Here is a 57,671-nt window from a genome sequence, read left to right on the forward strand (position 1 = left end):
ACATTGAACTGTGTACGCCAAACCCTTGTGGGAGCCGGCTTGCCGGCGATGAGGCCGGAGCAGGCAGTGCATCAGCTCCCGGCAAAGCCCTGCTGGCGCCAGGCTTCATACACCGTAACCGCGACAGTGTTGGACAGGTTCAGGCTCCGGCACCCGGGCCGCATCGGCAGGCGCAGGCGCTGTTCAGCCGGCAGGCTGTCCAGCACCTCGGCGGGCAGGCCGCGGCTCTCCGGCCCGAACAGGAAGGCATCGCCGGGCTGGTAGGCGACTTCATGAAATGGGTGCGAGCCCTTGGTGGTAAAGGCGAACAGCCGCGGGTTGCCCAGACTCTCCAGGCATCCGGCCAGGCTTTCGTGGCGCTTGAGCGTGGCATACTCGTGGTAGTCCAGCCCCGCGCGGCGCAGCCGTTTGTCGTCCAGCTCGAAGCTGATCGGTTCGATCAGGTGCAGGTCGCAACCGCTGTTGGCGCAGAGGCGAATGATATTGCCGGTATTCGGCGGAATTTCAGGTTGAAAAAGGATGACGTGAAACATGCACGGCTCCAAGCATGAAGATGGCGAACATTCTACCCCCGAACCCGAGTCGCGTTCGAAGGGCTTGCCGCGTGTGATGCTTTCGCTGGCGATCGTCGGCGTGATGGTCGGCCTGATGATCGGCCGCCTCACCGCCCCCGAAGAGCGCATGCTCGAGCAGGTGGAGGTGGTGCAGGATGGGTTGGACCTGTGGTTCGACGACGAGCCGAAGCTGCATGGCGAGAATGTCGAGGGGACCGTCGCCGTACTGTTCCAGGCCGAGGGCAAAGCCCAACGCGGGCAGTTGAGCCTGCAGGGCAAGCCGGTGAGCTGGCGCGTGCAGAAGAGCAAGGAAGGGTTGCTGCTGACCGTGGTGGCTGCGCGCCCTCTGCAGGGCGAATGGGCCGGTGCAGAGGACGCTGGGCGTTGGCGGGTGCAGGTGAGGCTGCACGAATAAAAGAGGGGATTTCCCGGCCTGCCTGTACCAGGGTCCCCCAAAAGCGGGAGCGACTGCGTGTAAAAGAGGGGATGTCCCGGCCTGCCTGTACCGAGGTCCCCGAAAGCTGGAGCAACTGCATATAAAAGAGGGGTTCACCCGGCCTGCCTGTACCAGGGCCCCCGAAACTGGGTATGTACTAGCTATTGCAGGGGGCGTGCCATTTTTTCCAGGCCTGTGAATACTGGCCTTTGAGGGGGATTTGGCCGGTTTTAGAGGGGATTTGTGCCTTGGGGCGGTGCAGAGGGCACAGCTTCGGTGCATGCGCCTGAAACGGCTGGGGCCGCATAGCGGCCCCAGAGGTCTATCTGAATGACGAGGCGTCAGTGGTCATCGCCCTCATCGTCATCTCCACCATCCACGTTCATCCCCAGTTCCTTGATCTTGCGCGTCAGGGTATTGCGCCCCCAGCCAAGCAGCACAGCCGCATCACGGCGACGCCCGGCCGTGTGCTTGAGCGCCGTCTCGATCATGATCCGTTCAAAGCTGGGTACCGCGCTGTCGAGCAGGTTCGACTGCCCGCGGGCCAAGGCCTGGTCGGCCCACTGGCGCAGGGCTTGCTCCCAGTTGGTCACTGGTGCAGCGTCCTGCGGCAGGTTGAGCAGTTCCGGTGGCAGGTCGCCGATCAGCACTTCGCGGCTGGAGGCCATCACGGTAATCCAGCGGCAGGTGTTCTCCAGCTGGCGAACGTTGCCGGGCCAAGGCAAGTTGCGGATGAATTCTTCGGTTTCCGGCTTGAGCAGTTTCGGCTCGACGGCCAGCTCCTGCGCGGCGCGGCCGAGGAAGTGGCGGGCGAGGGCAGGGATGTCCTCGCGACGGTCGGCCAGGCGCGGAATATGGATGCGAATCACGTTGAGGCGGTGGAACAAGTCCTCACGGAACTTGCCGGCTTGTACCAGCAGTTCGAGGTTCTGGTGCGTGGCGGCGATGATTCGCACATCGACCTTCACCGGCACATGGCCGCCCACGCGATAGAACTCGCCATCGGCCAGTACCCGCAGCAGGCGAGTCTGGGTGTCGGCCGGCATGTCGCCGATTTCGTCGAGGAACAGCGTGCCGCCATCGGCCTGCTCGAAGCGGCCGCGGCGCAGGTTGGCTGCGCCAGTGAAAGCCCCTTTCTCGTGGCCGAACAGCTCCGACTCCATCAGGTCTTTCGGGATGGCCGCCATGTTCAAGGCAATGAACGGCGATGCCGCACGCGGGCTGTGGCGGTGCAGGGCGTGGGCGACCAGTTCCTTGCCGGTACCCGATTCGCCATTGATCAGCACGGTAATGTTGGAGTGGCTCAAGCGACCGATGGCGCGGAACACCTCCTGCATCGCCGGTGCTTCACCGATGATTTCCGGCGTGCGGGCCAGCGCCTGGGGCACGTCGAGGCCTTGTTGTTCCTGGGAATGCTGGTTGGCGCGCTTGACCAGCGACACCGCTTCATCGACGTCGAACGGTTTCGGCAGGTACTCGAACGCACCGCCCTGGTACGACGCCACCGCGCTGTCCAGGTCGGAATGGGCTGTCATGATGATGACCGGCAGGCGCGGGTGCTGCTCGCGAATCTGCGCCAGCAGGTCGAGGCCACTGGCACCGGGCATACGGATGTCGGAAATGATCACGTCCGGCTGCTGCCGAGCCAGGCGGCCCATCACGCCATCGGCGCTGTCGAAGCTCTGGGTGGTCATGCCTTCCTGTTGCAGGGCTTTTTCCAGGACCCAGCGGATGGAGCGATCATCATCGACGATCCAAACGGTTTCACTTCGGCTCATTAGGCGGTGGCTCCTTGTTCCAGGGGCAGGAAGATCGAGAAGGCAGTGTGCCCGGCGTGGCTTTCACACTCGATCAGGCCCTGGTGCTGGCTGATGATGTTCTGGGTAATGGCCAGGCCCAGCCCGGTACCGTCCGGGCGGCCACTGACCATGGGATAGAAGAGGGTGTCCTGCAGTTCACTGGGAATGCCTGGGCCGTTGTCGATGATCTCGACCCGGGCCACCAGGCGGTGGCGCACGTGGCCGATGGTGAACTGGCGCATCGCCCGGCTGCGCAGTGTGATACGGCCCAGACGCAGCTCGTTCTGCGAGCTGATCGCCTGCATGGCGTTGCGCACGATATTCAGCACTGCCTGGATCATCTGCTCGCGGTCGATCAGCACGTCCGGCAGGCTCGGGTCGTAATCGCGCACCAACGTGATGCAGCCTTGGCTTTCGGCGTCGACCAGGCTGCAGACCCGCTCCAGCACTTCGTGAATGTTGGTCATGGCCAGCGACGGCAGCTTGTTCGAGCCGAGCATACGGTCGACCAGGTTACGCAGGCGGTCGGCCTCTTCGATGATCACATTGGTGTAGTCGCGCAGCCCGTCTTCGGGCAGTTCGCGGGCCAGCAATTGTGCAGCGCCACGGATGCCGCCGAGCGGGTTCTTGATCTCGTGGGCCAGGCCGCGCACCAGCATCTTGGTGGTTTCCTGCTTGCTCAGCTGGGCCTCTTCCTTGGTGATGCGCAGCAGGCGGTCGCGCGGGTGCACCTCGAGCAGCAGCAAGGTATTGCCTTGGTGCAGGATCGGCGTCACGGCGTAGTCGACGGTGATGGTCTGCCCAGTCAACGACGTGAGCTGCGCTTCGCGCTTGGTGAACGGGTGTGCGTGTTCGACGGCCTGGCGCAGCGAATTGAGCGCTTCGGTCGATTCAGTGAACAGCTCACTGATGAATTGCCCATGGCTACGCTGCCCGCTCACCGCCAGCAGCATTTCCGCAGCCGGGTTCATGTACTCCAGGCGCAGCTCGGCGTTGAGCAGGAGCGTGGCGGTGGTCAGGTTGTCCAGAAGCAGACGGTGCTGTGCATCGCTGATGGTCATAAGGTGTCGTTGACCTCTTTTGGCGCTGGCTGGTCCTTGGTCGGGCCAAGGACGAGCGCGCTATGGATCCGCTGATGCCTGGAAAATGCAAGAAACAAACCAAGGCTCCGAAAAGAAGCGGGATTCCTTGATAAAGACCTGTTATTGCGCTTATTCGGATCAGAATCTGCTGATTTACCGTTTCACGTGACCTGTTTTGGGATGGTTAGCGGCGGGATTGAGGGCGTTATGCACCAATATAGAGCATCTGCGTTGCTAGTGTTCGACACACAATTGCGTGGTGGCGCGCACAAGCGCCTGGTGGCGTACAGGGTCGTTGGTGCGTCCCGCCAAGGCGTGAGCGAGTGCTTGCCTGCAGTCGGGATATTTGTGCCTGTCAAAGCGGGCCAGTTTGAACAGTAGCGTCGCCTGAAGTTTGTCCAGGCGGGGGCGAATCTGGCTGGCGAGGTCGAGCGGTGCAGCGGGCGGTCGTTGCCCAAGCACTGTCCAGCGGTCGCGCAGGGTGTACTGGATGAGCTTGTTGGCCTCGATCTGGTCAGCGAAGAACGCAGCGGCGCGCTCGGGGCTCAGGTCGTAGTCGGGTGCCATCTCCTGGACACCCGACAGCACCTGTCGCTCCCGTTCGGGGGCTTCCACGGGCAGGTGGTTGTCCCATTTGTGCACCGCGACCGAGGTGGCCAGGTCCAGGCGCTGCTCGATACTGGTCAGCAGGGGCTGAAAGTCTGGTTCGGAAGGTGATGATGCCTGGCAGCCAAGAAGGCCGAATGTGATGACGAGTGCGATGGTGGTGCGTTGCATGGTGATCTCCTTATGCATGGAGACCTGATTGTGGGTTGGGTGACGCATTCTGCTTGTAGGACACGTCCGATTCGGACGATCGCAAAAACAAAAACGGCCTTCAGAAGAAGGCCGTTTCCGGTGATTTCATCGACGCCAGGCGCCGATTGGATCAGCAGCTGTAGTACAGCTCGTATTCCAGCGGGTGCACGAAGGTGCGGACCTTGATCTCTTCTTCCGACTTCAGCTCGATGAAGGCATCGATGAAGTCATCGGAGAACACGCCGCCCTTGGTCAGGAACGCACGGCCTTTATCCAGCTCTTCCAGAGCTTCTTTCAGGCTGCCGCACACTTGCGGGATGTCTTTGGCCTCTTCCGGCGGCAGATCGTACAGGTTCTTGTCGGCAGCATCGCCTGGGTGGATCTTGTTCTGGATACCGTCGAGGCCAGCCATCAGCAGGGCCGCGAAAGCCAGGTACGGGTTGGCCGATGGGTCCGGGAAACGCGCTTCGATACGGCGGGCTTTCGGGCTGCCGACGTAAGGAATACGGATCGAGGCGGAACGGTTGCGTGCCGAGTAGGCCAGCATTACCGGGGCTTCGAAGCCTGGGACCAGACGCTTGTAGGAGTTGGTCGACGGGTTGGTGAAGCCGTTCAGGGCCTTACCGTGCTTGATGATGCCGCCGATGAAGTACAGAGCGGTGTCGGACAGGCCGGCATAGCCTTCACCCGAGAAGGTGTTCTTGCCGTCTTTCCAGATCGACATGTGCACGTGCATGCCCGAGCCGTTATCGCCGTACAGTGGCTTCGGCATGAAGGTGGCGGTACGGCCGTAAGCGTCGGCAACGTTGTGCACGACGTATTTCAGGGCCTGCACTTCGTCAGCTTTCTTCACCAGGGTGTTGAACTTGACGCCGATTTCGTTCTGGCCGGCAGTCGCCACTTCGTGGTGGTGAACTTCAACGGTCTGGCCCATTTCTTCCAGTGCGTTGCACATGGCAGTACGGATTTCGTGGTCGTGGTCGAACGGCGGAACCGGGAAGTAGCCACCTTTAACGCCCGGACGGTGGCCTTTGTTGCCGCCTTCCACGTCAGCGCCAGTCATCCACGAGCCTTGCTCGGAGAAGATCTTGAACATCGAGCCGGAGATGTCCGACTGGAACTTCACTTCGTCGAAGATGAAGAACTCTGGCTCTGGGCCGGCGAATACGGTGTCACCGATGCCGGTGCTCTTCAGGTACTCTTCGGCGCGCTTGGCGATGCCGCGTGGGTCACGGTCGTAGCCCTGCATGCTCGACGGGTCGACGATGTCGCAGGTGATGATCAGGGTCGGCTCTTCGGTGAACGGGTCCAGTACGGCGGTGTCGTCGACCGGCATCAGGATCATGTCGGAGGCTTCGATGCCTTTCCAGCCAGCGATGGAGGAGCCGTCGAACATCTTGCCGACTTCGAAGAAGTCTTCGTCCAGGCCATCACGCGCTGGCATGGTCACGTGATGCTGAATGCCTTTGGTGTCCGTGAAACGCAGATCAATCCACTTGACGTCATGATCTTTGATGAGTTGAACCGACTTCGACATATTGTCCTCCGGATGGTCTAGGGCGCAGTTGGCCGCTGCCCTGCAAAAAGGGTGTTGCCGGGCGCGGATAGTCGGCCAAGCTTACCTGCCTCACAAGGGAGCAAATTGCATGCCAGTGCCCGAAAATGGCGAGCGCGGGATAAAAAGGGGCGTTTGCGGGCATCGAGCGGTGTAGTGCTGGCAAAAAATGCACTCTTAAGATGCGGATTTTGGCGTGTGCGCACCAATGCGGTGCGTTAGCTGGTTTTTGTGCTTCCTTAAAGGGCCTCATCGCCGGCAAGCCGGGTGCCAGAAGGTCACCACATGCCTCAAGACCTGCGCCATGCCCTGTGGGAGCCGGCTTGCCGGCGATGAGGCCGGTGCGGGCAAACATAAAATCCAACCTTCTGTACAAAAGTTGGTCAAATCCTGAGCAATTTCCGATATAATTCGCGCCCCTCATTTTCGGCAGGCCCTGCGCGCGCTGTTAACCAATGAAACTTATCGTCAAAGTCTTCCCAGAAATCACCATCAAGAGCCGGCCGGTGCGCAAGCGCTTCATCCGCCAGCTCAGCAAGAACATCCGCAACGTGCTCAAGGACCTCGATCCTGAGCTCGCGGTCGATGGTGTCTGGGACAATCTCGAAGTGGTTACCCGCGTCGAGGACGAGAAGGTCCAGCGCGAGATGATCGAGCGCCTCGCCTGCACGCCGGGTATTACCCATTTCCTGCAGGTCGAGGAATACCCGCTGGGCGACTTCGACGACATCGTCGCCAAGTGCAAGCACCATTTCGGCCACCTGCTGGCCGGCAAGCACTTCGCCGTACGCTGCAAACGCGGCGGCCATCACGACTTCACCTCGATGGATGTCGACCGCTACGTCGGCAGCCAGCTGCGTCAGCAGTGCGGCGCCGCCGGCATCGAGCTGAAGAACCCGCAAGTGCTGGTGCGCATCGAAATCCGCAACCAGCGCCTGTACGTGATCCATAACCAGCACCAGGGCATTGGCGGCTATCCGCTGGGCGCCCTGGAGCAGACCCTGGTGTTGATGTCCGGTGGCTTCGACTCCACCGTGGCCGCCTACCAGATGATGCGCCGCGGCCTGATGACCCACTTCTGCTTCTTCAACCTCGGCGGCCGTGCCCACGAGCTGGGCGTGATGGAAGTGGCCCACTACCTGTGGAAAAAGTACGGCAGCAGCCAGCGCGTGCTGTTCATCAGCGTGCCGTTCGAAGAAGTGGTCGGCGAGATCCTCAACAAGGTCGACAACAGCTACATGGGCGTGACCCTCAAGCGCATGATGCTGCGCGGTGCGGCGCACATGGCCGACCGTCTGCAAATCGACGCGCTGGTGACCGGCGAAGCGATTTCCCAGGTGTCGAGCCAGACGCTGCCGAACCTGTCGATCATCGATTCGGCCACCGACAAGCTGGTGCTGCGCCCGTTGCTGGCAAGCCACAAGCAGGACATCATTGACCAGGCCACCGAAATCGGCACCGCCGATTTCGCCAAGCACATGCCTGAATACTGCGGTGTGATCTCGGTAAACCCGACCACTCACGCCAAGCGTCACCGCATGGAGCATGAAGAAAAGCAATTCGACATGGCCGTGCTGGAGCGTGCTCTCGAACGTGCCAAGTTCATCTCGATCGACCACGTGATCGACGAGCTGGGCAAGGACATCGAGGTCGAGGAAGTACGCGAAGCGCTGCCAGGCCAGATCGTCATCGACATCCGTCACCCCGATGCCCAGGAAGACCAACCTTTGGTAATCGATGGCGTTGAAGTCCAGGTGATGCCGTTTTACGCGATCAACAGCAAGTTCAAGCAGCTGGATGAAACCCGCCAGTACTTGCTGTATTGCGACAAGGGTGTGATGAGCCGTTTGCACGCACACCACCTGCTCAGTGAGGGACATGCCAATGTGCGTGTTTATCGTCCGACATAAGACGCCAGGGCTGTATGGCGGCAGCATCCGCCATCGCCCTCCCGACCGCCGGGCCCGCTGAGCCTTTTACCTTCATATTGGCCGCCTAGACTGGCGGCAACCGAATCCTCTGATCGAGATACAGTTGTGATCGAAAATCTGCGTAACATCGCCATCATCGCCCACGTTGACCATGGTAAAACCACCCTGGTCGACAAACTCCTGCGCCAGTCCGGCACTCTGGAGCGTAACGAGCTCAACGACGAGCGCGTGATGGACTCCAACGACCAGGAAAAAGAGCGCGGCATTACCATTCTGGCGAAAAACACCGCCATCAACTGGAACGGCTACCACATCAACATCGTCGACACCCCCGGCCACGCCGACTTCGGTGGCGAGGTTGAGCGTGTAATGTCGATGGTCGACTCCGTGCTGCTGCTGGTCGACGCCCAGGACGGCCCGATGCCGCAAACCCGCTTCGTGACCAAGAAGGCTTTCGAAGCTGGCCTGAAGCCGATCGTCGTGATCAACAAGGTCGACCGTCCGGGCGCGCGTCCTGACTGGGTTCTGGACCAGATCTTCGACCTGTTCGACAACCTCGGTGCCACCGACGAACAGCTGGACTTCAAAGTCGTCTACGCCTCGGCCCTGAACGGCATTGCCGGTCTGGACCACACCGCAATGGGCGAAGACATGACTGCCCTGTACCAGGCTGTCATCGACCACGTTCCAGCGCCAGCTGTTGACCGTGACGGCCCGTTCCAGATGCAGATCTCCGCACTGGACTACAACAGCTTCCTGGGTGTTATCGGTGTTGGCCGTATTGCCCGTGGTCGCATCAAGCCGAACACCCCGGTTGTCGCCATCGACGCTGACGGCAAGAAGCGTAACGGCCGTATCCTCAAGCTGATGGGCCACCACGGCCTGCACCGCGTGGATGTCGAAGAAGCCCAGGCGGGCGACATCGTCTGCATCAGCGGTTTCGACGAGCTGTTCATCTCCGACACCCTGTGCGACCCGACTGCCGTTGAGGCAATGAAGCCGCTGACCGTTGACGAGCCTACCGTTTCGATGACCTTCCAGGTCAACGACTCGCCGTTCTGCGGCAAGGAAGGCAAGTTCGTCACCAGCCGTAACATCAAGGACCGTCTGGACAAAGAGCTGCTGTACAACGTAGCCCTGCGCGTTGAAGAAACCGACTCCCCAGACAAGTTCAAGGTCTCGGGCCGTGGTGAGCTGCACCTCTCGGTACTGATCGAAACCATGCGTCGCGAAGGCTTCGAATTGGCCCTGGGTCGTCCGGAAGTGATCATCCGTGAAGTGGACGGCGTGAAGCAGGAACCGTTCGAAAACGTCACCATCGACATCCCTGAAGATTCGCAGGGCAAGGTCATGGAAGAGATGGGTCTGCGTAAAGGCGACCTGACCAACATGGTCCCGGATGGCAAGGGCCGTGTACGCCTGGAGTACAACATTCCGGCTCGTGGTCTGATCGGTTTCCGTAACCAGTTCCTCACCCTGACCAACGGTGCAGGCATCCTGACTTCGATCTTCGATCGCTACGATGCAGTGAAGTCCGGCCACATGTCCGGCCGTCAGAACGGCGTACTGGTTTCGGTCGAAACCGGCAAGGCGCTGACCTACTCGCTGGAAACCCTGCAGGCGCGTGGCAAGCTGTTCGTCGAGCACGGTCAAGAGATCTACAACGGTCAGATCATCGGCCAGAACAGCCGCGACAACGACCTGGGCGTCAACCCTACCAAGGGCAAGAAGCTCGACAACATGCGTGCTTCGGGTAAAGACGAAGTCATCGCCCTGGTTCCGCCTGTTCGCTTTACCCTGGAACAGGCTCTGGAATACATCCAGGAAGACGAGCTGTGCGAAGTAACGCCGAAGTCCATTCGTCTTCGCAAGAAGATCCTGGACGAAAGCGAGCGTACCCGCGCTGCCAAGAAAGCCAAGAACAGCTGAGTTAGTTCTGGCTGAATGAAAACGCCCCCGGTCGAAAGGCCGGGGGCGTTTTTTTTTGCCCTTGTTGCACCGTGTTTCACCGGAAGTAATTGCTAACTAAGCAGTTTTTGGCAATGGCTATAGCCCCCAGTACCCTGCGTACTGAAAGTTTTAATGGGGCTGAGGATGAAGGGCAAGAGGTGGAAAGATCATTTGGCACGCGGCGAGATTCATGTAGCGGGAGTTGCGTGGAGCCTGCTTCACCTGCGTCCCGGCTCGCTTCACGTGGTTATCCCAGAGCATTCCACCCAAGGCTCGCAAGTAGTGACGCTCGCGATACAGTACTCAAGCCACTGCGTCAGTTACGGGCCGAAACAAGGCGCTGAGCTAGATTTTGAGGCGATTGGGGTCGAGCACATGCTGATCGACCACAGAGGAATTCGTCGGGCATTTTGTCCAGGGCGCTACAAGTTGTCTATCCAGCTGCCCAGCATCCTGGCGTCACTTGCGGATCGGCAATGCCTTTTCACGGGGCACAGCAACTGGCTGACCTTGGAGGGGCATCAGTTCGGCTATCCAGAAGGGAGCTGCTACGAGGTCTATTTCAGCCTTCGTCGTGAAGCTGCACTAAACCTGACGGTATATGTTGAAAGTGCCTACGTGCGAGATGCCGGCCATCCTTCTCATCGTCCGGTACGCTTTAAGCGACATGAGAAAATAAAGGGCTGGCTACTGATGTTGAAGAAGCTGAGAAATGAGCCTATTCGACGGCCTGTGAAGCGGTTGCTACCTGTAGAAATACGAAACCCCCGGTTAACGGGGGTCGTATCGCGGATGCCCTTAGGGATTTCTCCCATCAACCGGCACGGCCGGAACCAGGTGGCGGCGTCTAGACACTTCCCGAAGGAAGCTCCGTGTACATCAAGACGGTTAAAAGTCTATTGGGTCTCAGTGGGCTCGTCAACGTCCGGGTGCTTTCGGCTTGTAAGCACAATACCCCGGGCGTGGCCCGATCTTCGGGTGATTGCGGCAGGTATCCGGGCGCTTGTCATAAATGGTGCACAGGCGGCTCTTGCGATCCAGATACATGCAGTCATCGTTGCTCATCCGGGTCAGGGTGAAGATCCCCGACTTCTGGTTGAAGCGTTCGATGATGCCTTCCTTCTGCAGGCGTTTGGCCACGTTTTTTGGCGGCTCGTCCTTTTCGAACTCGTCCACCACGCCAATGCGGATCAGGTCTTTGATCTTCACTTCCACGGGCAGCGTGCAGCAGGTCGAATGGCAGCCTCCGCACATATGGCTGGCATAGCGCTGCCAGGTTTCCAGGCGGTCGACTTCGGCCGCGGCAATCAGGGTCGTTTTCATCGTTATAGGTGGTGGATCACGGTCTTGGGGCGCGCGATGATACCGGAGTTGTTCAATTTGTGAACAACCTTTTGCCGGATTGGCAAAGTGGGCATGAAAACTGCGAACCGAGACTGTCACTCCCTGTCGAAGGGTCTAGTCTCAACACTCCCCCTGCGCTTTCGTCAACTTGCCCGAGGATGCCGTATGTCCCAGGAACCCAAAGCACGTGATGCCGAGGTGGCCGATTTTCGTGCCGCTGTACTGGACAAACTTACCTATGCAGTCGGCAAGGACCCTGAGCATGCCTTCGACCACGACTGGTTCGAAGCCATTGCGCTGGCTGCCCGCGATCACATGGTCGACCACTGGATGGACCACACCCGTCAGGCCTATAGACGCAGCCAGAAGCGGGTGTATTACCTCTCCCTTGAATTCCTCATCGGCCGCCTGCTGTATGACAGCCTGAGCAACCTGGGCTTGCTGGACATCGCCCGCGATGCGCTGGAAGGGCTGGATGTGGACCTGGAACGCATTCGCCTGCTTGAGCCGGACGCCGCTCTAGGCAATGGTGGGCTGGGGCGTCTGGCAGCCTGTTTCATGGAAAGCATGTCGACCCTGGGCATTGCCGCCCATGGTTACGGCATCCGTTACGAGCACGGGCTGTTCCGCCAGGCCATGGTCGATGGCTGGCAGCAGGAGCAGACCGAGAATTGGCTGGATTTCGGCAACCCCTGGGAGTTCGAGCGCGCCGAGGTGATCTACCCGATCAGCTTTGGCGGTAGCGTCGAAACGGTGCACGACGCCCACGGCCAGCAGCGTCAGGTCTGGTCGCCGGGCGAAACGGTGCGGGCGGTTGCCTATGACACGCCGGTGGTCGGCTGGCGCGGGTCCAGCGTCAATACCCTGCGCCTGTGGCGTGCACGGGCGCTGGAAGAACTCCACCTGGAGCGTTTCAACGCCGGTGACCACCTGGGGGCGGTGGCGGAAGTCGCGCGCGCCGAAAGTATCTCGCGGGTGCTGTACCCAGCCGACAGTACCGAGGCTGGCCAGGAGCTGCGCCTGCGCCAGGAATACTTCTTTGTCTCGGCATCGCTGCAGGACCTGCTGCGGCGCCACCTGAACATGCACAAGGACCTGCTCAACCTGCCGGATGCGGCGGCGATCCAGCTCAATGACACGCACCCGTCGATTGCCGTGGCCGAACTGATGCGGCTGCTGGTCGACCAGCACGAAATTCCGTGGGAAAAGGCCTGGGAGCTGACCGTCGGTACGTTGGCCTACACCAACCACACCCTGCTGCCCGAAGCCCTTGAAACCTGGCCTGTGGCGCTGATGGAGCGCATGCTCCCGCGGCACATGCAGATCATCTACTTGATCAACGCCTACCATATCGACGCCCTGCGCGCGAAAGGCCTGCACGACTTCGATGTGCTACGGGCAGTGTCGCTGATCGAGGAGGACAACGGCCGCCGGGTGCGCATGGGCAACCTGGCATTCCTCGGCTCGCACAGCGTCAATGGGGTGTCGGCGCTGCACAGCAAGCTGATGAAAAGCACGGTGTTCGCCGAGCTGCACAAGCTCTATCCGCAGCGGATCAACAACAAGACCAACGGCATTACCTTCCGCCGCTGGCTGTACCAGGCCAACCCGCAACTGACCGCGATGCTGGTCGAGGCCCTGGGGCCGGAGCTTCTGGACGACCCCGAGGCGCGCCTGGCAAACCTGGTGCCGTTCGCCGACAAGGGCGGCTTTCGCAAGGCGTTCGCCGCGCAGCGCCTGCACAGCAAGCGCGCGCTGGCCAGCATCATCCAGGACCGCGTGGGGGTTACGGTCAACCCAGAGGCGCTGTTCGATGTGCAGGTCAAGCGCATCCACGAATACAAGCGCCAGCTGCTCAACCTGTTGCACACCGTGGCGCTGTACCAGGCCATACGCAACGACCCCGGTATCAACTGGGTGCCCCGGGTGAAGATCTTCGCCGGCAAGGCGGCGGCCAGCTACCACCAGGCCAAGCTGATCATCAAGCTGGCCAACGACATCGCCCGCGTGGTCAACAACGACCCCACCGTGCGTGGCCTGCTCAAGGTGGTGTTCCTGCCCAACTACAACGTCAGCCTGGCGGAGAGCATCATCCCGGCAGCGGACCTGTCGGAGCAGATCTCCACTGCCGGTTACGAAGCCTCGGGTACCAGCAACATGAAGTTCGGCCTCAATGGCGCGTTGACCATCGGCACCCTGGACGGTGCCAACGTGGAGATGTGCGAACAGGTGGGTGCCGACAACATGTTCATCTTCGGTTTGACTGCGCAGCAGGTCGAGGCGCGCAAGCGTGCCGGCGACTTTGGTGCCAGTGCCGCGATAGCCGCCTCCAACCGCTTGAACGATGTACTGCAGGCGATCCGCAGTGGTGTGTTCTCGCCGGATGACCCTGGGCGCTATGCCGGGCTGATCGACGGGCTGGTGGCGTACGACCGCTTCCTGGTCTGCGCCGATTTCGATGCCTACTGGGATGCCCAGCGGCGCGTCGAGGAGCTGTGGCATACACCGCAGGAGTGGTGGCGCGTTGCAGTGCTGAACACGGCACGGATGGGCTGGTTCTCTTCGGACCGGACCATTCGCGAGTATGCGACCGATATCTGGAAGGCGCTGGATTGAGTGTTGGGGCCGCGGCGCGGCCCAATCGCCGGCAAGCCGGCTCCCACCAGGTCGTGGTTCAGCAGCGTCTGTGGGAGCCGGCTTGCCGGCGATCGGGCTGCAAAGCAGCCCCAACTGACCACCGGCCAGGCCATCGCTGAACTACCGACCTAAAGTGCCGTCTGACTGCCCAGCGAGTCTCTTTGCTCGCTAGCATTCAACTCTCCCTGTAAACTGCGGGGGTTTTTCTCCCCCAATCCGTTCGGAGCCATACATGTCCCGCGTTACCCTGAGTCGCTATCTGATTGAGCAGACCCGCAGCAACAATACCCCTGCCGATCTGCGCTTCCTGATCGAAGTGGTAGCGCGTGCGTGCAAGGAAATCAGCCACCACGTGTCCAAGGGCGCCCTCGGCGGCGTGCTGGGCAGCATGGGCACCGAAAACGTGCAGGGCGAAGTGCAGAAGAAGCTGGACGTGATTTCCAACGACATCCTGCTCGAAGCCAACGAGTGGGGCGGCCACCTGGCCGGCATGGCGTCCGAAGAAATGGACAACGCCTACCAGATCCCGGGCAAGTACCCGAAAGGCGCCTACCTGCTGGTCTTCGACCCGCTCGACGGCTCGTCGAACATCGACGTCAACGTCTCGGTCGGCACCATCTTCTCGGTACTGCGTTGCCCTAACCAGTACCTGAGCCAGAACGAAAGCCTGAACGAAGAAGCGTTCCTGCAGCCAGGTACCGAGCAGGTCGCTGCCGGTTATGCCATCTACGGCCCGCAGACCATGCTGATCCTGACCCTGGGCAACGGCGTCAAGGGCTTCACCCTGGACCGCGAGCTGGGCAGCTTCGTTCTGACCCACGAAAACATCCAGGTACCGGCCACCACCGCCGAGTTCGCCATCAACATGTCCAACCAGCGCCACTGGGAAGCCCCGGTACAGCGCTACGTGGGCGAGCTGCTGGCCGGTGAGACCGGGCCACTGAAAAAGAACTACAACATGCGCTGGATCGCCTCCATGGTGGCCGATGTACACCGCATCCTGACCCGTGGCGGCCTGTTCATGTACCCGCGCGACGCCCGCGAGCCGAGCAAGCCGGGCAAGCTGCGCCTGATGTACGAAGCCAACCCGATGTCGTTCATCATCGAGCAGGCTGGCGGCGCCTCCACCAACGGTTACGATCGCATCCTCGACATCAAGCCAGAGAGCCTGCACCAGCGCGTGTCGGTGATCCTCGGCTCGAAGGAAGAGGTTGAGCGCGTTACCGCCTACCACAAGGAGTAAGACATGCTCGCACCTTGGCAGCCGTTGCTGGAGTGGTGGTTCGGTTGGGGCACCAGTCCCCAGGCCGTGGCTGACGAGAAGAGCACGCTGTGGTTCGGCAAGCATCACGATGCCGAAGCCCAGGCGGTGTTTGGCGAGCTGGTCGAGTATGCCCTGGCGGGCGGGCTCGACGAGTGGCAGCAAAGCCCGCAAGGCTGGCTCGGCCTGTTGATCCTGCTGGACCAGCTGCCGCGCATGATCTACCGCGACACGCCGCGCGCCTTCGATGGCGACCGGCGTGCCCAGGTGGTCGCGCTGCAGGGTTTGCAGAAGGGCTGGGATTACCAGCTGCTGCCGATCCAGCGAGTGTTCGTGCTGCTGGTGCTGGAGCATGCCGAAGTGCTGGACTGGCAGAACCTGTGCGTCGAACGCTATCAGGTGCTGCTGGATGAGCAGCCAGAGGCCCACCGACGCTTGTTCGAAGGCTTCCTCGACTATGCCGAGCAGCACCAGCGCGTGATTGCAAGGTTCGGGCGCTTCCCGCACCGCAACCTGATGCTGGAGAGGCCGAGCACCAGCGAAGAGATGGATTTTCTACTGGAGCCTGGCTCCAGGTTCTGAGTAATGAATGGGGCCGCTGTGCGGCCCCATTTGTTTTTGGGGACTGAAGCGCCTGCGCAGCGCCAGCCGACCAACGGTGTTGAACGAAAGGCGGGCAGGCAGGGAACCAGGGAGCGATTTTCCCGTCGAAGGTCACTGCAGCCACTCGCCTGCACCCACCTTCCAGGAGTGTCCCTTCATGTCGTTGCGTTCCCTCGCCCTGTTGTCCTTGTGCGTCGTCCTGACTGCGTGCAGCAAGATCAATCAGGAAAACTATTCCAAGCTCAAGGCCGGTATGAACAAGGCCGAGGTCGAGCAACTGCTCGGCACGCCCACCGAGTGCTCTGGCGCACTGGGCATGAGCAGCTGCACCTGGGGGGACGAGAAGAGCTTCATCAGCGTGCAGTACGCAGCTGACAAGGTATTGATGTACTCAGGGCAGGGCCTCAAATGACGCGTCTGCACCTGCTGCTGGGGTTGTGCCTGGTGATGCTGTTGGGTGGCTGCGCCACCTCGGCCAACGACCCGCTGGCGCCGAAGACCGCCGGTAACGTCGACCTCAAGCGGTACCAGGGCAAGTGGTACGAGCTGGCCCGCTTGCCGATGCCGTATCAGAGCGAATGCGCCCAGTCCGAGGCCCATTACAACCTCAAGCCTGACGGCTCGTACGGTGTGCTCAACCGTTGCCGCACGATGGGTGATGAATGGCTGCGCGCCGAAGGCCACGCCAACATTCAGCAGCCGGGGCATACCGACAGGTTGTGGGTGGAGTTCGACAACTGGTTCACCCGCCTGGTGCCAGGCCTGACCAGGGGCGAATACTGGATCCTGTACGTGGATGAGCGTTACCGTACGGCGATCGTCGGCAGCCCGGACCGCAAATACCTGTGGATTCTGTCGCGCACGCCTTCATTGCCGGCATGGGAGCGTGAGAACCTGCAGGCCAAGGCACGGCAGCAGGGTTATGACACCAGCCGGTTGATTTGGCGGATGGCGGACAAGCAGATCGTGCAGATGCATTGAGTCGACTGGGGCCGCTTTGCGGCCCTTTCGCGACAGTTGCTCCCACAACTGGCTGCACACCCGCCCATGCAATCAACCCAGCAGCTGGCGCAACACCTCGACAAACGCCAGCGCGCTCTGCGCTTCCTGTTCATGCCGCCCCTGGCGCACCACCCACTGCCCATTGACCATCACGTCGCGCACCTGGCGGTCGCCCCCGGCGAACAGCCAGCGGTTGAGAATGGCATCGCCATCGGCCATGGCGATATACGGGTCCTGGCCATCAAGTACCAGCCAGTCAGCACGCTTGCCCACCGCCAGTTCACCGATGGGCTGCCCCAGTGCCTGGGCACCGCCACGCAATGCAGCGTCATACAACGTGCGCCCGACCATCGGCTGGTCTTCGCGGTGCAGCCGGTTGCGCCGCTGGTCACGCAGGCGTTGGCCGTATTCCAGCCAACGCAGCTCCTCCACCACGCTGAGTGACACATGGCTGTCGGAGCCGATACCCATGCGCCCACCCTGGGCCAGGAAGTCCACGGCCGGGAAAATACCGTCACCCAGGTTGGCCTCGGTGGTCAGGCACAGGCCTGCCACGGCTTTACTGCGGGCCATGGCCGCCACTTCTGCAGGCTGCGCATGGGTGGCATGCACCAGGCACCAGCGCGCATCCACAGGCACATGTTCATACAGCCATTGCAGCGGACGCAGGCCACTCCAGGCCAGGCAGTCGTCGACCTCCTTCTGTTGTTCGGCGATGTGAATATGGATGGGGCATTGCTGATGGCCGGCAGCCAGCACTTCGGTGATCTGCTCAGGCGTTACCGCGCGCAACGAGTGAAAGCACAGGCCCAGCTGCTGTGCAGGCTGCGCCGCCAGTGCCGGGGCTAGCTGCGCTTGCAGTTGCAGGTAGTGCTCGGTGGAGTTGATGAAGCGCCGCTGCCCTTGGTTGGGTGCCTGGCCGCCGAAACCGGCGTGGCTGTAAAGCACCGGCAGCAAGGTCAGGCCAATGCCGCTGCTGGCCGCCGCAGCACTGATGCGCCGGGAAAGTTCGGCCGGGTCGGCGTAAGCCCCGCCTGCCTGGTCATGGTGCACGTAGTGGAACTCGGCAACCGAGGTGTAGCCGGCCTTGAGCATCTCGATGTATAGCTGGCGGGCGATGACCTGCAGTTGCTCTGGCGTTACCTTGCCGACCAGGCGGTACATCAGTTCGCGCCAGGTCCAGAAGCTGTCGTTGGGGTTGCCCGCCACCTCGGCCAGGCCCGCCATGGCTCGTTGAAAGGCATGGGAGTGCAGGTTGGGCATACCCGGCAGTACTGGGCCACTGAGGCGCTCGGCGCCCTCGGCATTGGCATCGGCTTGAACCGCAGCCAAGTGGCCATCGGCGGCCACCTCGAAGCGAACATCGTGGGCCCAACCGCTGGGCAGGAGGGCACGTTCGGCGTAGTAGGCGGGCATTGCGCTATCCTGTTATTGTTCAACTTGTATATACATATACAGCCGTTTGCCTGCCGGGTAAACTCCGGCAAGCTACCGTTCAACCCAATTGCACAAGGATCAAACGCCGTGCCGACACCTCCTGTCTCCGCGCTGGTAGCCCAGATGGGCGAGGGCCCGGCGCCGCTCTACGCCCGGGTCAAACAGATGATCATCCAGCACATCGAGAATGGCAGCTGGCCGCCGCACCACCGGGTGCCGTCCGAAAGCGAGCTGGTCAGCCAGCTGGGTTTCAGCCGCATGACCATCAACCGCGCGCTGCGCGAACTCACCGCCGAAGGGCTGCTGGTGCGGATGCAGGGCGTCGGCACCTTCGTTGCCGAACCCAAGACCCGTTCGGCGCTGTTCGAGGTCAACAACATCGCCGACGAAATCGCCGCACGTGGCCACCAGCATAGCTGCCAGGTCATCACCCTGGCCGAGGAAGCGGCCGGCTCCGAGCGCGCCCTGGCGCTGGACATGCGCGAAGGCCAGCGGGTGTTTCATTCGCTGATCGTGCATTACGAAAACGGCGTGCCGGTGCAGATCGAAGACCGCTACGTCAACGCGCAGATCGCCCCCGACTACCTCAAGCAGGATTTCACCCGGCAGACGCCTTACGCCTACCTGTCCCAGGTGGCACCGCTGACCGAAGGCGAACACGTGGTCGAAGCCATCCTCGCCGAGGCGCACGAGTGCCAGTTGCTGCAGATCGAAGCGGGCGAACCTTGCCTGCTGATCCGCCGCCGTACCTGGTCCGGTCGCCAGCCCGTTACCGCGGCGCGGCTGATTCACCCCGGTTCCCGTCATCGCCTGGAAGGACGTTTCAGCAAATGAGCCAGTTGCAGTGGTTGCGCGCTAAAGACTACCCGCGCATGCCGTGGAAGAACGGCGGTGGCTTTACTGAAGAAATCACCCGCGATGCGGGCGACGGGCTGGATGGCTTTGGCTGGCGCCTGTCGATCGCCGACATCGAAGCGTCTGGCGGCTTCTCCAGCTTTGCCGGTTACCAGCGGATCATCACCGTACTGCAAGGTGATGGCATGCGCCTGACGGTGGATGGCGCACACAGCCGCCCACTGCTGCCGTTCGATGCTTATGCGTTCAGTGGTGAGAGCCAGGTGAGTTGCACGCTATTGGGCGGGCCGATTCGCGACTTCAACCTGATCTATGCGCCGGGGCGTTACCGGGCACGGTTGCAGTGGTTCAACGGTGGGAGTCGGTTGTTCAGCGCTGCCAGCAGCGTATTGATTTTCAGTGGCCAGGCGCAACTGCAGGTGAGTCTTGATGGCCAGGTGCAGCCGGCGCTGGGGCTGTATGACTGCTTGCAACTGAGCGGTAACGACCGTTTGGTCGAAGTGGATGTGCTGGGGCGCTGCTGTGTTATCGAGCTTACCCCGCTTTTTGAGTGATGCCTGCAGCCCTATCGCGGGCAAGCCCGCTCCTACAGGCACCCCATTGCCCTTGTAGGAGCGGGCTTGCCCGCGATGGGCCGGAAAAGTTACCCGGTAACGCTCCCAAACCGCTCACGCTGTTACCGATCGCCCCAAGATGGCGCAATGCCGTCGAGCTGCTCACTGCGCTCCTCAACCCCCCACCCAGCTTTGCTAACTTTCTCCAAACGTTGATCTACGGGGGCTCCACCCCCCCTTCGTGCGCCCGAAAAACACCTGCAAACCCAACTTGGCAATTCAATTGCATATGCTTGTATGTACAAGTAAAGCCAAGTGCGCGAAAGTGGATAGGCCGTCCCCATTCGCGCTGTACGCACCCGAGGAGCACTTTTCGTGACTGACAACAAACTCAACAAATTCCGTGACGTCGAGATCCGCGCCCCGCGTGGCAACAAGCTGACGGCCAAAAGCTGGCTGACCGAAGCGCCGCTGCGCATGCTGATGAACAACCTCGACCCGCAGGTCGCCGAAAACCCGAAAGAGCTGGTGGTGTACGGCGGCATTGGCCGCGCCGCGCGCAATTGGGCCTGCTACGACAAGATCGTCGAAAGCCTGACCAACCTGAACGACGATGAAACCCTGCTGGTGCAGTCGGGCAAGCCGGTCGGCGTGTTCAAGACCCACACCAACGCCCCGCGCGTGCTGATCGCCAACTCCAACCTGGTGCCGCACTGGGCCAACTGGGAACACTTCAACGAACTCGACGCCAAGGGCCTGGCCATGTACGGCCAGATGACCGCCGGCAGCTGGATCTACATCGGCAGCCAGGGCATCGTCCAGGGCACTTACGAAACCTTCGTCGAGGCTGGTCGCCAGCACTACGGCGGCAGCCTGAAAGGCAAGTGGGTACTGACTGCGGGCCTCGGCGGCATGGGCGGCGCCCAGCCACTGGCCGCAACCCTGGCCGGTGCCTGCTCGCTGAACATCGAATGCCAGCAGAGCCGGATCGACTTTCGCCTCGACACCCGCTACGTCGACGAGCAAGCCAAGGACCTCGACGACGCCCTGGCTCGCATCGCCAAGTACACCGCCGAAGGCAAGGCGATCTCCATCGCCTTGCATGGCAACGCCGCCGAAATCCTGCCCGAGCTGGTCAAGCGCGGCGTGCGCCCGGACATGGTCACCGACCAGACCAGCGCCCACGACCCACTCAACGGCTACCTGCCAGCTGGCTGGACCTGGGAGCAATACCGCGACCGCGCCCAGACCGAGCCCGCCGCCGTGGTCAAGGCCGCCAAGCAGTCCATGGCCGTGCACGTGCAGGCCATGCTGGACTTCCAGAAGCAAGGCGTGCCGACCTTCGACTACGGCAACAACATCCGCCAGATGGCCAAGGAAGAAGGCGTTGCCAATGCCTTCGACTTCCCAGGCTTCGTCCCCGCTTACATCCGCCCGCTGTTCTGCCGCGGCATCGGCCCGTTCCGCTGGGCGGCGCTTTCCGGCGAGGCCGAGGACATCTACAAGACCGACGCCAAGGTCAAGGAACTGATCCCCGATGATGCCCACCTGCACCGCTGGCTGGACATGGCCCGCGAGCGCATCAGCTTCCAGGGCCTGCCAGCACGTATCTGCTGGGTGGGCCTGGGCCTGCGCGCGAAGCTGGGCCTGGCGTTCAACGAAATGGTGCGCAGCGGCGAGCTGTCGGCGCCGATCGTGATCGGCCGTGACCACCTCGACTCGGGCTCGGTGTCCAGCCCGAACCGCGAAACCGAAGCCATGCAGGACGGCTCGGATGCCGTGTCCGACTGGCCGCTGCTCAACGCCCTGTTGAACACCGCCAGCGGCGCGACCTGGGTGTCGCTGCACCATGGCGGCGGTGTGGGCATGGGCTTCTCGCAGCACTCGGGCATGGTCATCGTGTGTGATGGCACCGACGAGGCGGCCGAGCGTATCGCCCGCGTGCTGACCAACGACCCGGCCACCGGGGTGATGCGCCATGCCGATGCGGGCTACCAGATTGCGATTGATTGCGCCAAAGAGCAGGGGTTGAACCTGCCGATGATTACTGGCTGACAGGCCCTGAGCGGCTGCTGTGCAGCCCATCGCCGGCAAGCCGGCTCCCACAGGGTTACACGCTGTTCATGTGGGAGCCGGCTTGCCGGCGATGGGGCGCGAAGCGGTCCCAAAATGGCCATTTCCTTGCAAGGACTGCCGATTTCCACTTTCAAGTTTGGGAGCGTCACGCAATGAAAACCAACAAGACCTTGCTTGCCTCGCTGTTCGCCCTCGGCCTGCTCGGCGCTGCCGGCAGCAGCCAGGCCGCTGGCTGGTGCGAGTCTGGCAAGCCGGTGAAGTTCGCCGGGCTGAACTGGGAAAGCGGCATGCTGCTGACCGACGTGATGCAGTTCGTACTGAAAAACGGCTACGGCTGCGAAACCGACAGCCTGCCCGGCAACTCCATCACCATGGAAAACGCCCTGGGCACCAATGACATCCAGGTCTTCGCCGAAGAGTGGGTCGGGCGCAGCGAGGTCTGGAAGAAGGCCGAGGCGGCCGGCAAGGTGGTTGGCGTCGGCGCCCCGGTGGTGGGCGCAGAGGAGGGTTGGTACGTGCCCCGCTACGTGATCGAGGGCGACGCCAAGCGCAAGCTCGAAGCCAAGGCGCCAGCGCTCAAGAGCGTGGCTGACCTGGGCAAATACGCCAGCGTGTTCAAGGACCAGGAAGAGCCGGGCAAAGGCCGGTTCTACAACTGCCCGGCCGGTTGGACCTGCGAACTGGACAACAGCAGGATGCTCAAGGAATACGGCCTGGAGAGCAGCTACACCAACTTCCGCCCCGGCACCGGCCCGGCCCTGGATGCCGCCGTGCTGTCGAGCTACAAGCGTGGCGAGCCGATTCTCTTCTACTACTGGACGCCCACCCCGCTGATGGGCCAGGTCGACCTGGTGAAGCTGCAGGAAAAACAGGGTGTGGACAAGTCTGTGTCGATCAAGGTCGGGCTATCGAAAACCTTCCACGAACAGGCCCCCGAGCTGGTTGCGGTGCTGGAAAAGGTCAACCTGCCGATCGACCTGCTGAACCAGAACCTGGCGCGCATGACCAAGGATCGGATCGAGTCGCCTGCGCTGGCCAAGGCGTTCCTCAAGGAACATCCTGAAGTCTGGCAGGCCTGGGTCAGCGATGAGGCTGCCAAGAAGATCAACGCGGCGCTCTGAGCGTCCTCAGCTGATGAGTGAACCCCATGTTTCCTGACAACCTGACATTCTCCATCGCCGACTGGGTCAACGGCTGGGTCGACGCCCTGGTGACCAACTATGGCGACGTGTTCCGGCACATCTCCGACACCCTGCTGTGGGCCATCGTCAGCCTCGAAGGCGTGCTGCGCGCCACACCGTGGTGGCTGATGCTGGCCGTGGTGGCGGCCATCGCCTGGCACGCCACTCGGCGCATCCTGCCGACCCTGGTGATCACCGGCCTGCTGTTTCTGGTCGGTGCCGTCGGCCTGTGGGACAAGCTGATGCAGACCCTGGCGCTGATGCTGGTCGCCACGCTGATCTCGGTGCTGGTGGGCATTCCGCTGGGCATCCTGTCGGCGCGCAGCAATCGCCTGCGCGCTGTGCTGATGCCGCTGCTGGACATCATGCAGACCATGCCCAGCTTCGTGTACCTGATCCCGGTGCTGATGCTGTTCGGCCTGGGCAAGGTGCCTGCGATCTTCGCCACGGTGATCTACGCTGCGCCGCCGCTGATCCGCCTGACCGACCTGGGCATTCGCCAGGTGGACGGCGAAGTCATGGAGGCGATCAACGCCTTTGGTGCCAACCGCTGGCAACAACTGTTCGGCGTGCAATTGCCGCTGGCGTTGCCGAGCATCATGGCGGGCATCAACCAGACCACCATGATGGCCCTGTCGATGGTGGTGATCGCGTCGATGATCGGCGCCCGTGGCCTGGGTGAAGACGTACTGGTGGGCATCCAGACCCTCAACGTCGGCCGCGGCCTCGAAGCCGGCCTGGCCATCGTCATTCTTGCGGTGGTGATCGACCGCATTACCCAGGCCTATGGCCGGCCACGCCATGAGGTGAGCAAATGAGCACGCAGCCGATCAGCAAGATCGAGGTGAAGAACGTCTTCAAGATCTTCGGCGACCGCGCCGCCGAGGCGTTGCAGTTGATCCGCAACAACCAGAGCAAGGAGCAGGTGCTGTCGCAGACCGGCTGCGTGGTCGGGGTCAATGACCTGTCGCTGTCCATCGGTAGCGGCGAGATCTTCGTGATCATGGGCCTGTCCGGCTCGGGCAAGTCGACCCTGGTGCGCCACTTCAACCGGCTGATCGACCCCACCAGCGGGCAGATCCTGGTCGATGGCGAAGACATCCTGCAGTACGACATGGAGGCCCTGCGCGAATTTCGCCGGCGCAAGATCAGCATGGTGTTCCAGAGCTTCGGCCTGCTGCCGCACCGCAATGTGCTCGACAACGTCGCCTACGGCCTGAAGGTGCGCGGCGAGAGCAAGCAGTTGTGCGCCGAGCGTGCCCAGCAATGGATCGAGACCGTGGGCCTCAAGGGCTACGAGAAGAAGTATCCGCACCAGTTGTCGGGCGGCATGCGCCAGCGCGTCGGCCTGGCCCGGGCATTGGCGGCGGACACCGACATCATTCTCATGGACGAGGCCTTCAGCGCCCTCGACCCGTTGATCCGCGCAGAGATGCAGGACCAGTTGCTGGAACTGCAGAAAACCCTGCACAAGACCATCGTCTTCATCACCCATGACCTGGACGAAGCCGTGCGCATTGGCAACCGCATCGCCATCCTCAAGGACGGCCGGCTGATCCAGGTGGGCACGCCGCACCAGATCCTCCATAACCCGGCCGACGAATACGTCGACCGCTTCGTCCAGCGCCGCGCGGTCGCGGTATGAGGAACAGCATGTCGCACGTTGAAACCGTGGTCTTTGATGGTGGCGAACTGCGCTGGCAGGGCATCGCCGCCGTGGCCCGCCATGGCGCGCGCCTTGAGTTGGCGCCGCCTATCTGGGCGCGCATCGACAATGCCCAGGCGATCGTCCGCCATATCGTTGAAAGTGGTGAGCGCGCCTACGGTGTGAACACCGGCCTGGGTGCGCTGTGCAATGTGTCGCTGCAGGGCGAGCAGCTCAGCCAGCTGTCGCGCAACACCCTGCTCAGCCACGCCTGCGGCGTCGGCCCGGCGTTGCCGGATGAACAAACCCGGGCGATCATCTGCGCTGCCATTGCCAATTACAGCCACGGCAAGTCGGGCATCCAGCGCAGCGTGGTCGACGCGCTGCTGGCACTGCTCAACCATGGCATTACCCCTCAGGTACCGTCGCAGGGCTCGGTCGGCTACCTGACCCACATGGCGCATGTAGGCGTGTGCCTGCTGGGCATCGGCAAGGTCAGCTACCGCGGGCAGATTGTCGACGCCGCCGAGGCCCTGGCTGCCGAAGGGTTGGCCCCGGTACAGCTGGGGGCAAAGGACGGCCTGTGCCTGGTCAATGGCACGCCGTGCATGACCGGCCTGGCCAGCCTGGCGCTGGACGACGCCAGCCGCCTGCTGCAGTGGGCCGACGTGATCGGCGCCATGAGCTTCGAGGCGCTGCGGGGTCAGATCGCTGCCTTTGACCCCGAGATCATCGCGCTCAAGCCGCATCCGGGCATGCAAGTGGTGGGTAAAAACGTGCGCGCCTTGCTGGCGGACAGCGAAGTCATCGCCACCAGCAAAGGCATCCGCACCCAGGACGCCCTCAGCATCCGTTCGATCCCGCAGGTGCACGGCGCCGCGCGTGACCAGTTTGCCCACGCGGTGAAGCAGATCGAGGCCGAGCTCAACGGCGCCAATGACAACCCGCTTTTGTTGGGTACCCCAGAGGATTTTCGCGTGGTCTCCCAGGCCAACCCGCACGGCCAGTCGGTGGCCATGGCCGCCGACCTGCTGGCGATTGCCATGGCCGAGATCGGCTCGATAGCCGAGCGCCGCCTGGACCGCCTGGTCAACCCGCATGTCAGTGGCCTGCCGGCGTTTCTGGTCAGCAACCCCGGGGTCAACTCGGGGATGATGATCGCCCAGTACGTCGCCGCCTCACTGTGCGCGCAGAACCGCCAGCTGGCGCAACCGGCGGTGCTCGACAACTACGTCACCTCTGGCCTGCAGGAAGACCACCTGAGCCTGGGCACCAATGCCGCGCTCAAGCTGCACCAGGTGCTGGAAAACTGCACCCAGATCCTTGCCATCGAATACCTGCTGGCCGCTCAAGCCTTCGAATTCCTCAAGGAACAGCGTTTCGGTGTTGGCACCGATGCCGCCTGGCGCCTGCTGCGCGAGCAGGTGCCGGCGTACCTTGAAGACCGCTGGCTGGCCCCGGACATCGCCCGCGCCGCCGCGCTGCTGAAAGCTTCGCAAGGGCCGCAGCCTGTGCTGCCGGCCTTGCACTGAACAATTAAAAGGAGCATGTACATGGAAGCCCTGAACCTTGTCCCTGGCCAGCTGACCCTGGCCCAGCTGCGCCGCATCCACCACGCGCCGCTGCGCTTGAGCCTGGATGCCAGTGCGGGGGCCGGCATCGATGCCAGCGTGGCCGTGGTCGAGCGGATCATCGCCGAAGACCGCACCGCTTACGGCATCAACACCGGTTTCGGCTTGCTGGCATCGACTCGCATCGCCAGCCACGACCTGGAAAACCTCCAGCGCTCGCTGGTGCTGTCGCATGCCGCCGGCATCGGCGCACCGCTGGACGACGCGATGGTGCGGCTGATCATGGTGCTGAAGGTCAATAGCCTCAGCCGTGGTTTTTCCGGTATTCGCCGCAAGGTCATCGATGCGCTGATCGCCCTGGTCAATGCCGAGGTCTACCCGCATATTCCGCTCAAGGGCTCGGTGGGTGCCTCCGGTGACCTGGCACCACTGGCGCACATGTCGCTGGTACTGCTGGGCGAAGGCAAGGCGCGCTACCAAGGTGAATGGCTACCGGCCAGCGAGGCCCTGGCGGTTGCCGGCCTGGAGCCGCTGACCCTGGCTGCCAAAGAAGGCCTGGCGCTGCTCAACGGCACCCAGGCGTCTACCGCCTATGCCCTGCGCGGCTTGTTCCAGGCTGAAGACCTGTACGCTGCGGCCATCGCCTGCGGCGGCCTGACCGTCGAGGCGGTGCTGGGCTCGCGTTCGCCATTCGACGCACGCATCCATGACGCGCGCGGTCAGCGCGGCCAGATCGATACCGCCGCATGCTTCCGCGACCTGCTGGGCGAGTCCAGCGAGGTGTCGCAGTCGCACAAGCACTGCGGCAAGGTCCAGGACCCGTATTCGCTGCGTTGCCAGCCGCAGGTCATGGGCGCCTGCCTGACCCAGCTGCGCCATGCAGCCGAAGTGCTGGGCATCGAGGCCAACGCGGTGTCGGACAACCCGCTGGTGTTCGCCGCCGAAGGCGACGTGGTGTCGGGCGGTAACTTCCATGCAGAACCGGTGGCCATGGCCGCCGACAACCTGGCCCTGGCCATCGCCGAGATTGGCGCGCTGAGCGAGCGGCGCATTTCGCTGATGATGGATAAGCACATGTCGCAGTTGCCGCCGTTCCTGGTTGAAAACGGCGGGGTCAACTCTGGCTTCATGATCGCCCAGGTCACGGCGGCGGCCCTGGCCAGCGAGAACAAGGCACTGTCGCACCCGCACAGTGTCGATAGCCTGCCAACCTCGGCCAACCAGGAAGATCACGTGTCGATGGCGCCGGCGGCGGGCAAGCGCTTGTGGGAAATGGCCGAGAACACCCGTGGGGTATTGGCCATCGAATGGCTCGGCGCCTGCCAGGGCCTGGACCTGCGCGAAGGGCTGAAAACCTCGGTGAAGCTGGAGCAGGCGCGCCAGGTGCTGCGGCGCGAAGTGCCGCATTACGACCACGACCGTTTCTTTTCACCGGATATCGAGGCGGCCAGTGCCTTGCTGGCAGAAGGCAAGCTGACCGCGCTGCTGCCAGCCGGCGTGCTGCCAAGCCTGTAACTTCAGGAGTGTTTGGATGAGAACCCTTTGGCAGCACTGCCACGCGGCAACCATGGCCCAAGGCAGCTACTCGGTGATCGAGGACGCCGCCATCGTCAGCAACGCTGGCTTGATCGAATGGATTGGCCGACGTGCCGATGTGCCGGCGCTGGAAATTGCCCACACGGTCGATCTCAACGGCGCCTGGGTCACCCCAGGGCTGATCGACTGCCACACCCACGCGGTGTTCGGCGGTAACCGCAGCGGTGAGTTCGAACAGCGCCTGCAAGGCGTGAGCTATGCCGAGATCGCCGCCCAGGGCGGGGGGATCGCCAGCACTGTGCGCGCCACCCGCGCGGCCAGCGAGGATGAACTGTTCACCAGCGCCCGCCAGCGTGTGCAGGCTTTGATGCGCGACGGTGTGACCACGCTGGAGATCAAGTCCGGCTACGGCCTGGACCTGGCCAACGAACGCAAGATGCTGCGCGTGGCCCGGCGCCTGGCCGAAGAGCTGCCGCTGGCGGTGCGCGCCACCTGCCTGGCCGCCCATGCCCTGCCGCCAGAGTACGCGGGCCGAGCGGACGACTACATTGCGCATATTTGCGACGAGATGCTCCCGGCCTTGGCCGAGGAAGGGCTGGTGGACGCGGTGGATGCGTTCTGCGAGCACCTGGCGTTCTCCCCGGCCCAGGTCGAGCGGGTGTTCATCAGGGCGCGTGAGCTGGGCCTGCCGGTCAAACTGCACGCCGAGCAACTGTCATCGCGGCATGGCTCCAGCCTGGCGGCGCGTTACCAGGCGCTGTCTGCCGATCACCTGGAGTTCATGACCGAGGAAGACGCCGTGGCCATGGCGCAGGCCGGTACGGTGGCCGTGCTGCTGCCAGGCGCCTTCTACTTCCTGCGCGAAACCCAGCTGCCACCGATGGATGCCCTGCGCCGTCATGGCGTGAAGATCGCTTTGGCCAGTGACCTCAACCCCGGCACCTCGCCTGGGCTGTCGCTGCGCCTGATGCTGAACATGGGCTGTACGCTGTTCCGCATGACCCCGGAAGAAGCCCTGGCCGGCGTTACGCTGCATGCTGCCACGGCACTTGGCCTGGGCGACAGCCATGGTTCGCTGGAAGTCGGCAAGGTGGCGGATTTCGTCGCCTGGCGAATCGCCCGTCCCGCCGACCTGGCCTACTGGCTTGGCGGTGACCTGCCCAAGCGCGTGGTGCGCAAGGGCCACGAAATTTCAAACTGAGCGAGGCACGATGGACAAGGTTCTGAGTTTTCACCAAGGCCGCCTGCCGCTGCTGATCAGCATGCCGCACGCCGGCCTGCGCCTGAGCGACCCCGTGCGCGACGGCCTGGTCGATGAAGCGCGCAGCTTGCCGGACACCGACTGGCACATCCCGCAGTTATACGACTTCGCCCGCGACCTGGGCGCCAGCGTGGTAGCCGCAGAGTACTCGCGCTTCGTCATCGACCTGAACCGCCCGGATGACGACAAGCCGTTGTACGCAGGCGCCACCACTGGCCTGTACCCGGCCACGTTGTTCGAAGGCGAGCCGCTGTTCAAGGAGGGGTTGGCGCCGTCTGGCGAAGAACGCAAACGCTACCTGGAACAGATCTGGCGCCCGTATCACGGCACCCTTCGTCGCGAACTGGACCGGTTGCGCGAGCAGTTTGGCTATGCCCTGTTGTGGGATGCCCACTCGATCCGTTCGCACATTGCGCACCTGTTCGATGGCAAGTTGCCCGACTTCAACCTGGGTACCTTCAATGGCGCCAGCTGCGATCCGCTGCTGGCCGAGCGGTTGCAGGGCGTATGTGCCCAAGCCCGAACCTACAGTCATGTACTCAATGGCCGCTTCAAGGGTGGGCACATTACCCGGCATTACGGCGACCCGGCCAACCACATCCATGCCGTGCAGCTGGAGCTGGCACAAAGCACCTACATGAATGAAACCGAGCCATTTGCCTACCGCGAAGACCTGGCGCAAACGACCCAGCAAGTACTGCAGCAGCTTTTGCAGGCGCTGCTGGATTGGGGTAAGGAGCGGTACGGAGGTTGATGTTTGCCCGTGAAAGTGGCGACGCGCTGCGGGCCATGCGCGTCGCCATTTGAAGCGGGTAATCAGTTGTTGATCTGCGCTATGGTGAGTTCACGCAACAGCTCCTGCTCCTCCAGGCCCTTATCGTTTTGTAATTGTTGTTGCAGCCTCAGTTCCTCCTGAAGCGAGTGATCCTTGTTGGCCAGTTCAAGTACAAGCAGGCGGTAGCGGTTATCTATTTCGGCAAAGCGCTCGGCATGTTCGGCCCGCAGGCGCGCAACCCAGTCCGAATTGGCCAGCATGTAGTCGACCAGGGCATCGCCCAGTTCGCTTTTGCGGACCTTTTCCAGCACCAGCGACAATTCATCAGGCGCCAGATTTGCTGCGCTTCGAAAACGCATGCTGTCGGCAAGCGGAAGGTCGAGCTCCCTGGCCAGCTCCCGGCGGTAGGCCAGCCGCACCGAAACCCTGTCGCCCGAGCCGGTTCGCTGGTTGGCCAGTTTCTCCAGTTGTTCGATCCTGAACAGTTGCAACAGGCGTAGTCGCAACGTTTGCAAGGTATCGCCCGCTTCGATCAACAGGCGCTGCCCCATCAGGTACAACTCGATATTGTTGAACTCCTGCAGCGCGCCATCGTGACATGTCTGCGAGCCGGTTTCAGGGTGAGGCAGTGCGGCCGCAGCGATACTCTCCATCAGCGGGCGCTCGGCATCGTTGCCGGCGGCCACAACCAGCATCAGGCGTACACGCTCGCAGAAGCTGGCTTGCGAGGTCGGGTCGACGTAGGGCGCAGCATTGCGCAGGCGGCCCGCCAACCGCAGCAGATCGCTGCCTTCGAGCATTTCCCAGCAGTCGCGCAATGCCTCGTTCTGCGCCTCGTTGCCAAGCATCCAGTCTTCGAGCCTGGGCGTATCGTCGCCCATCAGAGGGAAGTGCGGGTGATCCAGTGATCCTTCGCTCGAAGAATTGACAAGCATCAGGTTGCCCGGGATATCCAGGGCGAAGGAATAGCTGTGCTGGCTGTCCGAGAACGCACGCACACGCAGAATGGTATCAAGCGGCAAAGGGTTGTCGAACAAGGCGATCGACGAGATCGGCATGGGGTTGTCCAGGTTCGAGAGTATGTGCTCGGGCAACTGGGTGATGTTGTTGGAACTCAAGTCCAGCAGCTCCAGCGGCAGCAAGCTGTCGCACCAGCTTGGCCAGGCTTGCAGGTTCATGTCGGTCAGCGAGAGTGATTGCAGGTTGCTGGAGAGCCGTGCAGGTACCTGGCTGATGCTACCCATACGGTTGCCTGACACGTCCAGTGACGTCAGGTGCTCCAACCCCGCCAAGGTCTCCAGCATGCGCTGATCCACTTCCAGGCCCATGTTGCGAAACTCCAGGTAGTTGAGCCGGGGAAGACGTGCCAAGACAGACGCCAGTGAGGAAGTGGCCGCCTGATGCGCATCGATGGTCAACCGGGTGACATTGGGGAAGCGGCTGAGCAATTCGTCGAGTTGCGACGTGGTGCCGCTCGTGCGGGTCAGCATGAGCGCTTGAACGCGTTGTTCAAAGAATGCTGGAAGCCGCCTGGGGAACTGTTCGACCGCCACATCCTCCAGTTGCAGACGCAGGTATCGCTGGCCCTGCTCCTGTTGCTCCCAGAACTGGCTGATCGCTGCCTGGATGCGCTGCCTGTGTGCGAGCGATTCCTGGGTCAAGGGGTTGCTCGAACTGGACGCCTGGGCCCAGCCGTCGATCGCGTCGCGCATTTGCTGGCGCTCATCGCGTATGCGTGCAAGCCGGCCGGTGAGTTCTGCAGGCACATCCACGGTAACGCCGGCCGTCTCGGCCCGCTCGTTCAGCAACAAGCGCTGTACATGAGTTTCGTTGACAGGGTTGCCTTCGAGTGAGATCACCGTCGGGTTGGGCAGTGCGTCTGCTTCATTGAGCAGGAACGACGGCAATGACCTGAGGTTGTTGTTGCGCATGGACAGGTGGGCGATACGCCCCAGTGCATCACTGCCAATCCCGATCGGCCACTGCGCCAGTTGCATGTTATCCAGGCCCAGGAAATCCAGGGTCAGTTCATGGAAGCTTGGGCTGTTGTTCTGGGCCAGGCGGTTGCCACTCAGGTCCAGGTACCTCAACTGGCGAAGTTCTGCGATCAGGTTGAGGTCGTTTTCGGACAGCGCGATGTTCTGGTTGGTTAGCACCAGCCTTTGCAGCGCAGGCAAAAGCTGGGTGATGGACGGTACGCTGAGCATGAAGAACGAAGGTGTTGATCTGGCGTTGTAAGGCCGGCTGATTTCCAGTGATTCGATCTGCGGCATCTGCCTGAGCAGGCGTTGCAGCAGGCGTTCGTGCTGCGCCCAGCCGGCGAGGTTGCCTGACGGTAGATCGAGGAGGTTCAGGCTACGCACACGATTGTAGAAAAAATCGGGCAGGGTCAGAGGTACATCGGCCAAGGGCACCTGAGTGATGCGTAGCTCGGCCGTGTGCTGGCCGCCTTCATCCAGAGCGGTGTCATACCAGTGTTGCATGATCGCGTCACGTAGGCTGTTGTAGTCGCTTGCAGCCTGTTCCGTCTCCGGTGAAATGGCTTCACTCCAGTCAGCCAGCCTGCTTTGCAGTTCACTGCGCTGCTCCAGCAGCGCCTGCAGATGGTCGAGTATTTGCGACGGCGCCAGGCCGCGACTGGTCAGCGACAGCAGGACCTGATCCGCCGTAACGCCGGTGTGCGCGACGAGCCCCGTTGCTTCGACAGCCTCGATCAGGCGCTGGCGGGTAGCGCCTTGAACTGCCGGGCCGCTCCCGCTCAACGGGTAGCCCAGGCGCCCATCGGCCAAGCGCATGGGCGAACGGTAGCCGGGGCGGACAGGTTGCATGCCCAGGACCGCCCTCACGGTCGAGCGGGGTGGCAGGGGGCTTTCCTGTACCAGGCGCTGCAGTGCTTGCTGATCTGCGACACCGAGCTGCGTCATGGCCTCTGGCAGTGCCTCGTACAGCGCGGCATAGAGGTCTGGATAAGCGGTGACCTCTGTGCTCGGGCGGCTTTCATCGTGCACGATGTATCCGGCATCCGCATGGGTGATGGTGTGGTAGGGGCGAGTGTTTTGCGGGCCGATGCCCTGCGCCTGGGCAGGCCAGGACATGCGCTGGAGCAGCTGCACTTTTGTCTCGACGGGCCAGCCTGGCAGGCGTTCAAGCGTATGCATGATCAGCCTGTCGCTGTCCCAGTTTGGCACACCGGACAGGTACAACCCTTCGCAGGCGCGGGCCAGGCGGATGTGTTGCTGGTAGACGCGGATCTCCTCGCCAAGGCGCATGGGGATTTTGCCGCTGCCGAGCATTTGCAGTTCGCTGGCGCTTGCGCCACGCACCAGCTCGTCGCTGACGACGGCCGGCAGGTTCGGAAACACCCGCCGTATGGTTTCGGCTCCCGGCGTCAGGTCGCTCGGAAGGCGAGCGTAAGCCCTGGAAAACGCTGCTGCCCGGGTGCTAGCGTCCGGCAGCTGGCGGACCGTTTCGTCCAGTTTGAAGCGTTGCAGGGTGTCTTCGAGCAAGGCCGGCAGCCGCAGGTTCTCGGCCAAGGCCCTGCGCAGTACGTCTTCGTGGGTGTCGCTGACGGCAAGTATCCGTTGCAGCGTCGGCTCGTCGAAGTGGGCATTCAAGTGACCGATACGGCGCAGCAGTGCCATGCCCGTCCAGCTCAGCGGCTTGTCCGTGACCTGCAACCAGGCCCCGGCCCCATTGTGCCGCAACGGCGGCTCATAACCGCCTGCCTTGCTGGGGTGCTCGATGCGGTAGATGCCGGTGTCGGCATTCCATTTCAGTGAAAATACCTTGCCTTCAAGGCGTAGCCAGGTCTTGCCATCCTGGCGGTACAGCCCAAGCCCGTCCGGGCTGGCCTGCGATGGCAGCGTGACGTCTTGTTCGAAGGGGGTCAGGTCCTGGTTCCACAGGCGTGTGCTGCCATCTGGTAGCTCAACCTCCAGCAGTTCCTCGATGAAGGAGGGGGTCGGCAAATCAATGCGTTCTACTTCCGGCTCTTCCAGCGCACTGCCTGCTTCGCTGCCTGCTGTGTTTCTCGCCGCTTTGGCTGCCGCGCTCAGTACGGCCATGATCGCCACGTTCTCAATCACATCGACCATGTAGGTGAATGCCTTGTCGCGCTCGTCGTTTTTCCAGGCCTCGATGCCTTCGTAGACCTCGTGGGCCAATTGGGCCACGCAGACGGCGAGCATTACCTCGCCCAGCCCGGGCACGAAAAAACCGGCGATGTTGAGGGCCGTCAGCACGCGTCCTGCTATCAATTCCCGATGAGCCTGGGCAGTGCGCCGGTCGACGATTTCGGTCGGGGTTGCGTGGAACAGCACATCCTCTCCATGCCGCTGGGCTTTCTGGAAGGCCATGACGCTCTGGAACGTGTGGCCGAATGGCCTTGCAACAGGATGCAGGGTGGCATGTGGGTCAGGGACACGCTCAAGTACCCCGCGGACACTCCAGGCGATGGGCGTGAGCCGATCCTTCAGGCGGGTGATCGTCGATGCCTTGTCACGGTCGGCAATGTGGTTGTCCAGGTAACTGATGTTGGCGTGGAGCCTGTCGCGCAAACCGGCCTGCAAGGCCTCCAGAGTCGTGAATTCCGTGAGCGGCTGTGCGCTGTCCTCGGGGATATACAGCGCTACGGCCTGATGCTCTTCGGCTTGCACGGTAATCAGCACCACCCCGGTCAGCTCTGCTTCCCACAGGTCGAGATAGCTGAATGTCACGGGCGAGGTTGCCGATAGCGGCTGGTCGACCGGCACGGCAAGCGCTGCGGTGTACAGCGTCTCACCGATATCGCCTTTGAGGCGGGCGTAATGCAAGGATTGCCGGAAGGCCGAGACTTCCGCTCGCCCCAGGGTCTGGTAAACGGACAGCCTGACTTCATCGGTGCTCAGCTGCGCCGTGGCCTCAGGGTAATAGATTGCATGGACCAGGCCATGGTACTTGCCACCGATGTCCAGCGTGCGGCACAGGTCGGCGAAGTCTTCGGCGACGATATCCACTGCATTGGTGATCGGGACAGTGCCCATGAAGCGCCGATGATCGAGGATGACCGACTTTTTCAGCGCGGCCCCAGGCGCGTCCATGCCGTGTTCGGCAGCGGCGTCCTGGTCAAAGTTGTGCAGGGCGCTGTGCAGCAGCGAGCGGGTAGCCTGGTTCACCGCCACGCGCGCGTCGCCTGCGCGGGTCGTGTCGATCAGGCGGGCGTCGACCAGGTACGTGTTGTGCACATCCAGGTCGAGCCCGAAGCGTTGCTTGATGGCTTCGGTCAGTGTCTGCGCGGCGTAGGTTTGCAGGGCGGGTAGCGGTTCGAACAGCTTCTGCACTTGTGCATGGTGTTCGCGGTGACGGGCATGTTCCGCCTGCCATGCCTTGGCGATTTCCGGTAGCTGCTGGACCGCTGTGGCCAGCCAGGCAGGGATCGGCAACGCGTTGCGCATTGCGCGGTGGATGTCTGGCGTGGCTTGCTTGAGCCAGGCGGGTATCTTGCGCTCAATGGTGGCGTAATGAGCGCCAGGTAAGGTGTTGGCTGGGGTTGGCATGGCGGGCCCTTGCTAGGTATGGGGCAAGGGACTATCGGGGCTATGGCTGGCGCGCTGGAGGTAAATATGTATGCCCGGCTTGCGGCGGTGCCCTAGAGGACGGTGCTCAAAGCGCAATTCAGGTTTATGATGCCCAACGGCAGTCAATATCCTCACACGGAGTGCGCAATGCAGACCCTCTACCCGCAGATCAAACCCTACGCCCGGCACGATCTGGCCGTGGAAGCGCCGCATGTGCTGTATGTCGATGAAAGCGGCTCGCCTGAAGGTCTGCCGGTGGTGTTCATCCACGGTGGCCCGGGCGCGGGTTGCGATGCCCAGAGCCGTTGCTACTTCGACCCCAACCTGTACCGCATCATCACCTTCGACCAGCGCGGCTGTGGCCGCTCCACGCCACATGCGAGCCTGGAGAACAACACCACCTGGCACCTGGTCGAGGACCTGGAGCGCATCCGCGAGCACCTGGGCATCGACAAGTGGGTGCTGTTCGGCGGGTCCTGGGGTTCGACCCTGGCCCTGGCCTACGCCCAGACCCACCCCGAGCGGGTGCATGGCCTGATCCTGCGCGGCATCTTCCTGTGCCGGCCGCAAGAGATCGAGTGGTTCTACCAGGAGGGCGCCAGCCGCCTGTTCCCCGATTACTGGCAGGATTACATCGCGCCAATTCCGGCGGATGAGCGTGGCGACCTGGTCAAGGCATTCCACAAACGCCTGACCGGCAACGACCAGATTGCTCAGATGCATGCCGCCAAGGCCTGGTCCACCTGGGAAGGCCGTACCGCCACCCTGCGCCCCAACCCGCTGGTGGTCGACCGCTTCTCCGAGCCACAGCGCGCGCTGTCGATTGCCCGCATCGAATGCCACTACTTCATGAACAACGCTTTCCTCGAGCCGGACCAGTTGATCCGCGACATGCCGAAGATCGCCCACCTGCCGGCAGTGATCGTGCATGGCCGCTATGACGTGATCTGCCCGCTGGACAACGCCTGGGCGTTGCATCAGGCCTGGCCGAACAGCGAGCTCAAGGTGATCCGCGACGCCGGCCACGCCGCGTCCGAGCCGGGCATTACCGACGCCCTGGTACGTGCTGCTGACCAAATGGCGCGTCGCTTGCTCGATCTGCCCCTGGAAGAAGCATGAGGGGGCTGTTGCAGCGCGTGCGTGGCGCGCGGGTGGAGGTGGCCGGCGAGATCGTCGGCGCCGTCGATCAGGGCCTGCTGGTGCTGGTGGCCGTCGAACCTGAAGATACCCGGGAACATGCCGATAAGCTGTTGCACAAGCTGCTCAATTATCGAGTGTTCAGCGATGAGCAGGGCAAGATGAACCTGTCGCTCAAGGATGTTGGCGGCGGCCTGCTGCTGGTGTCCCAGTTCACCTTGGCGGCCGACACCCGCAGCGGCATGCGGCCGGGCTTCTCGACGGCGGCACCGCCGGCGCTGGGGGCCGAATTGTTCGACTACCTTTTGCGCCAGGCCCAAGGCCAACATGCCACGGTTGCAAGCGGGCGCTTCGGTGCAGACATGCAGGTGCATCTGGTCAATGATGGCCCAGTGACATTTCTGTTACAAATATGAGGTAAAAAAACCCCTGGTTTGTGGGTAAAACAGGGGTTTTGTACGATAAATAGTTGTTCCAGCCTGATGCGTTGTAACGCGACCTGCTGGATAATCGCGCGCTGCGTGGGCCTGCGTTCGCAGGTTCGTTCTACTCTGACTCGAGCATTGTCTGGAACCGTTTGGGGAATCATTACGCCCTCACGGGGTCCGAACAGTGCTCGCCAACCCGGCATTTGTCGCTGGCCGTTGGTTTCATGATCTGTTTTCGGCGAGGGTTGCTCGTGATTGTTAGTCCCCAAAAAGCATCAAGAATCCCCGGCATGCGGCTGCGCAAGGCCCTGATGGCCAGTGCGGCACTGGTCGGCCTGATGAGCGCGGGCCAGCTGTGGGCATTCAATCTTGACGATGTTGCAGCCAAGGCAAAGGATCTGGCCGGCCAGAAGTACGAAGCCCCGAAAAGCAACCTGCCGGCCGTGTTCCGCGACATGAAGTTCGCGGACTACCAGAAGATCCACTTCCTGCAGGAAAAGGCCGAGTGGGCCAAGGACAAGACGCCGTTCAAGCTGTCCTTCTACCACCAGGGCATGCATTTCGACACGCCGGTGAAGATCAACGAGGTCACCGCCAGCAAGGTCGAGGAAATCAAGTACGACCCGAGCCGTTTCGAGTTCGGTGACGTGCCGCATGACCCGGAAACCACCAAGAACCTGGGTTACGCCGGTTTCCGCGTGCTGTACCCGATCAACAAGGCCGACAAGCAGGATGAAATCATGACCCTGCTTGGCGCCAGCTATTTCCGCGTGGTCGGCAAGGGCCATGTGTATGGCCTGTCGGCCCGTGGCCTGGCCATCGACACCGCGCTGCCGTCGGGCGAAGAATTCCCGCGTTTCACCGAGTTCTGGGTCGAGAAGCCGAAGCCTGCCGACAAGCACCTGGTGATCTACGCCCTGCTGGATTCGCCGCGTTCCACCGGCGCCTACAAGCTGATCCTGCGCCCAGGCAACGACACCGTGGTCGACGTGCAGTCCCGCGTGTTCCTGCGTGACCACGTCAGCCGCCTGGGTGTTGCCCCGCTGACCAGCATGTACCTGTTCGGGCCTAACCAGCCCTCCAAGGTCATGAACTACCGCCCGGCCCTGCATGACTCCGAAGGCCTGTCGATCCACGCTGGCAACGGCGAATGGCTGTGGCGCCCGCTGAACAACCCGAAACACCTGGCCGTGAGCAACTTCAGCGTCGAGAACCCGCGCGGTTTCGGCCTGATGCAGCGTCATCGCGACTTCAAGGATTACGAAGACCTCGACGACAACTACCAGAAGCGCCCGAGCGCCTGGATCGAGCCGAAAGGCGACTGGGGCAAAGGCACCGTCGATCTGGTCGAGATCCCGACCGCCGACGAAACCAACGACAATATCGTTGCGTTCTGGAGCCCGGAAACCCTGCCAGAGCCAGGCAAGCCGTTCGAATACGCCTACCGCCTGCACTGGACCATCGACGAAGCCAAGTTCCAGGCTCAGGAGCTGGGTTCGGTAACCCAGACCATGCGCTCCACCGGTGACGTCAAGCAGTCCAACCTGATCCGTCAACCGGACGGCAGCGTTGCCTTCCTGGTCGATTTTGCAGGCCCTGCGCTGGCATCCCTGCCGGAAGACGCCGCAGTGCGTAGCCAGATCAGCGTTGGCGACAACGCCGAGGTGGTCGAGAACAATCTGCGCTATAACCCGGAAACCAAAGGCTGGCGCCTGACCCTGCGGTTGAAGGTCAAGGAAGCCAACAAGGCCACCGAGATGCGCGCCGCGCTGGTGCGTGACGTACCGGTCGAGCCGGCCAAGCCTGCCGCAGACGCCAAGCAGGACAAGGCCGCTGCCAAGCACGCCAAGCACGAAAAAACTGCCAAGGCGCAGGAGCCTGCCAAGGCCGAACAACCCGCCGCCGATGCGGCACCCACCAACGGGACCCCGGCCACCACCGAAGAAAAGGTGCTGACCGAGACCTGGAGCTATCAGTTGCCTGCCGATGAGTAACTCAAGCGCAAGGCCGGAATCGCTTGGCGAATACCTGGCCCACCTCCCACTGAGCGATGAGCAGCGCGCGGAACTCGCCAGCTGCACCTCGTTCAGCGAGCTGCACCAACGCCTGGCGGCCAACCCGGCCGCCGAATCCACCGAGGCCGTACAGGCCTCGGTGGGCCCGCGGCTGACCGTGGGCAGCGCCGCCGAGCTGGAAGACGCCGAGATGCTTGGCGTCGACGGCAGCGGCCGGCTGTGCCTGAAGATCGCACCGCCGATCAAACGTACCCGGGTAGTGCCCGAGCCGTGGCGCACCAACGTGCTGATTCGCATGTGGCGGCGCATGACCGGTCGCACCAACGCTCCCCAGCCCGAGCAGCGCGAGCTGCCCAAGGCGCGCTGGCGTACGGTCGGTTCGATCCGCCGCTACATCCTGCTGGCCCTGATGATCGGCCAGACCATCGTCGCCGGCTGGTACATGAAGGGCATCCTGCCGTACCAGGGCTGGTCGTTCGTCGACCTCGACGAAGTGGTCAACCAGCCACTGTGGGACACCGTGGTGCAGGTTTGGCCGTATGCCTTGCAGACGTCCATCCTGATCCTCTTCGGTATCCTCTTCTGCTGGGTTTCGGCGGGCTTCTGGACCGCGCTGATGGGCTTCCTGGAACTGCTCACCGGCCGTGACAAGTACCGCATCTCCGGCAGCAGTGCCGGTAACGAGCCGATCGCACCCGAAGCGCGCACTGCGCTGGTGATGCCGATCTGCAACGAAGACGTGCCGCGCGTGTTCGCCGGCCTGCGGGCGACCTTCGAGTCGGTGGCTGCCAGCGGCAACCTCGACCGTTTCGACTTCTTCGTGCTCAGCGACACCAACGACACCGACATCGCCGTGGCCGAGCAACAGGCCTGGCTGGACGTGTGCCGTGAGACCAAGGGCTTCGGCCGTATTTTCTACCGCCGCCGGCGCCGCCGCGTTAAGCGCAAGAGCGGTAACCTCGACGACTTCTGCCGTCGCTGGGGTGGCGAGTACAAGTACATGGTCGTGCTCGATGCCGACAGCGTCATGAGTGGCGAGTGCCTGAGCAGCCTGGTGCGCCTGATGGAGGCCAACCCGGATGCCGGTATCATCCAGACCGCGCCCAAGGCGTCGGGCATGGACACCCTGTACGCGCGCATGCAGCAGTTCGCTACCCGCGTGTACGGCCCGCTGTTCACGGCCGGCCTGCACTTCTGGCAGCTGGGCGAGTCGCACTACTGGGGCCACAACGCGATCATCCGCATGAAGCCGTTCATCGAGCACTGCGCCCTGGCGCCGTTGCCGGGCAAGGGTGCGTTCGCCGGTGCAATCCTGTCCCACGACTTCGTCGAAGCCGCGCTGATGCGCCGTGCCGGCTGGGGCGTGTGGATCGCCTATGACCTGCCGGGCAGCTACGAAGAACTGCCGCCCAACCTGCTCGACGAGCTCAAGCGTGACCGCCGTTGGTGCCACGGCAACCTGATGAACTTCCGCCTGTTCCTCGTCAAAGGCATGCACCCGGTGCACCGCGCGGTGTTCCTGACCGGCGTGATGTCGTACCTGTCGGCGCCGCTGTGGTTCTTCTTCCTGGTGCTGTCGACCGCGCTGCTGGCGACCAACACGCTGATGGAGCCGCAATACTTCATCGAGCCCTACCAGCTTTACCCGCTGTGGCCACAATGGCACCCGGAGAAGGCCGTTGCGCTGTTCTCTACCACCATCGTGCTGCTGTTCCTGCCCAAGCTGCTCAGCATCATCCTGATCTGGGCCAAGGGCGCGGTCGAGTTTGGCGGGCGCATCAAGGTCACCCTGTCGATGCTGATGGAGATGCTGTTCTCCATGCTGCTGGCGCCGGTGCGGATGATCTTCCACACCCGTTTCGTACTGGCCGCGTTCCTCGGCTGGGCAGCGACCTGGAACTCGCCACAGCGTGACGACGATTCCACCCCGTGGAGCGAGGCCGTGCGCCGCCACGGCCCGCAAACGCTGCTGGGCTTTGCCTGGGCTGCGCTGGTGGCCTGGCTGAACCCGAGCTTCCTGTGGTGGCTGGCGCCGATCGTCGGTTCGCTGGTGCTGTCCATTCCGGTTTCGGTGATCTCCAGCCGTACTCGCCTGGGCCTTGCGGCCAAGGACGAGAAGCTGTTCCTCATCCCTGAGGAATACGCGACGCCGCAGGAGCTGCTGGCAACCGACCAGTACACCCACGAAAACCGCTGGCACGCCCTGCACGACGGCTTTGTGCGCGCCGTGGTCGACCCGCGGCAGAACGCCCTGGCCTGTGCCATGGCCACTGCCCGTCACGGCCAGGCTGCGCCGATTGAAGCGCTGCGTGCCGAACGCGTGGCCAAGGCCATGGAAGTCGGGCCGAAAGGGCTGGACCTCAATACCCGCCTGGCCCTGCTCAGCGACCCGGTGGCGCTGACCCGCCTGCACGAGCAGGTGTGGGCAGAGCACAACGCGGCGTGGATCGATGTGTGGCGCGCTTCCATCAAGAACGACCCGCACTCGCCACTGTTGCCGCTGCACCCGGAAAACGAAGGCCAACCGGCACTCGTCGGCGCCTGAACCATCCATTCGCGGGGCAAGCCCGCTCCCACAGGGATAGCACAGCATTCAACAACTGTGAGGTACCTGTGGGAGCGGGCTTGTCCCGCGAAGCTTTTAACAGCCCATGCATTCGATTTTGGCCAACAAAGTCCCCCCCGGCTCTAGGTCCCAGGGCCGCCATGCGTTAGCATCCCTCTCCGATAAACCACGCCGGCCGGTACGGCCGTGCCAACGATAAGATTCGCTACTTTTCTTGCTAGGGGACTTGGTGATGATGAAGAAATACCTTTCGCGACTGCTGGTCGGCGTCACCGCGCTGGTTGCAGTGGCTTCGGCCCAGGCCGGCGCCATCGACGACGCGGTCAAGCGCGGCACCCTGCGGGTGGGCATGGACCCTACCTACATGCCGTTCCAGATGACCAACAAGCGTGGCGAGATCATCGGCTTTGAAGTCGATATCCTCAAAGCCATGGCCAAATCCATGGGCGTCAAGTTCGAGGCAGTCTCCACCGCCTATGACGGGATCATCCCGGCCCTGCTGACCGACAAGTTCGACATCATCGGCAGCGGCATGACCCTGACCCAGGAACGCAACCTGCGCCTGAACTTCAGCGAACCCTTCATCGTGGTTGGCCAGACCCTGCTGATCCGCAAGGAGCTGGCGGGCGAGATCAAGTCGTACAAGGACCTGAACAACGAGAAGTACCGCATCACCTCCAAGCTCGGCACCACCGGCGAGATGGTTTCCAAGAAACTGATCGCCAAGGCCAAATACCACGGCTACGACAACGAGCAGGAAGCGGTGATGGACGTGGTCAACGGCAAGGCTGACGCCTTCGTCTATGACGCGCCGTACAACGTCGTGGCAGTCGAGAAGGCCGGCGCTGGCAAGCTGCTGTTCCTGGAAGAGCCCTTCACCTACGAGCCGCTGGCTTTCGGCCTGAAGAAAGGCGACTACGACAGCATCAACTTCATCAACAACTTCCTGCACCAGATCAAGCATGACGGGACCTACGATCGTATCCACGACAAGTGGTTCAAGAACAAGGACTGGCTGAAGGAAATGGAATAAGGCCCAGGCCACAAGCCCCCGGCTTTGACCCCGACGCGCAGGTAAACCCTGCGCGTTCGCATTTACGGAAGTACCCACGTGATCAAACACAAGAAAGCCCAATGGCCCTGGCACGCGCTGACTGCGCTGGTCCTGGTGGGCCTGGCGATCAGCCTGTACCTGGCCACCTCGATGATGTCCTACGAGTGGCGCTGGAACCGCGTACCGCAATACTTCGCCTACAAGGCCGAGGAAGCGCAACGCGCCAGCGGCTACGGCACGGTGCAGGAAATCGTCGTCTCCGGCGATAACGCCCGCGTTACGCTCAAAGACGAGAACGGCGATGAGCAAGTGCTCGACGTGGCCAAGGACAGCCTGCAACTTAGCCGCGGTGACGACGTTGCCGAAGGCGACCAGATCGGCGTGACTCGCCACTGGGCAGCCGGCCCGCTGGCATGGGGCCTGTGGACCACCTTGTGGCTTTCGGTGGTGTCCGGGGCGCTGGGCCTGGTGATCGGCCTGTTCGCCGGGCTGTGCCGGCTGTCGAACAACCCGACCCTGCGCGACCTGTCGACCGTCTACGTCGAACTGGTGCGCGGCACGCCGCTGCTGGTACAGATTTTCATCTTCTACTTCTTCATCGGCACTGTGCTCAACCTGTCCCGTGAATTCGCCGGTGTGGCGGCGCTGGCGCTGTTCACCGGTGCTTATGTGGCCGAGATCGTGCGTGCCGGCGTGCAGTCGATCGCCAAGGGCCAGAACGAGGCAGCGCGCTCGCTGGGCCTGAACGCGGGCCAGTCGATGCGCCACGTGATCCTGCCGCAGGCCTTCAAGCGCGTGCTGCCACCGTTGGCCGGGCAGTTCATCAGCCTGGTCAAGGACACCTCGCTGGTGTCGGTGATCGCCATCACTGAGCTGACCAAGAGCGGTCGAGAGGCCATCACCACCTCGTTCTCGACGTTCGAGATCTGGTTCTGCGTGGCAGGCCTGTACCTGCTGATCAACCTGCCGCTGTCGCACCTGGCCAGCCGGCTCGAGCGGAGGCTTGCGCAAAGTGATTGAAGTCCGTGACCTTTTGAAAGTGTTCGACACCCGTGGCCAAGTGGTACGCGCGGTGGACAACGTCACCACCCAGGTGGCCAAGGGCGAAGTGGTCGTGGTGCTCGGCCCGTCGGGCTCGGGCAAGTCGACCTTCCTGCGCTGCTTGAACGGCCTGGAGCATTTCGACGAAGGCCATGTGGCCATCAACGGCCTGCAACTCGCAGACCCGAAGACCGACATCAATGCCTACCGCCGCGAAGTCGGCATGGTGTTCCAGCACTTCAACCTGTTCCCGCACATGACTGTGCTGGAGAACCTGTGCCTGGCCCAGAAGGTCGTGCGCAAACGCGGCAAGGCCGAGCGCGAAGCCAAGGCGCGTGCGCTGCTGGAGAAAGTGGGCATTTCGCAGAAGGCCAACGAGTACCCCTCGCGGCTTTCCGGCGGCCAGCAGCAGCGGGTGGCGATCGCCCGGGCCCTGGCAATGGAGCCTAAGGTGATGCTGTTCGACGAGCCGACCTCGGCGCTCGACCCGGAAATGGTCGGTGAAGTGCTGGACGTGATGAAGACCCTGGCCCAGGAAGGTATGACCATGGTCTGCGTGACCCATGAAATGGGCTTTGCCCGAGAAGTGGCAGACCGGGTGCTGTTCTTCGATCACGGCAAGCTGCTGGAAGATTCTGCCCCGGCAGCGTTCTTCGCCTCACCGAAAGACCCGCGCGCGCAGGCGTTCTTGCGCCAGGTGCTGTAACCGCGCCGCCCCCTTCGCGGGGCAAGCCCGCTCCCACAGGCGCTTCACTGCTCCTTGTGGGAGCGGCGGTGCGGCGATCCGACTTGCCCCGCCAATGGGCCGCAACGCGGCCCCTGCAATCTCAAAGGCTGAACCGCCCCACCATCCGCCGTAGCTGCTGCCCCAGCTGCTCCAGCTCCCCACTCGAAGCGGCCGTCTGCTCACTGGCTGCACTGGTCTGGTCTGACGCATCGCGCACACTGATCACACTGCGGTTGATCTGCTCAGCCACCACGCTCTGCTCCTCGCTGGCCGTGGCGATTTGCTGGTTCATGCCCTGGATGCTCGACACCGTATCGGTGATCTGGCTCAGGGCATCCCCCGCCTTGCGGCTCAGCTCGACGCTCTGCTCGGTCAGGCGCTTGCTGTTGTCGAGCAGGCTGGTGACCTGGTCGGTGCCGCTGTGCAGGCTTTCGATCAGCTGTTCGATCTCTTCGGTGGACTGCTGCGTGCGCTGCGCCAACCCTCTGACTTCATCAGCGACCACGGCAAAACCACGCCCGGCTTCACCGGCTCTGGCGGCCTCGATGGCGGCGTTCAGTGCCAGCAGGTTGGTTTGTTCGGACACCGACTTGATCACATCGAGAATACTGCCGATCCGCTGACTTTCACCTGCCAGGTGCTGCATGGCCGCCAGGCAGTGGTCCATTTGCCCGGCCAGTTGCTCGATACGGTTGATGGCCTCGGCCACCACCTGGTCGCCCAGCTGCGCCTGCTGGTCGGCATTGGTCGCCGCCATCGACGCCTGCTCGGCATTCTGTGCAACTTCCTGCACCGTGGCGCTCATCTGGTTCATGGCGGTGGCTACCTGGTCGGTTTCCTCGCGCTGTTGGTTGATGCGTAGCTTGGTGTCCTCACTGCTGGCCGCCAGTTGTGTAGCGGCTTGTGACAGCTGACCGACACCCTGGTCGATGCCGCCGATCAGCTCGCGCAGGCTGAGGGTCATTTCACGCATGCTGACCTGTAGCTGGCCCATCTCGTCACGACGCTGCACGGGCTCCACCTGGCTGAGGTCGCCGCGTGCGATGCGCGCCGCCACGGCCAGCGTCTGGCGCAGCGGCTGGGTGATCTGCTGAGTGATCAGCCAACCGGCCAGCACCCCGACCACCAGGGCCAGCAGGGCCACGCTGGTCAACAGTGAGCGGGCAGCCAGGGCTTCGCTGTCGCGCTGTTCGATCTTCCTTTCACCCAGCTCCAGGCTGACCGCCCGAAGCTCGTCGCCCTTCTGCTCCATGTCGTCTTGCAGTTGCTCCACACCCAGCGCGGTGCGCCGGTATTGATCGAGGCTAGCGCGGTATTTGCCCAGCTCCACGCCTGGCTGCTCCGTCAGGCTGCGCGGCAGGCCCAAAGGGCCAATGCTTTTGAGCAGTTGGCCGAGGCTGGCTTCGGCGGCGTCCAGCGCGGTATCGCCCACTTTGGCGAAATCGCCCAGCGGCGAGAACGTGTACGCCGGTACCAGGCTCTGCTGATTGGCGCCGTCGACATGCCGGCTGAGCGTGTCCATCAGCCCCAATACGCCGTTCTGCTGGCTGTCGGCGGGCATCTGCAGCAGGGCTTGGGTTTGCAGTTCGTCGATCACTTCGTTGAGCTTCAGTTCCTGCGCCTGCATGGCTGCTCGCAGGGTGCGCCGGCTTTCGACGCCGCGCTGCAGGGCGCTGAAATCGTCGTGCAGGCGCTGCAGCACTTGCAGCTTCTGGCTCAGCATCTGGCGCGATTCATCGACGCTGCTGCGTTGCTGCAGCGCCGTCAGCATGCCATCCAGTTGTTGCAGGATACTGCCGATCTTCGCCTTGCTGGTGTCATCGGCCAGCACCCGGTAGGTGATGCGCTCGGCGCGCAGATCCTTGACCAGGTCGTTGATCCGGCCTATTTCGCTGAGCTGTTCCGAGCGGGTGATGGCACCATCCAGGGCGCGCCAGCCGCTGACGGTGGTGGCCAGGGTAAGCAGCAGGACCACGGCGAAGCCCAGGGCGAGCTTGGCGCCGACACTGATGTTGCCGAGCCTGCGGTTGAGGTAGCCGAACATGGCAAGTCTCCGTCCAGTTGAGTAGGGGAGCCATGCCAGCACTTTGCTGGCATGACACCCCTGCCCATCGGCGGAGAGCGCGTAGGACTTGACCTGAGAATCAGGTAGGAAATTTCAGCCTGATTCGTAGGACGTTACCAGTAGCCGTGCCGTTAGAGCCTGAAGCGCCCGACCAGGCCCTGCAGGTGCGTGCCCAGGCGCGCCAGTTCGACACTGGAACTGGCCGTCTCTTCACTGGCTGCCGAGGTCTGGTCGGAGATATCCCGCACGTTCATCACGCTGCGGTTGATCTCTTCGGCGGTGGCGCTTTGCTGCTCGGCTGCCGTTGCGATCTGCTGGTTCATTGCCTGGATCGACGATACGGTACGGGTGATGGTTTCCAGCGAGCCGCCCGCACGGCGGGTAAGCTCGACGCTGCTGTCGGTGAGCTGGCGGCTGGCGTCCATGACGCTGGCGACCCGCTGGGTGCCGCTTTGCAGGCCGGCAATCAGCTCTTCGATTTCCTCGGTGGACTGCTGAGTGCGTTGCGCCAGGCTGCGCACTTCATCGGCCACCACGGCAAAGCCACGGCCAGCCTCGCCGGCGCGGGCCGCTTCGATGGCCGCGTTCAGGGCCAGCAGGTTGGTCTGCTGGGCAACCGACTTGATCACGTCGAGCACGCTGCCAATCTTGTCGCTCTCGGCTTTGAGCTGGTTCATCGCTTCGCTGGAATTCACCACCTCGCTGGCCAGGCGCTCGATCTGCGCGACGGCCTCGCTGACCACGCGATCGCCTTCACGCGCCTGTTGGTCGGCCATCAGCGCCGCTTCCGAGGCCTGCTCGGCGTTGCGCGCCACTTCGTGCACGGTGGCGGCCATTTCGTTCATGGCGGTCGCTACCTGATCGGTTTCGACCTTCTGGTTGTTGACCCCGGCGCTGGTCTGCTCGGTCACAGCCGACAGCTCTTCGGCGGCGCTGGCGATCTGGGTGACGCCGTCGCCGATGCCGCCGATCAGTTCGCGCAGGCCTTGGGTCATGCGCTGCATGCTGGCCTGCAACTGGCCCAGCTCGTCGCGGCGGGTGCTGACCAGGTCCTGGCGCAGGTCGCCGTTGGCCACGCGTTCGGCGGCGGCCAGGGTCTGGCGCAGCGGGATGATGATCTGCCGGGTGATTGCCCATGCGGCGAGCAAGCCCAGCACCATGGCGAAGGCGGTGGCTGCGCCCAGCATGACTTTGGCCCGGTGGCTGCCGGCGTCACGCACTTCGGTTTGCGAAAGGGTCATCGCCTGGCTGGTTTGCAACAGCACCGAGCCCTGATCGGCCATGTGCTGCAGGGCCAGCTCGCTGGCATTCTGGGCGTCGCCGAACTGGCGTACCGCATCGCGGTAGGCGGCCAAGGCGGTGGCGGAGTCATCGAGGCTGGCGGCATAGTCGGCTGGGAGCTTGCCCGGCAGCGCCTTGAGCTCGGCGAGGGCCTGGTCGATCGCCTTAAGCGCGGTCTGCTGGAAGTCGGCATTACCGCTGTAGGTGTAGCCACGCACCTGGAAGCGCGCCTGCTGAACCAGGGCATTGACCTCGACGGCAGCCTGGTACTGGGTGATATCGCCGCCCTGCAGCAGGCGCTGCTGCACACGGCCGATCAGCTCGACCGCCTTGTCGGCGGTGTCGCCCAGCATGGCGCGGCTCGTGTCACGGCGCTGACCGGCCTGCTTCAGGTCGGTGAGGGCCTGCTGATAGATGCGCACGGCCTCGCGCTGCTGCTCCAGGCGCTGGCGGTCGGCGGGCTGTTCGATCTCCCCGAGCATCCGCTGCACCTGGTGATCGAGGTTGGCCAGCGCCTGATCCAATTCGCCCAACGTGGCGGCGTCGCGTTGACGTTGGTAATGCTGGCGAGCGATGCGCAGTTCCTGGGTGTATTGCTGGATCACCGAAATATTGCCCAGCTTGTCGCCCCGGTCGATGATGCTGTCCATGCCCTTCCAGCCCGTGAAGGTAATGGCCAGGGTGAGCAGGAGCACCAAGCCGAAGCCCAGCCCCAATTTTCGATTGACGCTTATATTCCCCAGCGATTGGGAAAACCTTTGGTACATGTTCGACCCCCCGGCAACGTGGCAGCACGGAATTATTGTTGTGTTGCCAGAGCATCGGCCTGGGTCGGGGAAACTTGATGGGTGGAAAACGCTGACTTTGGTGTCAGAAAATTCGCGATAACAACGCCGTGACGGCCGTTTCCACGCGCAGAATGCGTTCACCCAGCTGCACCGGCGCCAGACCTGCCTTGCCCAGCAGTTCGACTTCGTAGGGGATCCAGCCACCTTCCGGGCCAATCGCCAACGTTACCGGCCCTTCGACTGCACGCGGGCAGGCAGGGTAGGGGCCCGGGTGGCCCACCAGGCCGAGGGTCCCATCGGCGATGGCGGGCAGGCGGTCTTCGACGAACGGTTTAAAGCGCTTCTCGATGAGCACCTCGGGCAGCACCGTGTCGCGGGCCTGTTCCAGCCCCAGAATCAAGTTCTCGCGGATGCTCTCGGGGGTCAGGAAGGGCGTCTGCCAGAAGCTTTTCTCGACTTTGTAACTGTTGACCAGCACCAACCGCTGTACGCCCAGGGTGGCGGCGGTCTGGAACAGCCGGCGCAGCATCTTTGGTCGCGGCACGGCCAGCACCAGGGTCAGCGGCAGTTTGGCGGGCGGCGGCTGGTTGAAGCCGACTTCAAGTTCGGCTTCGTGCTGCTCCAGGCGCACCACCGTGGCGTTGCCCATCAGGCCGTTGATACGGCCCACGCGCAGGCTGTCGCCCACCGCCACACGGTGGATTTCCAGCATGTGGGTAAAGCGCCGATCGGCAAGGACGACACGGTCGGCCGAGACGAAGTCGGCCTCTTCAAGAAGCAACAGGTTCACGGTTGGGTCGCTGGCGGCTGGTCGTTGTGGTCGTTCGCCGCTTCATCATCGCGGTGGCTGCGCTTGCGGATCAGGCTGCCACACAGCACACCGATTTCGAACAGCAGCCACATGGGCACGGCGAGCAGGGTCTGCGAGAAGATGTCTGGCGGGGTGAGGATCATGCCGACCACAAAGCAGCCGATGATCACGTAGGGGCGGATTTTCTTCAGGTATTGCACATCGACCACGCCGATCCACACCAGCAGCACCACCGCCACCGGTATTTCGAAGGCGACGCCGAAGGCGAAGAACAGGGTCATGACGAAATCGAGGTAGTTGGCGATGTCGGTCATCATCGCCACGCCTGCCGGTGTGGCAGCGGCGAAGAATTTGAACATCAGCGGGAACACCAGGAAGTAGGCGAAGGCCATGCCGGCGTAAAACAGGAAGATGCTCGATACCAGCAGCGGAATGGCGATGCGTTTTTCATGGCGGTACAGCCCCGGGGCGATAAAACCCCAGATCTGCTGCAGGATGAACGGGATGGCCAGGAACAGCGAGACGATCATGGTCAGCTTGAACGGCGTCAGGAACGGCGAGGCCACATCGGTGGCGATCATCGTTGCGTTGGCTGGCAAGTGGTCGCGCAGGGGCGCCGAGACCAGGGTGTAGATCTGCTGGGCGAAAGAGAACAGCCCGGCAAAGATCAGGAAGATCGCGGCGACGCAGCGCAACAGGCGCGTGCGCAGTTCGGTCAGGTGCGAGACCAGCGGCATGGGCTGGTCGTCTTGCGGTTTTTCGCTCATGGGGCTCGCGGCGGTTGAGGCTGTTCGGGCTGCTCGGGCGCAGTGGCCGGCGCTACAGGTGCTACCGGCGCTGGCGTTGGCGTGGCGGCAGGCTGCTCGGTAACCGCAGCGGCTGGCGGCGGGGCTGGCGGCGTCAGCGGGTTGAGGATGCGCTTGGCTTCCTGTTCCATCTGCAGGATGTGCTCATTGTGCAACTGACGGCGGATGTCGTCGGCGCCGATTTCGCGCTCGACCTCCATCTTGATGGCGTTGAAGCTGCGCTTGAGCCGGCCGACCCACAGCCCCGCAGTACGCGCGGCGCCAGGCAGGCGCTCGGGGCCGAGCACCAACAGCGCTACCAGGCCGACGAGCAGCAACTCGCTGAAGCTGATGCCGAACATGGCTCAGTCTTTCCGCTGCGGCTCTTGGACCGGCTGGGCCTGGCCCTCGATGGTGTGGCCCTGCGGCTGCGGCTGCGGCTGCTGCGGCGCAGCGGCGTGCGGCTGGGTGGTGTGTACCGGTGGAATCGGCTGGGCTGGCGGCGGGGTCTGCTCGGCCGGCTTGGTCTCTTCGTCGTTCATGGCTTTACGGAAGCCCTTGATCGATTCGCCCAGGTCGCCACCCAGGTTTTTCAGCTTCTTGGTGCCGAACACCAGCACGACGACGACCAGCAGGACGATCCAGTGTTTCCAGTCAAAAATACCCATGGTGCTCTCCTAGAATGCTATTCGGTCAGGCCGAGGGCTGGCGCGCGGCTTTTTCATCGTGCCCGGAGAGGCCGAAACGGCGCTCCAGTTCATCGAGCACGGCTTGTGGATGCTGGCCCAGTGCGCTGAGCATGACCAGGCTATGAAACCACAGGTCGGCGGTTTCATAGATGACATCGCTGTAATCCTTGCTGGCCTCGGCGTCCTTGGCAGCAATGATGGTTTCGACGGACTCTTCGCCAAGTTTCTCGAGGATCTTGTTCAGGCCCTTGTGGTACAGGCTGGCCACATAGGAGCTGTCGGGTGCCGCGTGCTTGCGTTCTTCGAGCACTTCGGCCAGGCGGTTGAGGGTATCGCTCATGTCAGTGTCCTGCGCTGTAGATGGCATCCGGGTCTTTCAACACCGGGTCGACGGTTTTCCACTGGCCGTCTTCGAAGACGCGGTAGAAGCAGCTTTCACGGCCGGTATGGCAAGCGATATGGCCCAGTTGCTCGACCATCAGGATGATCACGTCGGCATCGCAGTCCAGGCGCATCTCGTGCAGCTTCTGCACATGGCCAGATTCCTCGCCCTTGCGCCACAGCTTGCCACGGGAGCGTGACCAGTAGATGGCACGATGCTCGGCGGCAGTCAGTGCCAGCGACTCACGGTTCATCCAGGCCATCATCAGTACGCGTCCGGTCTTGTGGTCCTGGGCGATCGCCGGTACCAGGCCATCGCTGTTCCACTTGATCTCGTCCAGCCAGTCTTTCATCGTCGACTCCAAAGCCGGGCCCGCTCCTGTACCGGGCCCCTTGCGCTAGTGTGCCAGCCAGCAGCGCGGCTGGCTATTGGCGCACGATCAGGTAAAGGCCGGCAGCCACCATCAGCCAGGCCGGCCAGGCAGCTGGGGCTGCCAGGCTGGCGGCCTCGGCAGCACCGGCGGCCAGCACCGCACCGCCACCCAGCAGGCCGGCACCCAGCAGGCGCAGCGCCCAGCGGTCGCCCTGGCGGCGGCGCTCTGGCAGTTGTGGGTCGTGCAGGTGCGGCTGCGACAGGCGTTCGAGCAGGTCGCGGGTCATGTCGGCCAGGTGCGGCAGTTGTTCCACCTGGCTGTGCAGGTTGCCGAACACGGCTTTGGGGCTGTAGCGCTCGCGCATCCAGCGTTCGAGGAACGGCTTGGCGGTGCTCCACAGGTCCAGGTCGGGGTAGAGCTGACGGCCCAGGCCTTCGATGTTGAGCAGGGTCTTCTGCAGCAGCACCAGCTGGGGCTGCACCTCCATGTTGAAGCGCCGGGCAGTCTGGAACAGGCGCATCAGCACCTGGCCGAAGGAAATATCTTTCAACGGTTTTTCGAAGATCGGCTCGCACACGGTGCGGATGGCGGCCTCGAATTCATTGACTTTGGTGTGCGCCGGTACCCAGCCCGAGTCGATGTGCAGCTCGGCAACGCGGCGGTAGTCACGCTTGAAGAAGGCGAACAGGTTGCGCGCCAGGTAGTCCTGGTCCTCGGCGGTGAGGCTGCCGACGATGCCGCAGTCGATGGCAATGTACTGCGGGCTCCACGGCTTTACCGTGCTGACGAAGATGTTGCCGGGGTGCATGTCGGCATGGAAGAAGCTGTCGCGGAACACCTGGGTGAAGAACACCTCGACGCCGCGCTCGGCCAGCAGCTTCATGTCAGTGCGCTGGTCGGCCAGGGTGGCCATGTCGGTCACCGGCACGCCGTAGATGCGTTCCATCACCAGCACCTTGGGGCGGCACAGGTCCCAGTACACCTGGGGCACGTACATCAGCTCCGAGCCCTCGAAGTTGCGCCGCAGCTGGCTGGCGTTGGCCGCCTCGCGCAGCAGGTCGAGCTCGTCGTAGATAGTCTTCTCGTAGTCGCCGACGATTTCCACCGGGTGCAGTCGGCGGGCGTCGGCCGAGGCGCGCTCGGCGGCCTTGGCAATCAGAAACAGCCAGGCCAGGTCCTGGGCGATCACAGGTTTGAGGCCCGGGCGCACCACCTTGACCACCACCTCTTCGCCGGTCTTGAGGCGTGCGGCATGCACCTGCGCCACCGAGGCCGAGGCCAGCGGCTCGACGTCGAAGCGGCTGAACACCTGGCCGACCTTGGCGCCCAGCTGTGCTTCGATCAGCGCCACGGCCTGTTTCGGGTCGAACGGCGGCACGCGGTCCTGCAGCCCCATCAGCTCATCGGCGATGTCGGGGGGCAGCAGGTCGCGGCGGGTGGACAGCAGCTGGCCGAACTTGATGAAGATCGGCCCCAGGTCCTGCAATGCCAGGCGCAGGCGTGCACCGCGGGTGAGCTCGGACGGCTTGCGCGGCAGCCAGCGCCACGGCATCAGCAGGCGCAGGCTGCGCAGCCACCAGGGCAGCGGCAGGTCGAACAACAAGTCATCGAGGCGGTAGCGGATCACCACGCGCTGGATGCGGAAAAGACGGCGGACGGCGAGCAGCTTCATGCGTTATCGCTGGTATCAAGGGATCGGGAGAGGCGCAACAGGCGCGCCTCGAGGCGTTCTATGTCGACCTTCAAGGTGTCGAGCTCGCTGAAGGCGGCTTCGGCTTCACGCTTGCCCACCAGGGTGCGCGACTCTTCGGCCAGGTATTCGGACAGGTTCTGGCTGAAGCGTGCCAGGCCCTGGCGGGTCCAGCGTGCGCGCAGGCGAATGTGGCCTGCCAGCAGCGCCGTGGCGACCGGGCCGAGCCAGCGTTGCAGCTCGTGCTCCCAGTCCAGCTCCAGGTCTTGCAGCACGCCGAACAGGTCGAGCAGCACGGCGCTGTCGCCATGCAGTTCGACCTGCGGGCTGTGCAGCACGGCGGTCTTGTCCCTGGCCAGGGCCAGTTGCGCCAGGCTGCCGGCCGGTGCACGCAGGCTGCAGTCCACCTCGCCCTCCCAATGGGCGGCGAGCATCAGGCCTTCTTCATCGGGCAGGATGAAGACCTGCAGGGCCGGCTGACGGCAGTCGATTTCGATGACCTTGCCTTCCAGCGCGGCCAGCCGCGGCAGGGCCGTGCTGTCCATGCGCAGGACGCGGTTCAGGCCATGTTCGACGCTGGCGAGCAGCCCTGCCAGCAGCATCAGGGCTTGATTCCCCGGTGCACGGCGACGATGCCGCTGGTCATGTTGTGGTAGGTGACGCGGTCGAAACCGGCCTCGACCATCATGCTCTTGAGGGTTTCCTGATCCGGGTGCATGCGGATCGATTCGGCGAGGTAACGGTAGCTTTCCGAGTCATTGGTGATGAGCTTGCCGGCCAGTGGCATGAAGGCGAACGAGTAAGCGTCGTAGGCTTTGGACATGAGCTTGTTGGTCGGCTTGGAGAACTCCAGGATCAACAGGCGGCCACCGGGCTTGAGCACGCGCAGCATCGAGCGGATCGCTGCGTCCTTGTGGGTGACGTTGCGCAGGCCGAAGGCGATGGTCACGCAGTCGAAGTGGTTGTCCGGAAACGGCAGCTTTTCAGCGTCGGCCTGGACGAACTCGATGTTGCCGGCCACGCCACGGTCGAGCAGGCGGTCACGGCCGACTTTGAGCATCGAATCGTTGATGTCGGCGAGCACCACTTGACCGGTTGGGCCAACCAGGCGCGAGAACTTGGCGGCCAGGTCGCCGGTGCCACCGGCGATGTCCAGCACGCGGTTACCGCTGCGCACGCCCGACAGCTCGATGGTGAAGCGCTTCCACAAGCGGTGCATGCCGCCGGAAAGCACGTCGTTCATCAGGTCGTACTTGGCGGCCACCGAGTGGAATACCTCGGCGACTTTCTTTGCCTTCTGGCTCTCGGGGACGTCCTGGTAGCCGAAATGAGTGGTGGGTTCGGCGTGTTCGCCTTTGCGCTGGTCGTTCATATCGCTTCACCGGAAAAAATTACCGCCATTCTAGGGCGAACGGGCGGATTTGTCTTGGCGGGGTGTGCCAGTGGGCAGGGGCGGGCATAATGCCAATTATGTCTTCATCTTCAGGAACACCCGCATGACCCAGATCAGCGTCGAACGCAAACACTCCCTAGGCCGCGAGGCCGCCCGCGCCAAGGCCGAAGCGCTGGTCGACAAGCTCAGCCGTGAGTACGACCTCAAGGCCACCTGGAACGGCGACCGCGTGGACGTGGCGCGCAGTGGCGCCAATGGCAGCGTGCACATTGGCGACGACAGCATCCGCGTCGAATTGAAGCTGGGCATGATGCTGTCGATGATGAGCGGCACCATCAAGGGTGAAATCGAGCGGGCGCTGGACAAGGCACTGGCCTGACGCCCTCTGTAGTCAGTTGTCGGGGAAAGGAATCACGCCTTCGATCTGCTCTAGGCGCAGGTCGCCTCGGTAGACATGGATCCGCTCTGCCGGGTCGCGGGAGCGCTCCAGCTTTTCCTCGCGGCTCATGGCCCGGGGTTCCCAGAACTTCAAATGGGCCTTGGCAAACCTGCGAGCCGCGGCTTGGGCACTGGTGTAGTGAAAGTGCGCTTCCCAGAGCATCTGCCTGGGTTGCTTGCGAAAAATGCTGTAGACATCCAGGTAGTCGTCGGCTTTGAGCCGCTTGCGCGCCTTGCTCAGGGTTATCTCGATCTGGCCTTGCTCATGAAGGTAGCGCAATGCCTTGCTGTCCGGATGCCGCGTGTTGAAGTAGGCGTCGGTAAGCAAGCGGCGCTTTTCAGCCTGCAGCGCCTCGACCGCCTCGTTCAGTTGCCCTGCGAGGGCCTGGCCCTCGGCCGGACCGGCCGTCAACTGCCGGGCGATGTCGTCCATGTCCTGGATCTGCCAGTCCATCAGGTCTGCCAGGCTGTTGGGTTCATTCGAATAGCGGGCGGCCAGGGCGAGCTTGCCAGCCTTCTGCGCAAGCAGGCTGGCGCCGACGCGGCGAAGGTAGGCGTTGCTACGCAGGGGTGCGGCGCTGGGTACCGGTTCCCACTGCTCGCCACGCTGCTGGTACTGGACGGTCTGCTGGGTGACAGGGTCGCTCTGCGTCGCCAGGTGCCCTTCTTCGGTGTCTTCGGCCAGGATCGTTCTACCCTGCACGGTGCGGATCAGCTTGCGTCTGCCTGGGCGCCCGCGGTAGGTCAACTGCCTGGGCTGGGCGGGCATGCCGCCTTGGCGGGCGAGCAGGGCGTTGCTCAAGTCATGCTCGGCCGCTGACTTCAAGGCCGTTACCTCGCCTATGTACTGCTCCAGGCGTGCAGTATCAAGTGCCGGCTCGTTCAACGACAGCAGGTAGTTGGCCTTGCCAAGCGAAGCCTGGTATTCGCGTACGGCATTGCCGAGGATTTCCGCTTGCTCTTCGGCGGGCAGGTTCGCCGCCGCCAGGCCATCGTGGCTCAGCAGTGCCGCCTCGAAGCCGCGATCGCGCAGGCTTGCTTGCATGCGCAGCAGTTCGTCGAAGTTTTCACCGGTCAGTTGCTCCCTGTTCACTACCAACTGGGCCAGATCGCTGATCACCTGGCCGCGGGTGATGACGGTCGAGTAGTGGCGCTGGCCAATGATTTTTTCCAGCTTCGCCGGTTTGTCCTTGAACTGCAGGGTGGAGTCGGCCAGGGCGTGTGCGATGTTCTGGTCCAGGCGTTCACTGACCGTGAGTACGCGCTTGTGAGTGGCGTGCGCCGCTGCCAGGTTGTCGCGGTACGCAAGGTACAGCAACCCTTGTTCCTGGCCGAACGGTAACTTGACCAGTTGCGCCGACTGTTGCCTCAGGACCTCATAGTCGGTGAGGTCGAGCAGGCGGTGGAACAGATGCAGGTCGGTGTCGAGCAGTTGTTCCGCCCACTGACTGCGGCCCAGGACCGATGTGCTCCGTGGGTCGAGCCTGGCGAAGCGCGGCTCGCTCATCTGGGTGAACAGCCTGACTTGCGAGGCCAGCAGGTCGGCCTGCTTTTCATAAGTCAGCGAGATGATCAGCAAATGCGGCCGGATCTCGTTGCGCATGGTCTGCACCGTGCGCAACTGTTCCTGCAGCGTTTCTGGCAGGTCGCCGCGGGCGATACCCGGGTGTTCACGCAGCGCTCGCCTGACTTCCCGCGCGGCCTCGTCGTAGGGTTTGCTCAGTTCCAGGTACCTTTCGATGAAGGTCTCGTTCTTCAGGATCGCCTGGTCGTTGCGTTTTCGCTGTTCCTGCAGGGCAACAATCGCGGTTCGGTTCTCATCCACTACCTCCTTGCGTGACCTGGGCATGCCGCCCGCCAGCCGCAGGTCGATCATCCATTCGCCGTTCCAGCGGGTCAGCCAGGGCCCTCTGCTGCGTTCGCGCCCGACGATGTGGTAGCCATCCCAGGCACCGCCAAGCGCCTGCCAGTCGCCTGCACTGGTATCGGGGCCGATGATGCGCAGGCCGGTGTAGGTCTCTTCGACCTCGTAGGTGGTGGCCTCGAGCTTCACGTAATAGCGCTCGTCGACCTTGTACAGCCCGCGCAGGCGCCCTTGCTGCTGCGCCGCCAGCCCTTGCAGGTCAACCCTGGCACGCATTTCGAGCAGGGCATTGCGCGCCGCGCTCGGAAGGTTGCCGATGCGTTGGTTATTGCCCCAGGCGCTTACCTTGCAGGGGGTGGGCCCAGGCAGCTGGGACGGGTCTTGCCAGGCCCTGGCCTGGGGCTGTTCCTGTCGCGCCGCACTGCCGGCCTGGCGAGGCGATGGGCCACCGAGGTACAGCTCAGCCTTTTCCGGCTGTACCCGTTGCGGCGGTGCCATGTCATGAACGTGAACCAGCAGCATGGCGATATTGGCCAGCAGGTCGGAGGCGGCCAACGCCTTCTCCTCCAGGCTGCCTGTGGCTAGCGCTGACAGGTCGGTTTCAAGGCTGACCACTGTGCCGACCAGCCAGATCACCGTAGCCGCAGGCCCGCGCAGCAGCGTTGTCACCGTGTTGAACGCCATCCAGCCAAGTTGCACCACCATCGCCCAGCGCAGCTGGGCATTGGAGACACTCTGGCGCGAAG

The 57,671-nt window shown here is 63.0% G+C and carries 46 protein-coding genes and 1 pseudogene (1 of these 47 running past the window's edge); 26 read left to right on the plus strand and 21 right to left on the minus strand.

What is annotated here, in order from left to right; all coding sequences use genetic code 11:
- Window positions 1-71: 71 nt before the first annotated feature.
- On the minus strand, window positions 72-533 hold the full coding sequence (trmL, locus tag ACNQPL_RS23480; protein WP_008093177.1) for a tRNA (uridine(34)/cytosine(34)/5-carboxymethylaminomethyluridine(34)-2'-O)-methyltransferase TrmL: 462 nt from the start codon (window positions 531-533) through the stop codon (window positions 72-74).
- Between trmL and ACNQPL_RS23485 the strand changes: the two genes are divergently transcribed.
- Complete coding sequence (locus ACNQPL_RS23485) at window positions 532-969, plus strand: hypothetical protein (RefSeq protein WP_346614113.1); 438 nt, start codon at window positions 532-534, stop codon at window positions 967-969. The two genes, trmL and ACNQPL_RS23485, sit on opposite strands and share 2 nt — an antisense overlap.
- A 362-nt stretch (window positions 970-1,331) precedes the next feature.
- Here the strand turns inward: ACNQPL_RS23485 and ntrC are convergent, their stop codons facing one another.
- The 4 genes from ntrC to glnA form a co-directional block, all read right to left on the minus strand.
- Window positions 1,332-2,768, minus strand: a complete 1,437-nt coding sequence (gene ntrC / locus ACNQPL_RS23490; protein WP_346614112.1) for a nitrogen regulation protein NR(I) — start codon at window positions 2,766-2,768, stop codon at window positions 1,332-1,334.
- The gene (gene glnL / locus ACNQPL_RS23495; RefSeq protein WP_346614111.1) at window positions 2,768-3,850 is read right to left on the minus strand and encodes a nitrogen regulation protein NR(II); all 1,083 of its coding nucleotides are present in this window, start codon (window positions 3,848-3,850) and stop codon (window positions 2,768-2,770) included. The genes ntrC and glnL overlap by 1 nt, the downstream gene beginning before the upstream one ends.
- A gap of 255 nt (window positions 3,851-4,105) precedes the next feature.
- Window positions 4,106-4,648, minus strand: a complete 543-nt coding sequence (locus ACNQPL_RS23500; RefSeq protein WP_416468041.1) for a chorismate mutase — start codon at window positions 4,646-4,648, stop codon at window positions 4,106-4,108.
- Between the two features lie 151 nt (window positions 4,649-4,799).
- A complete protein-coding gene (glnA, locus tag ACNQPL_RS23505; protein ID WP_008095432.1) occupies window positions 4,800-6,206 on the minus strand; it encodes a type I glutamate--ammonia ligase in 1,407 nt (468 codons plus the stop codon).
- Window positions 6,207-6,679: 473 nt separating this feature from the next.
- Here glnA and thiI point away from each other — a divergent pair, with 473 nt between their 5' ends.
- Both thiI and typA read left to right on the plus strand, forming a co-directional pair.
- Complete coding sequence (gene thiI, locus ACNQPL_RS23510) at window positions 6,680-8,134, plus strand: tRNA uracil 4-sulfurtransferase ThiI (RefSeq protein ID WP_346614109.1); 1,455 nt, start codon at window positions 6,680-6,682, stop codon at window positions 8,132-8,134.
- Between the two features lie 126 nt (window positions 8,135-8,260).
- Complete coding sequence (gene typA / locus ACNQPL_RS23515; protein ID WP_346614108.1) at window positions 8,261-10,084, plus strand: translational GTPase TypA; 1,824 nt, start codon at window positions 8,261-8,263, stop codon at window positions 10,082-10,084.
- Between the two features lie 939 nt (window positions 10,085-11,023).
- Here typA and ACNQPL_RS23520 read toward each other — a convergent pair.
- Window positions 11,024-11,428 (minus strand): YkgJ family cysteine cluster protein, encoded by a 405-nt coding sequence (locus ACNQPL_RS23520; protein ID WP_346614106.1) that lies wholly within the window; start codon window positions 11,426-11,428, stop codon window positions 11,024-11,026.
- Between the two features lie 186 nt (window positions 11,429-11,614).
- Between ACNQPL_RS23520 and ACNQPL_RS23525 the strand changes: the two genes are divergently transcribed.
- From ACNQPL_RS23525 to ACNQPL_RS23545, 5 genes are all read left to right on the plus strand, one after another.
- Window positions 11,615-14,065 (plus strand): glycogen/starch/alpha-glucan phosphorylase, encoded by a 2,451-nt coding sequence (locus ACNQPL_RS23525; RefSeq protein ID WP_346614105.1) that lies wholly within the window; start codon window positions 11,615-11,617, stop codon window positions 14,063-14,065.
- 253 nt (window positions 14,066-14,318) lie between these two features.
- Window positions 14,319-15,329, plus strand: coding sequence for a class 1 fructose-bisphosphatase (locus ACNQPL_RS23530; RefSeq protein WP_012274595.1), 1,011 nt, complete (start codon window positions 14,319-14,321; stop codon window positions 15,327-15,329).
- 3 nt (window positions 15,330-15,332) lie between these two features.
- Window positions 15,333-15,929, plus strand: a complete 597-nt coding sequence (locus ACNQPL_RS23535; protein WP_416468042.1) for a DUF924 family protein — start codon at window positions 15,333-15,335, stop codon at window positions 15,927-15,929.
- 178 nt (window positions 15,930-16,107) lie between these two features.
- The gene (gene bamE / locus ACNQPL_RS23540; RefSeq protein WP_079230016.1) at window positions 16,108-16,362 is read left to right on the plus strand and encodes an outer membrane protein assembly factor BamE domain-containing protein; all 255 of its coding nucleotides are present in this window, start codon (window positions 16,108-16,110) and stop codon (window positions 16,360-16,362) included.
- Window positions 16,359-16,931 (plus strand): lipocalin family protein, encoded by a 573-nt coding sequence (locus tag ACNQPL_RS23545; protein ID WP_346614103.1) that lies wholly within the window; start codon window positions 16,359-16,361, stop codon window positions 16,929-16,931. Before bamE ends, ACNQPL_RS23545 begins: the two co-directional genes overlap by 4 nt.
- A 72-nt stretch (window positions 16,932-17,003) precedes the next feature.
- Here ACNQPL_RS23545 and ACNQPL_RS23550 read toward each other — a convergent pair whose 3' ends face one another.
- Window positions 17,004-18,368, minus strand: a complete 1,365-nt coding sequence (locus tag ACNQPL_RS23550) for a formimidoylglutamate deiminase (protein WP_416468043.1) — start codon at window positions 18,366-18,368, stop codon at window positions 17,004-17,006.
- 144 nt (window positions 18,369-18,512) lie between these two features.
- Between ACNQPL_RS23550 and hutC the strand changes: the two genes are divergently transcribed.
- The 10 genes from hutC (at window position 18,513) to hutG (ending at window position 29,822) form a co-directional block, all read left to right on the plus strand.
- Window positions 18,513-19,223 (plus strand): histidine utilization repressor, encoded by a 711-nt coding sequence (gene hutC, locus ACNQPL_RS23555; protein WP_346614219.1) that lies wholly within the window; start codon window positions 18,513-18,515, stop codon window positions 19,221-19,223.
- Window positions 19,220-19,798: a HutD family protein gene (locus ACNQPL_RS23560; RefSeq protein WP_416468044.1), complete on the plus strand. Its 579-nt coding sequence runs from the start codon at window positions 19,220-19,222 to the stop codon at window positions 19,796-19,798. The genes hutC and ACNQPL_RS23560 overlap by 4 nt, the downstream gene beginning before the upstream one ends.
- Before the next feature lie 375 nt (window positions 19,799-20,173).
- On the plus strand, window positions 20,174-21,853 hold the full coding sequence (gene hutU, locus ACNQPL_RS23565; protein ID WP_387522722.1) for a urocanate hydratase: 1,680 nt from the start codon (window positions 20,174-20,176) through the stop codon (window positions 21,851-21,853).
- 173 nt (window positions 21,854-22,026) lie between these two features.
- Window positions 22,027-22,995: an ABC transporter substrate-binding protein gene (locus ACNQPL_RS23570; protein ID WP_416468045.1), complete on the plus strand. Its 969-nt coding sequence runs from the start codon at window positions 22,027-22,029 to the stop codon at window positions 22,993-22,995.
- 26 nt (window positions 22,996-23,021) lie between these two features.
- A complete protein-coding gene (locus ACNQPL_RS23575) occupies window positions 23,022-23,873 on the plus strand; it encodes a proline/glycine betaine ABC transporter permease (protein WP_346614098.1) in 852 nt (283 codons plus the stop codon).
- Window positions 23,870-24,700, plus strand: coding sequence for a glycine betaine/L-proline ABC transporter ATP-binding protein (locus ACNQPL_RS23580; protein ID WP_346614097.1), 831 nt, complete (start codon window positions 23,870-23,872; stop codon window positions 24,698-24,700). Before ACNQPL_RS23575 ends, ACNQPL_RS23580 begins: the two co-directional genes overlap by 4 nt.
- 8 nt (window positions 24,701-24,708) lie before the next feature.
- Window positions 24,709-26,232: an HAL/PAL/TAL family ammonia-lyase gene (locus ACNQPL_RS23585; RefSeq protein WP_416468046.1), complete on the plus strand. Its 1,524-nt coding sequence runs from the start codon at window positions 24,709-24,711 to the stop codon at window positions 26,230-26,232.
- Window positions 26,233-26,253: 21 nt separating this feature from the next.
- Window positions 26,254-27,786 (plus strand): histidine ammonia-lyase, encoded by a 1,533-nt coding sequence (hutH, locus tag ACNQPL_RS23590; protein ID WP_416468047.1) that lies wholly within the window; start codon window positions 26,254-26,256, stop codon window positions 27,784-27,786.
- Between the two features lie 16 nt (window positions 27,787-27,802).
- Complete coding sequence (hutI, locus tag ACNQPL_RS23595) at window positions 27,803-29,008, plus strand: imidazolonepropionase (RefSeq protein ID WP_416468048.1); 1,206 nt, start codon at window positions 27,803-27,805, stop codon at window positions 29,006-29,008.
- A 10-nt stretch (window positions 29,009-29,018) separates the two neighbouring features.
- A complete protein-coding gene (gene hutG / locus ACNQPL_RS23600; protein WP_416468049.1) occupies window positions 29,019-29,822 on the plus strand; it encodes an N-formylglutamate deformylase in 804 nt (267 codons plus the stop codon).
- Window positions 29,823-29,884: 62 nt separating this feature from the next.
- Here the strand turns inward: hutG and ACNQPL_RS23605 are convergent, their stop codons facing one another.
- A complete protein-coding gene (locus tag ACNQPL_RS23605; protein WP_416468050.1) occupies window positions 29,885-35,377 on the minus strand; it encodes a dermonecrotic toxin domain-containing protein in 5,493 nt (1,830 codons plus the stop codon).
- 168 nt (window positions 35,378-35,545) lie between these two features.
- On the opposite strand from ACNQPL_RS23605, the gene pip reads away from it, so the two are divergent.
- The 7 genes from pip to ACNQPL_RS23640 all read left to right on the plus strand — a co-directional run bounded on the left by pip (window position 35,546) and on the right by ACNQPL_RS23640 (window position 44,345).
- Window positions 35,546-36,517 (plus strand): prolyl aminopeptidase, encoded by a 972-nt coding sequence (pip, locus tag ACNQPL_RS23610; protein ID WP_346614091.1) that lies wholly within the window; start codon window positions 35,546-35,548, stop codon window positions 36,515-36,517.
- Window positions 36,514-36,951: a D-aminoacyl-tRNA deacylase gene (gene dtd, locus ACNQPL_RS23615; RefSeq protein ID WP_416468051.1), complete on the plus strand. Its 438-nt coding sequence runs from the start codon at window positions 36,514-36,516 to the stop codon at window positions 36,949-36,951. The genes pip and dtd overlap by 4 nt, the downstream gene beginning before the upstream one ends.
- Before the next feature lie 263 nt (window positions 36,952-37,214).
- Window positions 37,215-38,957 (plus strand): glucan biosynthesis protein G, encoded by a 1,743-nt coding sequence (locus ACNQPL_RS23620; protein WP_346614089.1) that lies wholly within the window; start codon window positions 37,215-37,217, stop codon window positions 38,955-38,957.
- Window positions 38,950-41,523 carry a glucans biosynthesis glucosyltransferase MdoH gene (mdoH, locus tag ACNQPL_RS23625; RefSeq protein ID WP_416468052.1) on the plus strand — a complete coding sequence of 858 codons (2,574 nt, stop codon included), beginning with the start codon at window positions 38,950-38,952 and terminating at the stop codon, window positions 41,521-41,523. The genes ACNQPL_RS23620 and mdoH overlap by 8 nt, the downstream gene beginning before the upstream one ends.
- Before the next feature lie 256 nt (window positions 41,524-41,779).
- Entirely contained in the window at window positions 41,780-42,577 is a 798-nt protein-coding gene (locus ACNQPL_RS23630; protein WP_054900389.1) for a transporter substrate-binding domain-containing protein, read from the plus strand.
- A gap of 78 nt (window positions 42,578-42,655) precedes the next feature.
- A complete protein-coding gene (locus tag ACNQPL_RS23635) occupies window positions 42,656-43,618 on the plus strand; it encodes an amino acid ABC transporter permease (RefSeq protein ID WP_346614087.1) in 963 nt (320 codons plus the stop codon).
- Window positions 43,611-44,345, plus strand: a complete 735-nt coding sequence (locus tag ACNQPL_RS23640; protein WP_346614217.1) for an amino acid ABC transporter ATP-binding protein — start codon at window positions 43,611-43,613, stop codon at window positions 44,343-44,345. Before ACNQPL_RS23635 ends, ACNQPL_RS23640 begins: the two co-directional genes overlap by 8 nt.
- Window positions 44,346-44,466: 121 nt before the next feature.
- Here the strand turns inward: ACNQPL_RS23640 and ACNQPL_RS23645 are convergent, their stop codons facing one another.
- The 12 genes and pseudogenes from ACNQPL_RS23645 to ubiE form a co-directional block, all read right to left on the minus strand.
- Entirely contained in the window at window positions 44,467-45,339 is an 873-nt protein-coding gene (locus ACNQPL_RS23645) for a methyl-accepting chemotaxis protein (protein WP_416468057.1), read from the minus strand.
- Window positions 45,322-46,410, minus strand: a pseudogene (locus ACNQPL_RS23650) (methyl-accepting chemotaxis protein); the annotation flags it as partial. The pseudogene ACNQPL_RS23650 and the gene ACNQPL_RS23645, both read right to left, overlap by 18 nt.
- Before the next feature lie 152 nt (window positions 46,411-46,562).
- The gene (locus tag ACNQPL_RS23655; protein ID WP_416468053.1) at window positions 46,563-48,479 is read right to left on the minus strand and encodes a methyl-accepting chemotaxis protein; all 1,917 of its coding nucleotides are present in this window, start codon (window positions 48,477-48,479) and stop codon (window positions 46,563-46,565) included.
- A gap of 103 nt (window positions 48,480-48,582) precedes the next feature.
- Complete coding sequence (locus ACNQPL_RS23660; protein ID WP_416468054.1) at window positions 48,583-49,290, minus strand: 16S rRNA (uracil(1498)-N(3))-methyltransferase; 708 nt, start codon at window positions 49,288-49,290, stop codon at window positions 48,583-48,585.
- A complete protein-coding gene (gene tatC / locus ACNQPL_RS23665) occupies window positions 49,287-50,078 on the minus strand; it encodes a twin-arginine translocase subunit TatC (protein ID WP_346614083.1) in 792 nt (263 codons plus the stop codon). Before tatC ends, ACNQPL_RS23660 begins: the two co-directional genes overlap by 4 nt.
- Window positions 50,075-50,458 carry a Sec-independent protein translocase protein TatB gene (tatB, locus tag ACNQPL_RS23670; RefSeq protein WP_346614082.1) on the minus strand — a complete coding sequence of 128 codons (384 nt, stop codon included), beginning with the start codon at window positions 50,456-50,458 and terminating at the stop codon, window positions 50,075-50,077. The genes tatC and tatB overlap by 4 nt, the downstream gene beginning before the upstream one ends.
- A 3-nt stretch (window positions 50,459-50,461) precedes the next feature.
- Window positions 50,462-50,764, minus strand: a complete 303-nt coding sequence (locus ACNQPL_RS23675; protein ID WP_346614081.1) for a twin-arginine translocase TatA/TatE family subunit — start codon at window positions 50,762-50,764, stop codon at window positions 50,462-50,464.
- A gap of 25 nt (window positions 50,765-50,789) precedes the next feature.
- Window positions 50,790-51,125, minus strand: coding sequence for a phosphoribosyl-ATP diphosphatase (locus ACNQPL_RS23680; RefSeq protein ID WP_346614080.1), 336 nt, complete (start codon window positions 51,123-51,125; stop codon window positions 50,790-50,792).
- Between the two features lies 1 nt (window position 51,126).
- Window positions 51,127-51,519, minus strand: coding sequence for a phosphoribosyl-AMP cyclohydrolase (gene hisI / locus ACNQPL_RS23685; RefSeq protein WP_050707261.1), 393 nt, complete (start codon window positions 51,517-51,519; stop codon window positions 51,127-51,129).
- A gap of 73 nt (window positions 51,520-51,592) precedes the next feature.
- Entirely contained in the window at window positions 51,593-53,212 is a 1,620-nt protein-coding gene (ubiB, locus tag ACNQPL_RS23690; protein ID WP_346614079.1) for a ubiquinone biosynthesis regulatory protein kinase UbiB, read from the minus strand.
- Entirely contained in the window at window positions 53,209-53,832 is a 624-nt protein-coding gene (locus ACNQPL_RS23695) for a ubiquinone biosynthesis accessory factor UbiJ (protein ID WP_346614078.1), read from the minus strand. The genes ubiB and ACNQPL_RS23695 overlap by 4 nt, the downstream gene beginning before the upstream one ends.
- Window positions 53,832-54,602: a bifunctional demethylmenaquinone methyltransferase/2-methoxy-6-polyprenyl-1,4-benzoquinol methylase UbiE gene (gene ubiE / locus ACNQPL_RS23700; protein WP_387522693.1), complete on the minus strand. Its 771-nt coding sequence runs from the start codon at window positions 54,600-54,602 to the stop codon at window positions 53,832-53,834. Before ubiE ends, ACNQPL_RS23695 begins: the two co-directional genes overlap by 1 nt.
- A 124-nt stretch (window positions 54,603-54,726) precedes the next feature.
- On the opposite strand from ubiE, the gene ACNQPL_RS23705 reads away from it, so the two are divergent.
- On the plus strand, window positions 54,727-55,002 hold the full coding sequence (locus ACNQPL_RS23705; RefSeq protein ID WP_033701930.1) for a polyhydroxyalkanoic acid system family protein: 276 nt from the start codon (window positions 54,727-54,729) through the stop codon (window positions 55,000-55,002).
- A gap of 12 nt (window positions 55,003-55,014) precedes the next feature.
- On the opposite strand, the gene ACNQPL_RS23710 is transcribed toward ACNQPL_RS23705, so the two are convergent.
- Window positions 55,015-57,671 carry the 3' portion of a hypothetical protein gene (locus tag ACNQPL_RS23710; RefSeq protein WP_416468055.1) on the minus strand. It continues 2,062 nt past the right edge of the window, so the window shows 2,657 of its 4,719 coding nt (coding positions 2,063-4,719); the start codon falls outside the window, past its right edge; the stop codon is at window positions 55,015-55,017.

The organism is Pseudomonas sp. LFS044, from assembly GCF_047978245.1.
In the GTDB taxonomy this organism is placed as follows: domain Bacteria; phylum Pseudomonadota; class Gammaproteobacteria; order Pseudomonadales; family Pseudomonadaceae; genus Aquipseudomonas.

Excerpts from the sequence above, each read along its gene's own strand:
- ACNQPL_RS23485 (WP_346614113.1), top strand. The coding sequence starts at position 532 with ATGCACGGCTCCAAGCATGAAGATGGCGAACATTCTACCCCCGAACCC.
- trmL (WP_008093177.1), bottom strand. The coding sequence starts at position 533 with ATGTTTCACGTCATCCTTTTTCAACCTGAAATTCCGCCGAATACCGGC.
- ntrC (WP_346614112.1), bottom strand. The coding sequence starts at position 2,768 with ATGAGCCGAAGTGAAACCGTTTGGATCGTCGATGATGATCGCTCCATC.
- glnL (WP_346614111.1), bottom strand. The coding sequence starts at position 3,850 with ATGACCATCAGCGATGCACAGCACCGTCTGCTTCTGGACAACCTGACC.
- ACNQPL_RS23500 (WP_416468041.1), bottom strand. The coding sequence starts at position 4,648 with ATGCAACGCACCACCATCGCACTCGTCATCACATTCGGCCTTCTTGGC.
- glnA (WP_008095432.1), bottom strand. The coding sequence starts at position 6,206 with ATGTCGAAGTCGGTTCAACTCATCAAAGATCATGACGTCAAGTGGATT.
- thiI (WP_346614109.1), top strand. The coding sequence starts at position 6,680 with ATGAAACTTATCGTCAAAGTCTTCCCAGAAATCACCATCAAGAGCCGG.
- ACNQPL_RS23520 (WP_346614106.1), bottom strand. The coding sequence starts at position 11,428 with ATGAAAACGACCCTGATTGCCGCGGCCGAAGTCGACCGCCTGGAAACC.
- ACNQPL_RS23525 (WP_346614105.1), top strand. The coding sequence starts at position 11,615 with ATGTCCCAGGAACCCAAAGCACGTGATGCCGAGGTGGCCGATTTTCGT.
- ACNQPL_RS23530 (WP_012274595.1), top strand. The coding sequence starts at position 14,319 with ATGTCCCGCGTTACCCTGAGTCGCTATCTGATTGAGCAGACCCGCAGC.
- ACNQPL_RS23535 (WP_416468042.1), top strand. The coding sequence starts at position 15,333 with ATGCTCGCACCTTGGCAGCCGTTGCTGGAGTGGTGGTTCGGTTGGGGC.
- bamE (WP_079230016.1), top strand. The coding sequence starts at position 16,108 with ATGTCGTTGCGTTCCCTCGCCCTGTTGTCCTTGTGCGTCGTCCTGACT.
- ACNQPL_RS23545 (WP_346614103.1), top strand. The coding sequence starts at position 16,359 with ATGACGCGTCTGCACCTGCTGCTGGGGTTGTGCCTGGTGATGCTGTTG.
- ACNQPL_RS23550 (WP_416468043.1), bottom strand. The coding sequence starts at position 18,368 with ATGCCCGCCTACTACGCCGAACGTGCCCTCCTGCCCAGCGGTTGGGCC.
- hutC (WP_346614219.1), top strand. The coding sequence starts at position 18,513 with ATGGGCGAGGGCCCGGCGCCGCTCTACGCCCGGGTCAAACAGATGATC.
- ACNQPL_RS23560 (WP_416468044.1), top strand. The coding sequence starts at position 19,220 with ATGAGCCAGTTGCAGTGGTTGCGCGCTAAAGACTACCCGCGCATGCCG.
- ACNQPL_RS23570 (WP_416468045.1), top strand. The coding sequence starts at position 22,027 with ATGAAAACCAACAAGACCTTGCTTGCCTCGCTGTTCGCCCTCGGCCTG.
- ACNQPL_RS23575 (WP_346614098.1), top strand. The coding sequence starts at position 23,022 with ATGTTTCCTGACAACCTGACATTCTCCATCGCCGACTGGGTCAACGGC.
- ACNQPL_RS23580 (WP_346614097.1), top strand. The coding sequence starts at position 23,870 with ATGAGCACGCAGCCGATCAGCAAGATCGAGGTGAAGAACGTCTTCAAG.
- ACNQPL_RS23585 (WP_416468046.1), top strand. The coding sequence starts at position 24,709 with ATGTCGCACGTTGAAACCGTGGTCTTTGATGGTGGCGAACTGCGCTGG.
- hutH (WP_416468047.1), top strand. The coding sequence starts at position 26,254 with ATGGAAGCCCTGAACCTTGTCCCTGGCCAGCTGACCCTGGCCCAGCTG.
- hutI (WP_416468048.1), top strand. The coding sequence starts at position 27,803 with ATGAGAACCCTTTGGCAGCACTGCCACGCGGCAACCATGGCCCAAGGC.
- hutG (WP_416468049.1), top strand. The coding sequence starts at position 29,019 with ATGGACAAGGTTCTGAGTTTTCACCAAGGCCGCCTGCCGCTGCTGATC.
- ACNQPL_RS23605 (WP_416468050.1), bottom strand. The coding sequence starts at position 35,377 with ATGCCAACCCCAGCCAACACCTTACCTGGCGCTCATTACGCCACCATT.
- pip (WP_346614091.1), top strand. The coding sequence starts at position 35,546 with ATGCAGACCCTCTACCCGCAGATCAAACCCTACGCCCGGCACGATCTG.
- dtd (WP_416468051.1), top strand. The coding sequence starts at position 36,514 with ATGAGGGGGCTGTTGCAGCGCGTGCGTGGCGCGCGGGTGGAGGTGGCC.
- mdoH (WP_416468052.1), top strand. The coding sequence starts at position 38,950 with ATGAGTAACTCAAGCGCAAGGCCGGAATCGCTTGGCGAATACCTGGCC.
- ACNQPL_RS23630 (WP_054900389.1), top strand. The coding sequence starts at position 41,780 with ATGAAGAAATACCTTTCGCGACTGCTGGTCGGCGTCACCGCGCTGGTT.
- ACNQPL_RS23645 (WP_416468057.1), bottom strand. The coding sequence starts at position 45,339 with ATGCGTGAAATGACCCTCAGCCTGCGCGAGCTGATCGGCGGCATCGAC.
- ACNQPL_RS23655 (WP_416468053.1), bottom strand. The coding sequence starts at position 48,479 with ATGTACCAAAGGTTTTCCCAATCGCTGGGGAATATAAGCGTCAATCGA.
- tatC (WP_346614083.1), bottom strand. The coding sequence starts at position 50,078 with ATGAGCGAAAAACCGCAAGACGACCAGCCCATGCCGCTGGTCTCGCAC.
- tatB (WP_346614082.1), bottom strand. The coding sequence starts at position 50,458 with ATGTTCGGCATCAGCTTCAGCGAGTTGCTGCTCGTCGGCCTGGTAGCG.
- ACNQPL_RS23675 (WP_346614081.1), bottom strand. The coding sequence starts at position 50,764 with ATGGGTATTTTTGACTGGAAACACTGGATCGTCCTGCTGGTCGTCGTC.
- ACNQPL_RS23680 (WP_346614080.1), bottom strand. The coding sequence starts at position 51,125 with ATGAGCGATACCCTCAACCGCCTGGCCGAAGTGCTCGAAGAACGCAAG.
- hisI (WP_050707261.1), bottom strand. The coding sequence starts at position 51,519 with ATGAAAGACTGGCTGGACGAGATCAAGTGGAACAGCGATGGCCTGGTA.
- ubiB (WP_346614079.1), bottom strand. The coding sequence starts at position 53,212 with ATGAAGCTGCTCGCCGTCCGCCGTCTTTTCCGCATCCAGCGCGTGGTG.
- ACNQPL_RS23695 (WP_346614078.1), bottom strand. The coding sequence starts at position 53,832 with ATGCTGCTGGCAGGGCTGCTCGCCAGCGTCGAACATGGCCTGAACCGC.
- ubiE (WP_387522693.1), bottom strand. The coding sequence starts at position 54,602 with ATGAACGACCAGCGCAAAGGCGAACACGCCGAACCCACCACTCATTTC.
- ACNQPL_RS23705 (WP_033701930.1), top strand. The coding sequence starts at position 54,727 with ATGACCCAGATCAGCGTCGAACGCAAACACTCCCTAGGCCGCGAGGCC.